Origin of the sequence: Tabrizicola fusiformis (assembly GCF_013328815.1) — a bacterium.
Taxonomy (GTDB): domain Bacteria; phylum Pseudomonadota; class Alphaproteobacteria; order Rhodobacterales; family Rhodobacteraceae; genus Fuscibacter.
The window spans coordinates 1-55500 of record NZ_JABUHN010000012.1; the positions used below are offsets into that span (position 1 = coordinate 1).

Annotated in this window: 53 protein-coding genes, 1 pseudogene and 3 riboswitches (1 of these 57 only partly in view); of the genes and pseudogenes, 16 read left to right on the plus strand and 38 right to left on the minus strand. The window is 66.6% G+C overall.

The window, feature by feature from the left end:
• Positions 1–136: 136 nt before the first annotated feature.
• Positions 137–415, minus strand: coding sequence for a hypothetical protein (locus tag HS053_RS17195; RefSeq protein WP_174212476.1), 279 nt, complete (start codon positions 413–415; stop codon positions 137–139).
• A 53-nt stretch (positions 416–468) separates the two neighbouring features.
• Between HS053_RS17195 and HS053_RS17200 the strand changes: the two genes are divergently transcribed.
• The 4 genes from HS053_RS17200 to HS053_RS17215 all read left to right on the plus strand — a co-directional run bounded on the left by HS053_RS17200 (position 469) and on the right by HS053_RS17215 (position 4293).
• Entirely contained in the window at positions 469–1200 is a 732-nt protein-coding gene (locus tag HS053_RS17200) for an XRE family transcriptional regulator (RefSeq protein ID WP_174212477.1), read from the plus strand.
• Between the two features lie 3 nt (positions 1201–1203).
• Positions 1204–1722 carry a YbjQ family protein gene (locus HS053_RS17205; RefSeq protein ID WP_241699913.1) on the plus strand — a complete coding sequence of 173 codons (519 nt, stop codon included), beginning with the start codon at positions 1204–1206 and terminating at the stop codon, positions 1720–1722.
• Positions 1723–1827: 105 nt separating this feature from the next.
• Positions 1828–2589 carry a DNA adenine methylase gene (locus HS053_RS17210; RefSeq protein ID WP_458358909.1) on the plus strand — a complete coding sequence of 254 codons (762 nt, stop codon included), beginning with the start codon at positions 1828–1830 and terminating at the stop codon, positions 2587–2589.
• Between the two features lie 550 nt (positions 2590–3139).
• Positions 3140–4293 (plus strand): IS3 family transposase gene (locus tag HS053_RS17215; protein ID WP_174212479.1). Its coding sequence is split into 2 segments (ribosomal slippage): positions 3140–3389 and positions 3389–4293, totalling 1155 coding nucleotides; the frame shifts between segments, so codons are not numbered across the junction.
• 99 nt (positions 4294–4392) lie between these two features.
• Here the strand turns inward: HS053_RS17215 and HS053_RS17220 are convergent.
• From HS053_RS17220 to HS053_RS17250, 7 genes are read right to left on the minus strand one after another with little or no spacing between them, the layout of a single operon-like run.
• The gene (locus HS053_RS17220) at positions 4393–5829 is read right to left on the minus strand and encodes an NAD-dependent succinate-semialdehyde dehydrogenase (RefSeq protein ID WP_174212480.1); all 1437 of its coding nucleotides are present in this window, start codon (positions 5827–5829) and stop codon (positions 4393–4395) included.
• Positions 5826–7796: a 3-hydroxyacyl-CoA dehydrogenase NAD-binding domain-containing protein gene (locus tag HS053_RS17225; RefSeq protein ID WP_174212481.1), complete on the minus strand. Its 1971-nt coding sequence runs from the start codon at positions 7794–7796 to the stop codon at positions 5826–5828. The genes HS053_RS17220 and HS053_RS17225 overlap by 4 nt, the downstream gene beginning before the upstream one ends.
• A gap of 39 nt (positions 7797–7835) precedes the next feature.
• The gene (locus HS053_RS17230) at positions 7836–9080 is read right to left on the minus strand and encodes a CoA transferase (RefSeq protein WP_174212482.1); all 1245 of its coding nucleotides are present in this window, start codon (positions 9078–9080) and stop codon (positions 7836–7838) included.
• Entirely contained in the window at positions 9077–10132 is a 1056-nt protein-coding gene (locus HS053_RS17235; RefSeq protein ID WP_174212483.1) for an ABC transporter ATP-binding protein, read from the minus strand. The genes HS053_RS17230 and HS053_RS17235 overlap by 4 nt, the downstream gene beginning before the upstream one ends.
• Positions 10129–11130 (minus strand): ABC transporter ATP-binding protein, encoded by a 1002-nt coding sequence (locus HS053_RS17240; protein WP_174212484.1) that lies wholly within the window; start codon positions 11128–11130, stop codon positions 10129–10131. The genes HS053_RS17235 and HS053_RS17240 overlap by 4 nt, the downstream gene beginning before the upstream one ends.
• Positions 11127–11969 (minus strand): ABC transporter permease, encoded by an 843-nt coding sequence (locus HS053_RS17245; RefSeq protein WP_174212485.1) that lies wholly within the window; start codon positions 11967–11969, stop codon positions 11127–11129. Before HS053_RS17245 ends, HS053_RS17240 begins: the two co-directional genes overlap by 4 nt.
• A gap of 4 nt (positions 11970–11973) precedes the next feature.
• The gene (locus tag HS053_RS17250; RefSeq protein WP_174212486.1) at positions 11974–12987 is read right to left on the minus strand and encodes an ABC transporter permease; all 1014 of its coding nucleotides are present in this window, start codon (positions 12985–12987) and stop codon (positions 11974–11976) included.
• A 181-nt stretch (positions 12988–13168) separates the two neighbouring features.
• Here HS053_RS17250 and HS053_RS17255 point away from each other — a divergent pair, with 181 nt between their 5' ends.
• Both HS053_RS17255 and HS053_RS17260 read left to right on the plus strand, forming a co-directional pair.
• Positions 13169–14026 (plus strand): IclR family transcriptional regulator, encoded by an 858-nt coding sequence (locus HS053_RS17255; protein WP_206677620.1) that lies wholly within the window; start codon positions 13169–13171, stop codon positions 14024–14026.
• A 21-nt stretch (positions 14027–14047) separates the two neighbouring features.
• Positions 14048–15298: an acetoin dehydrogenase dihydrolipoyllysine-residue acetyltransferase subunit gene (locus HS053_RS17260; RefSeq protein ID WP_174212487.1), complete on the plus strand. Its 1251-nt coding sequence runs from the start codon at positions 14048–14050 to the stop codon at positions 15296–15298.
• Positions 15299–15358: 60 nt separating this feature from the next.
• On the opposite strand, the gene HS053_RS17265 is transcribed toward HS053_RS17260, so the two are convergent.
• Genes HS053_RS17265 through HS053_RS17275 form a run of 3 tightly spaced genes read right to left on the minus strand, consistent with a single transcriptional unit; the run spans position 15359 to position 18419 of the window.
• The gene (locus tag HS053_RS17265) at positions 15359–15997 is read right to left on the minus strand and encodes a class II aldolase/adducin family protein (RefSeq protein ID WP_174212488.1); all 639 of its coding nucleotides are present in this window, start codon (positions 15995–15997) and stop codon (positions 15359–15361) included.
• Complete coding sequence (locus HS053_RS17270) at positions 15994–17271, minus strand: four-carbon acid sugar kinase family protein (RefSeq protein WP_174212489.1); 1278 nt, start codon at positions 17269–17271, stop codon at positions 15994–15996. Before HS053_RS17270 ends, HS053_RS17265 begins: the two co-directional genes overlap by 4 nt.
• Positions 17272–17276: 5 nt before the next feature.
• Positions 17277–18419, minus strand: coding sequence for an acyl-CoA dehydrogenase family protein (locus HS053_RS17275; RefSeq protein WP_174212490.1), 1143 nt, complete (start codon positions 18417–18419; stop codon positions 17277–17279).
• Positions 18420–18574: 155 nt separating this feature from the next.
• On the opposite strand from HS053_RS17275, the gene HS053_RS17280 reads away from it, so the two are divergent.
• The 6 genes and pseudogenes from HS053_RS17280 (at position 18575) to HS053_RS22610 (ending at position 25898) form a co-directional block, all read left to right on the plus strand.
• The gene (locus tag HS053_RS17280; protein WP_174212491.1) at positions 18575–20749 is read left to right on the plus strand and encodes an alpha-ketoacid dehydrogenase subunit alpha/beta; all 2175 of its coding nucleotides are present in this window, start codon (positions 18575–18577) and stop codon (positions 20747–20749) included.
• Between the two features lie 43 nt (positions 20750–20792).
• Positions 20793–22400, plus strand: coding sequence for an ABC transporter substrate-binding protein (locus HS053_RS17285; protein WP_174212492.1), 1608 nt, complete (start codon positions 20793–20795; stop codon positions 22398–22400).
• A gap of 58 nt (positions 22401–22458) precedes the next feature.
• Entirely contained in the window at positions 22459–23703 is a 1245-nt protein-coding gene (locus tag HS053_RS17290; protein ID WP_174212493.1) for an aminotransferase class III-fold pyridoxal phosphate-dependent enzyme, read from the plus strand.
• Positions 23704–23724: 21 nt separating this feature from the next.
• The gene (locus tag HS053_RS17295; protein WP_174212494.1) at positions 23725–24690 is read left to right on the plus strand and encodes an aminotransferase class IV; all 966 of its coding nucleotides are present in this window, start codon (positions 23725–23727) and stop codon (positions 24688–24690) included.
• 177 nt (positions 24691–24867) lie between these two features.
• Positions 24868–25146 (plus strand): annotated as a pseudogene (locus tag HS053_RS22370) (cupin domain-containing protein); the annotation flags it as partial.
• Between the two features lie 41 nt (positions 25147–25187).
• Positions 25188–25898: a helix-turn-helix domain-containing protein gene (locus HS053_RS22610; RefSeq protein WP_347233349.1), complete on the plus strand. Its 711-nt coding sequence runs from the start codon at positions 25188–25190 to the stop codon at positions 25896–25898.
• Between the two features lie 12 nt (positions 25899–25910).
• Here the strand turns inward: HS053_RS22610 and cobF are convergent, their stop codons facing one another.
• Genes cobF through cbiE form a run of 6 tightly spaced genes read right to left on the minus strand, consistent with a single transcriptional unit; the run spans position 25911 to position 31050 of the window.
• On the minus strand, positions 25911–26672 hold the full coding sequence (cobF, locus tag HS053_RS17310) for a precorrin-6A synthase (deacetylating) (protein WP_174212497.1): 762 nt from the start codon (positions 26670–26672) through the stop codon (positions 25911–25913).
• Between the two features lie 2 nt (positions 26673–26674).
• Entirely contained in the window at positions 26675–27394 is a 720-nt protein-coding gene (gene cobA / locus HS053_RS17315; RefSeq protein WP_174212498.1) for a uroporphyrinogen-III C-methyltransferase, read from the minus strand.
• Complete coding sequence (locus HS053_RS17320; RefSeq protein ID WP_241699914.1) at positions 27391–28740, minus strand: cobyrinate a,c-diamide synthase; 1350 nt, start codon at positions 28738–28740, stop codon at positions 27391–27393. The genes cobA and HS053_RS17320 overlap by 4 nt, the downstream gene beginning before the upstream one ends.
• Positions 28737–29510: a precorrin-4 C(11)-methyltransferase gene (cobM, locus tag HS053_RS17325; RefSeq protein ID WP_174212499.1), complete on the minus strand. Its 774-nt coding sequence runs from the start codon at positions 29508–29510 to the stop codon at positions 28737–28739. The genes HS053_RS17320 and cobM overlap by 4 nt, the downstream gene beginning before the upstream one ends.
• The gene (locus HS053_RS17330; RefSeq protein ID WP_174212500.1) at positions 29507–29875 is read right to left on the minus strand and encodes a cobalamin biosynthesis protein; all 369 of its coding nucleotides are present in this window, start codon (positions 29873–29875) and stop codon (positions 29507–29509) included. The genes cobM and HS053_RS17330 overlap by 4 nt, the downstream gene beginning before the upstream one ends.
• Positions 29872–31050 (minus strand): precorrin-6y C5,15-methyltransferase (decarboxylating) subunit CbiE, encoded by a 1179-nt coding sequence (gene cbiE / locus HS053_RS17335; RefSeq protein WP_174212501.1) that lies wholly within the window; start codon positions 31048–31050, stop codon positions 29872–29874. Before cbiE ends, HS053_RS17330 begins: the two co-directional genes overlap by 4 nt.
• Here cbiE and HS053_RS17340 point away from each other — a divergent pair.
• Complete coding sequence (locus tag HS053_RS17340; protein ID WP_174212502.1) at positions 31049–31801, plus strand: cobalt-precorrin-6A reductase; 753 nt, start codon at positions 31049–31051, stop codon at positions 31799–31801. The genes cbiE and HS053_RS17340 overlap by 2 nt on opposite strands.
• On the opposite strand, the gene cobJ is transcribed toward HS053_RS17340, so the two are convergent.
• The 7 genes from cobJ to HS053_RS17375 are packed head-to-tail and all read right to left on the minus strand — an operon-like array spanning position 31774 to position 39679.
• Positions 31774–32514 (minus strand): precorrin-3B C(17)-methyltransferase, encoded by a 741-nt coding sequence (gene cobJ / locus HS053_RS17345; RefSeq protein WP_174212503.1) that lies wholly within the window; start codon positions 32512–32514, stop codon positions 31774–31776. The two genes, HS053_RS17340 and cobJ, sit on opposite strands and share 28 nt — an antisense overlap.
• Positions 32511–33254, minus strand: a complete 744-nt coding sequence (locus HS053_RS17350; RefSeq protein ID WP_174212565.1) for a precorrin-2 C(20)-methyltransferase — start codon at positions 33252–33254, stop codon at positions 32511–32513. The genes cobJ and HS053_RS17350 overlap by 4 nt, the downstream gene beginning before the upstream one ends.
• Before the next feature lie 2 nt (positions 33255–33256).
• Positions 33257–33886: a precorrin-8X methylmutase gene (locus HS053_RS17355; RefSeq protein ID WP_174212504.1), complete on the minus strand. Its 630-nt coding sequence runs from the start codon at positions 33884–33886 to the stop codon at positions 33257–33259.
• Entirely contained in the window at positions 33886–35028 is a 1143-nt protein-coding gene (gene cobG, locus HS053_RS17360) for a precorrin-3B synthase (RefSeq protein WP_174212505.1), read from the minus strand. The genes HS053_RS17355 and cobG overlap by 1 nt, the downstream gene beginning before the upstream one ends.
• Positions 35025–38276 (minus strand): cobaltochelatase subunit CobN, encoded by a 3252-nt coding sequence (gene cobN / locus HS053_RS17365; RefSeq protein WP_174212506.1) that lies wholly within the window; start codon positions 38274–38276, stop codon positions 35025–35027. Before cobN ends, cobG begins: the two co-directional genes overlap by 4 nt.
• Before the next feature lie 8 nt (positions 38277–38284).
• Positions 38285–39319, minus strand: a complete 1035-nt coding sequence (gene cobW, locus HS053_RS17370; RefSeq protein WP_174212507.1) for a cobalamin biosynthesis protein CobW — start codon at positions 39317–39319, stop codon at positions 38285–38287.
• A gap of 3 nt (positions 39320–39322) precedes the next feature.
• Positions 39323–39679, minus strand: a complete 357-nt coding sequence (locus HS053_RS17375) for a DUF1636 family protein (RefSeq protein WP_174212508.1) — start codon at positions 39677–39679, stop codon at positions 39323–39325.
• Positions 39680–39768: 89 nt separating this feature from the next.
• A riboswitch (cobalamin riboswitch) is annotated at positions 39769–40001 on the minus strand.
• A 44-nt stretch (positions 40002–40045) separates the two neighbouring features.
• Here HS053_RS17375 and cobO point away from each other — a divergent pair.
• Both cobO and HS053_RS17385 read left to right on the plus strand, forming a co-directional pair.
• Entirely contained in the window at positions 40046–40687 is a 642-nt protein-coding gene (gene cobO / locus HS053_RS17380) for a cob(I)yrinic acid a,c-diamide adenosyltransferase (protein ID WP_174212509.1), read from the plus strand.
• Between the two features lie 272 nt (positions 40688–40959).
• Positions 40960–42408, plus strand: coding sequence for a cobyric acid synthase (locus tag HS053_RS17385; RefSeq protein WP_174212510.1), 1449 nt, complete (start codon positions 40960–40962; stop codon positions 42406–42408).
• Here HS053_RS17385 and cobD read toward each other — a convergent pair.
• The 8 genes from cobD to HS053_RS17425 form a co-directional block, all read right to left on the minus strand.
• Positions 42405–43376 carry a threonine-phosphate decarboxylase CobD gene (gene cobD / locus HS053_RS17390; RefSeq protein ID WP_174212511.1) on the minus strand — a complete coding sequence of 324 codons (972 nt, stop codon included), beginning with the start codon at positions 43374–43376 and terminating at the stop codon, positions 42405–42407. The two genes, HS053_RS17385 and cobD, sit on opposite strands and share 4 nt — an antisense overlap.
• A gap of 17 nt (positions 43377–43393) precedes the next feature.
• Positions 43394–44206 carry a propanediol utilization protein gene (locus tag HS053_RS17395; protein WP_174212512.1) on the minus strand — a complete coding sequence of 271 codons (813 nt, stop codon included), beginning with the start codon at positions 44204–44206 and terminating at the stop codon, positions 43394–43396.
• Positions 44196–44879 (minus strand): 5,6-dimethylbenzimidazole synthase, encoded by a 684-nt coding sequence (bluB, locus tag HS053_RS17400; RefSeq protein ID WP_174212513.1) that lies wholly within the window; start codon positions 44877–44879, stop codon positions 44196–44198. Before bluB ends, HS053_RS17395 begins: the two co-directional genes overlap by 11 nt.
• A 57-nt stretch (positions 44880–44936) precedes the next feature.
• A riboswitch (cobalamin riboswitch) is annotated at positions 44937–45092 on the minus strand.
• A 45-nt stretch (positions 45093–45137) separates the two neighbouring features.
• Complete coding sequence (locus HS053_RS17405) at positions 45138–45977, minus strand: ATP-binding cassette domain-containing protein (RefSeq protein ID WP_174212514.1); 840 nt, start codon at positions 45975–45977, stop codon at positions 45138–45140.
• A complete protein-coding gene (cbiQ, locus tag HS053_RS17410) occupies positions 45974–46708 on the minus strand; it encodes a cobalt ECF transporter T component CbiQ (RefSeq protein ID WP_174212515.1) in 735 nt (244 codons plus the stop codon). Before cbiQ ends, HS053_RS17405 begins: the two co-directional genes overlap by 4 nt.
• A 1-nt stretch (position 46709) precedes the next feature.
• Complete coding sequence (locus tag HS053_RS17415) at positions 46710–47009, minus strand: energy-coupling factor ABC transporter substrate-binding protein (protein WP_174212516.1); 300 nt, start codon at positions 47007–47009, stop codon at positions 46710–46712.
• The gene (locus HS053_RS17420; protein ID WP_174212517.1) at positions 47009–47677 is read right to left on the minus strand and encodes an energy-coupling factor ABC transporter permease; all 669 of its coding nucleotides are present in this window, start codon (positions 47675–47677) and stop codon (positions 47009–47011) included. Before HS053_RS17420 ends, HS053_RS17415 begins: the two co-directional genes overlap by 1 nt.
• A gap of 66 nt (positions 47678–47743) precedes the next feature.
• A riboswitch (cobalamin riboswitch) is annotated at positions 47744–47966 on the minus strand.
• Between the two features lie 81 nt (positions 47967–48047).
• On the minus strand, positions 48048–48401 hold the full coding sequence (locus HS053_RS17425; RefSeq protein WP_174212518.1) for a cupin domain-containing protein: 354 nt from the start codon (positions 48399–48401) through the stop codon (positions 48048–48050).
• A 155-nt stretch (positions 48402–48556) separates the two neighbouring features.
• Between HS053_RS17425 and HS053_RS17430 the strand changes: the two genes are divergently transcribed.
• Entirely contained in the window at positions 48557–49132 is a 576-nt protein-coding gene (locus HS053_RS17430) for a GNAT family N-acetyltransferase (RefSeq protein ID WP_174212519.1), read from the plus strand.
• A 15-nt stretch (positions 49133–49147) separates the two neighbouring features.
• Here the strand turns inward: HS053_RS17430 and ssuD (HS053_RS17435) are convergent, their stop codons facing one another.
• The 6 genes from ssuD (HS053_RS17435) to HS053_RS17460 all read right to left on the minus strand — a co-directional run.
• Positions 49148–50311 carry an FMNH2-dependent alkanesulfonate monooxygenase gene (gene ssuD, locus HS053_RS17435; protein ID WP_174212520.1) on the minus strand — a complete coding sequence of 388 codons (1164 nt, stop codon included), beginning with the start codon at positions 50309–50311 and terminating at the stop codon, positions 49148–49150.
• Between the two features lie 14 nt (positions 50312–50325).
• Complete coding sequence (locus HS053_RS17440) at positions 50326–51156, minus strand: ABC transporter ATP-binding protein (protein ID WP_174212521.1); 831 nt, start codon at positions 51154–51156, stop codon at positions 50326–50328.
• 54 nt (positions 51157–51210) lie between these two features.
• The gene (locus tag HS053_RS17445) at positions 51211–52242 is read right to left on the minus strand and encodes an ABC transporter substrate-binding protein (protein ID WP_174212522.1); all 1032 of its coding nucleotides are present in this window, start codon (positions 52240–52242) and stop codon (positions 51211–51213) included.
• A 28-nt stretch (positions 52243–52270) separates the two neighbouring features.
• The gene (locus HS053_RS17450) at positions 52271–53107 is read right to left on the minus strand and encodes an ABC transporter permease (protein ID WP_174212523.1); all 837 of its coding nucleotides are present in this window, start codon (positions 53105–53107) and stop codon (positions 52271–52273) included.
• Positions 53108–53371: 264 nt separating this feature from the next.
• Positions 53372–54523 carry an FMNH2-dependent alkanesulfonate monooxygenase gene (gene ssuD, locus HS053_RS17455; protein WP_174212524.1) on the minus strand — a complete coding sequence of 384 codons (1152 nt, stop codon included), beginning with the start codon at positions 54521–54523 and terminating at the stop codon, positions 53372–53374.
• Positions 54520–55500, minus strand: partial view of an LLM class flavin-dependent oxidoreductase gene (locus tag HS053_RS17460; protein WP_174212525.1) — the 3' portion only. It continues 408 nt past the right edge of the window; only the last 981 of its 1389 coding nucleotides appear in the window; its start codon lies beyond the right edge, outside the window; it ends in the stop codon at positions 54520–54522. Before HS053_RS17460 ends, ssuD (HS053_RS17455) begins: the two co-directional genes overlap by 4 nt.

Sequence of the window (55500 nt, forward strand, 5' to 3'; positions counted from 1 at the left end):
GGTACGACATCCTCAACCCTTACGGCGATGACGACTGAGTCGTTCAGGGTCCGCAGCGCGCTCAACCGTGCCTCAACCCCTAACTCGGGGCAGATCAGATGCGCCAGGCGCCAGCGCAGGCGGAAAAGAACGGCCATCATGCGGCCCCGCTTTTCAGATCGCTTACATGGGACTTGAGGCGGGCCAGATAGGCGGCCTGAACCACTTCCGGGCCAGCCGCATTGATCATCCGCGCCAGCAGCGCCTTCCCCTTCGGCCCTTTGGACTGGCCAAAGGTCGCATTGCGCGCCGCCGACGGCACGACGCCGTTCTCGGCACACCACGCTTCAAAGCTCAGCCCGCGCGCCTTGAAGGCGCCGACCACGGCATCGTGGAGGATTGCCCCCGGCTGATAGGGAAGGGCTTGCGCCGTCATTGATTCCTCGCAAAGTATTCAAGTGAAGTCACAACGCAAGATTAGTTATCCAAATGAGTGAAGTCAACCCAGAGATCATCCGATTGGATGACATTGGGCAACGAATTCGCGCGGAAAGGGAGCGGATTGGCCTTAGCCAAACCGAGCTCGGTGCTGCCGGTGGCGTCCAAAAGAACGCGCAGCATAACTATGAAGGCGGAAAACGAGCGCCCGATGCGACCTACCTGGCTGGGATCGCGCGTGTCGGATGTGATGTGATCTACATTCTGACAGGAGAACGCGGCGCGGCAAGCCTCCCACCGATGATGCTCCGGTCCATCCAGAACTCGCTGGCCGGTCCCGAAGATTTCGCCCCAATTCCCCTATACGCAGTCGAACTTGCCGCAGGCGCTGGTGCGGCAAACGGCACCGAGGAAGTGATCGACCATATGGCGTTTCGCCGAGACTGGCTTCGCAAGATGGACGTGTCGCCCTCGGCTGCGGTCATCGCCCGCGCGCGCGGCGACAGCATGGCTCCGACCTTGAATGATGGCGACGTGGTGCTGATAGACCGTTCCAAGGCCGAGCCGCCGTCGAAGCCGCGCGACGAAAACGATACCCGTCCACCGCGCATTTATGCCCTGATGGACGATGGGGGCGCCCGCATCAAACGCATTGCTCTGGCCGCACCGGGGATGCTGGCCATCTTGTCGGACAATCCGGCCTCACCGCCAGAGTTTCGCCCGGTTTCCTCGGTCACGATTATCGGCCGTGTGGTCTGGTGGGGGCATACGAACAGGGAGTGATCAATGCCAGTTTGCGAACGATGTAATAATAACCGCCTGAATATTTCGATGGGAAGAAACGGCATCTGCCTGCGTTGTGAGCAAGAAATCGAATTAGAGAGAAAACAGCGCGGCATTGCTTCGGAAGAACGCGCCAGCCAGGATGAGCGCGCGCTTCAAGCTGCCGCCTCGCGGATTATTCTGACCACCGAATCCTCCCTCGATCTGCGGATCGAACGTCGCCTTGACATCATCACAGCCGAAGTCGTGATCGGGATGCACCTGTTCCGGGATATAGCCTCGGCGTTTCGGGACACCTTTGGCGGGCGCAGCGCGACAATGCAGAAGGGTCTGCGCGACGCCAGAAAGACCGCTCTCGACGAGTTGCGGCGCGAAGCCCTTGCCCTCGGCGCCGATGCCGTGGTGGCCGTCGACCTCGATTACTCCGAGATATCGGGCGGCGGTAAGTCGATGCTGTTCCTGGTCGCCAGCGGAACCGCAGTGAAACTGGCCACAACGGGTGGAGGTGAAGATCGGGCATGATGTCCGTTACTGTTCATGTTATGTTCTCGTCTCACCCAGCCGCGGAGCATGACCTTGAACGCCGTTCTTACCCCTGTTGAACCCACCTCTCCCGTCGCGCCCTGGATGGGCGGCAAGCGCAACCTCGCCAAGAGGATCTGCGTGATCCTCGATCAGACGCCCTGCGGCACCTATGCCGAGCCTTTCGTCGGAATGGGTGGGGTTTTTCTGCGCCGCACCGCCCGCCCGCGGGCCGAGGTGATCAACGATCGCGCCCGCGATGTCGCAACCCTGTTTCGCATCCTCCAGCGGCACTACGTCCAGTTTCTGGACACGCTGCGGTTCCAGATCACCACCCGGGCCGAGTTTGAGCGTCTGATCGCCACCGATCCCGACACCCTGACCGATCTGGAGCGGGCGGGCCGCTTCCTCTACCTCCAGCGTTGCGCGTTTGGCGGCAAGGTCTCGGGCCGCAACTTCGGCGTCTCGCGTGAGCGGCCGGGGCAGTTCAACCTCTCGACGCTCGAACCCATGCTCGAGGCGCTGCACAGCCGCCTCGCGGGCGTCATCGTCGAGTGCCTCGACTGGTCGGACCTGGTGCGCCGCTATGACAGCGCGGCGACGCTGTTCTATCTGGACCCGCCCTATTGGGGCTGCGAGGGCGATTATGGCAAAGACCTGTTCTCGCGCGCCGAGTTCGACGGACTGGCCGCCCAGTTGCGCGGCATCCAGGGGCGATTCCTCCTGTCGATCAATGATGTGCCAGAGGTCCGGGCGCTGTTCGACTGGGCGGTGGTCGAACAGGTCACGACGACCTACACCATCGCGCGCCAGGCCGGTGCGCGCGGCAGCCGCGCCGAACTGCTGATCCGCAATTTCGGGGGGTGAGCAGCGGAAAATCAGTTGCATGTTCGCGGCGGCGGGCGGCCAGCAGATCGGAGGCCGTTTCCTATGAAATTCAAAGCGTTACCGCGAACATGCAAACCCCGTCCGAACATGCGGCCCTATTTGCATGTTCGGACATCGGCGCACCACGCCCTCAAATGGCGCCATGCCCACTAATACCCAAGATCTATTGGACTTTTCGGCAGTCTATCTCATCAGATCGGGCGCGCGCCTGACAGCCCGCACAGGGCCTTGAAGGCCATTTGAACGCCATCTGCAAGACATCGGCCATCGGTCCTCGCGGGCCAGATTCCATCCTGCAATCCCTTGATTTCCCCGGCGTTTTCACCTGTTCCCGGCTGTTTTCACCAATTCCCGCTTTTGTGCAGGTCTTCGTGTCTCTCAACACGCATGCGATTCCAGTGGGATAGTAGGCGGGCAGGATCAGAAACGCGCGAAAACCGCAGCAGAACGCGGTCGCTCGGGATGACCTGCCCCCCGGGAGTTCCCTCAGTCAGATGTAGAGTCTGCCTAACCCTGAAGGAGCAGACGAATGCGAAAGAGCCGTTTCACCGAGGCGCAGATTATCGGGATGCTCAAGGAGCAGGAGGCTGGTTTGCCGACGGCTGAGCTGTGCCGCAAGCATGGCCTTAGCCCCGCGACCTTTTACAAGCTGAAGGCCAAGTATGGCGGGATGGACCTGTCGGATGCCAATCGGCTCAAGCAGCTCGGGGCCGAGAACGCGAAGCTGAAGCGCCTGCTGGCGGATGCCATGCTCGACAACGTGGTTCTGAAGGATTTTCTGGGAAAGCCCTGACGACACCGGTGCAACGGCGGGACGCGGTGCTGCGGGCGCTGAGGGATCACCCGATCTCTCAGCGCCGGGCCTGTGCCCTGATCGGTGTCGATCCGAAGACGGTGCGGCGTGAGAGGCCGCCCGACAACCCGGAAATCCGTGAGGAGATGCACAAGATTGCCGAGAAGCGCCGCCGCTTCGGTTATCGGCGCGTGGGCATCATGCTGGAGCGCAAGGGCATGATCATGAACGAAAAGAAGCTCTACCGGATTTACCGCGAAGAGGGGCTGTCAGTGCGACGCAGACGTGGCCGCAAACGGGCGCGCGGCAGTCGAACCCAGATGCCGGTGCCGCTGCGGCCGAACCAGCGGTGGTCCCTCGACTTCCTGTCCGACACGTTCGGGGCCTGCCGGAGGTTCCGCATCCTCGCCGTGAACGACGATTGCTGCCGTGAGAACCTGGCCCTGATCGCCGACACGAGCATCTCGGGGGCCAGGGTGGCGCGGGAACTCGATGCGCTGGTCAGGATTTACGGCAAGCCCGCTTGCATCGTCAGCGACAACGGAACCGAGTTCACCAGCAAGGCCATCCTGAAGTGGGCGAACGAGAATGGCGTCGAATGGCACTACATCGACCCGGGCAAGCCGCAGCAGAATGGCTACATCGAAAGCTTCAACGGCAGCCTGCGCGACGAATGCCTGAACGAGGAGATATTCGACAGCCTCGCCGATGCCCGCCGCAAGCTGGCCATGCGGCGCTACGATTACAACCACGTCAGACCGCATTCCTCGCTGGCCAACAAAACCCCGGCAGAAGCGCGCCGGGCGCTTGAGCAATCTGAGGGCTCCGCGCCCGGCGCGCTTGCCCAAGCCGCAACCGATAACTATCAAACCCAAGGACTCTCGTTATGAACGAGGGACGACCGGGGGGCAGGTCATCCGGCAAACCCGGCGCGGTTCACGGTGCCCCCTTTCCAAGGGCTGGTCCCGGCGGCGCCGCCTTATAATGTCTTATCCCTTGCGCGTTATGAAGCGGGTCTCAAGATAGGCCCCCAACGCCTCGGAGCCGCCTTCCGTCCCGTGGCCGGAATCCTTCATCCCGCCGAAGGGCACTTCGGGCAGGGCCAGCCCCAGATGGTTGATGGTGGTCATGCCCGCCTCAACCTCATGGCCCAGCCGGGTCGCTGTGGCGCTGCTGGTGGTATAGGCATAGGCCGAGAGCGCGAAGGGCAGGCGGTTGGCTTCGGCAATCGCCGCATCCAGAGTGGCAAAGCGGTTGATGATGGCGACGGGGCCAAAGGGTTCCTCGTTCATGATCCGGGCCGAGGTGGGCACATCGGCCAGAACGGTCGGTTCAAAGAAATAGCCTTCGTTGCCGATCCTGCGCCCGCCGGTGGTCAGGCGGGCGCCCTTGTCTACCGCGTCGGAAATCAGCGCCTCAAGCGCGGGGATGCGCCGGTCATTGGCAAGGGGGCCCATCTCGGTTTCAGGGTCGAGTCCGTTGCCGACCCGCACCGATTGGGCAAACTCTGTGAACTGCTGGACAAAGCGGTCGTGCAGGCTGTCCTGCACAAGGAACCGCGTCGGCGAGACACAAACCTGCCCGGCATTGCGGAACTTGTGGGCGGCAATCTGCGGCACCGCCAGCGCAAGATCGGCGTCGCCCGCGACGATCACCGGCGCATGGCCGCCCAGTTCCATCGTGGCGCGCTTCATATGCAATCCGGCAAGGGCGGCAAGGTGTTTGCCGACCGGGGTCGAGCCGGTAAAGCTGATCTTGCGGATGACCGGATGCGGAATGAGATATTCCGAAATCTCAGCCGGCACGCCAAAGACAAGGTTGACCACGCCTGCGGGAACGCCGGCGTCGGCAAAGGCCCGGATCAGCGCGGCCGGGGAGGCCGGCGTTTCCTCGGGCGCCTTCACGATGATCGAGCAACCGGCCGCCAGCGCCGCAGAAAGCTTGCGGACCACCTGATTGATCGGGAAGTTCCATGGGGTAAAGGCCGCGACCGGGCCGACCGGCAGTTTCAGCGTCATCTGAACCACATCGGGCGCCCGAGCCGGGATCACCTGCCCATAGGCGCGCTGGCCTTCGCCCGCGAACCAGTCGATGATATCGGCTCCGGCCAGCGTTTCCAGACGGGCCTGTGCCAGCGGCTTGCCATTCTCGCGCGTCATCATGACCGCGATGTCTTCGGCGCGGGCGCGCAGCAGCTCGGCGGCCTTGCGCATCAGTCTGGCACGCTCATAGGCCGATGTCAGGCGCCAGAGGGCAAAGCCGCGCTCGGCTGCGGCAAGGGCTGCGTCAAGGTCCGTCCGGTCGGCATGGGCGACCTTTCCGATGGGCAGGCCCGTCGCCGGGTCAAAGACGGGGATGATCCTGCCGCCCGTCGCATCCCGCCAGATGCCGTCGATGAAAAGCTGTGTGTCGGGGTAGGCGGTCATGTCGGTATCCTCGTCGGTATTCCGGTGATTGTCTTGCGGGCGGCAAGGAACATCGGCCCGCCCTTGCCACGGGGAAAGCCATAGCCATGCACCTCGACCAGGTCCACATCCTGCGGGGTGCTGGCAATGCCTTCGTCGATGATCCGCTGGCCCTCGGCCGCCATCGCGGCGATCAGCCGGGCCACGATCTGCTCTGCCGGCATGGCGCGGGCCGGTCCCAGAAGCGGCGCCAGAAGCCGCGCCACCTCGTCCGACGGTTGCGGCGCCCGGGTGCCGGTGGGGTAGTCATACCAGCCGCCGCCGGTCTTTTGCCCCTTTCGCCCGGCGCGCACCAGAATGTCTCCGGCGGTCTCGGGCACAGTTTCGCCGCGCAACCGCGCCGCCTCGCGGTGCAGAAAGGCAATGTCGAGCCCGGCCATATCCTGCATCTCGAACGGACCCATGGCATAGCCAAAGCCGCGCATGGCCGCGTCGATGGCCGCGTGCGGGACGCCTTCGCGCAGCAGGGCCTCGGCCTCGGCGCGATAGTGTTTCAGGATGCGGTTGCCGATAAAGCCGTCACAGATGCCCGCGCGCACCGGGACTTTGCCCAGATTGGCCGCCAGATCAAAGGCCGTTGCAAGAACGGCGGGGGCGGTTTCGGGCAACGGGATGATTTCCATCAGCTTCATCACCTGCGCCGGGCTGAAGAAATGCAGCCCGATACAGCGCTCCGGCCCCCGAAGGCCGTTAAAAATCTGCCGCGGGTCGATGTAAGAGGTGTTCGTGGCAAGGATCGTGTCCGTGCCGCAGAGGCTGGCAAGGGTCTTGAACACCGCCTGCTTGACGGCGAGGTCTTCAAATACCGCCTCGATCACAAGGTCGCAATCTGCCAGCGCCTCAAGCCCGACCACCCCACGAACCCCGGCCATCCGCGCGCTGGCGGCTTCATCGGAGATAAGTCCACGCTGGGCGGCGGCGTCGAACACCGCCCGCAGCGCGGTCAGGCCGCGCTCCAGCCCGGGTTGGTCGCGTTCGGACAGGATCACCGGCAGCCCGGCATTGCGCAGCGCAGCCGCGATGCCCACGCCCATCGTGCCGCCGCCGACCACCCCGACCCGTGCAACCGCCCGTGGCGGAGTGCCGCGCAGATCGGCCGGGCGGGGGGCCGCGCGCTCTGCAAAGAAGAGATAGCGCAGCGCCGCCGCTTCGTCGCCCGCCCGCAGGCGCAGGAAGGTTTCCCGCTCCTGCCTCAGACCAGCTTCGAAGCCGTGCTGTACCCCATGGCGCAGCGCCAGCAGCGCCAAAGGCGGGGCCGACTGACCCTTTGATGCCTTGGCGATCCGCGCCTCGGCGGCCTGCCAATAGGCGGGGCCGGGATCGGTCACAGACCTGTCGCGCGCCAGCGGCGGCAGCGGATGGTTCAGCATGTCCCGCGCAAAATCCACGGCCCCCACAACCAGAGGCCCGTCGATGATGCGGTCCACCAGCCCGCTGCCCAGTGCCTCGGTGGCGTCGAGCATCCGCTTTTCGGCCACCACCGGCACGGCAGCCTCCACGCCGATCAGCCGGGGCAGGCGCTGTGTTCCGCCTGAACCGGGGATGATGCCCAGATTGACCTCGGGCAGGCCAAACCTGCTCCCGGGTGCGGCCACCCGGTAACGGCAGGCCAGCGCGATTTCGGTGCCGCCACCCAGCGCCATGCCGTGAACCGCTGCAATCCATGGTGCGCGGGCCGCTTCGATCCGGGCCAGCAGGTCGGGCAGATGCGGCTCTTGCGGCGGGCCGTCGAATTCCGCGATATCGGCCCCGCCCACGAAAAGCCGGCCCGCCCCCGCCAACACGACCGCCCGGATACCCGCGTCGCCGTCAAGCCTGTCGGCCATATCGGCGAGGGCCGCCCGCATGGTGCGGCTCAGGGCGTTGACGGGCGGATTGTCCAGCGTCACAACGGCGATTTCGCCATGTCGTTCAAGATGCAGGGTCATGCGATGGGTCTTCCTGTGGGCTTTCCCGGGGGCTTTCCGTCACCCGGTCGCAAGGGCGGAACTTGCGGTCAGATCGTGGCAGGCGACGACGCCCCGTTCGGTCAGATCGGCAATCTGGCGGTCCGTCATGTCGAGGACGCGCGACAGGATCGCGCGGGTATCCTCGCCCAGAAGGGGTGGGGCCTTTGACGGGCTGCCCTTTTGCGCAGCAAGGCCATGGGCCGGGCCGATCAGGGACATTTCCCCCAATTCCGGGTGATCCAGCCGCTGGATCAGCCCCCGGCCGGTCACGCTGGGGCCGCTCAGGGCCTCGGCCACGGTCTTGACCGGGCCGGCGGGCACCTCGGCGGCAAGGCAGGCATCCAGCCAGTGGCGCGAGGTGTTGGTGCGCAGGATCGCGGTCATATCCGTCAGCAGCAAATCCCGGTTGATCGCCCGCTGATGCGAGGTGACGAAACGGGGATCGCGGGCAAGATCGGGGCGATGGATGACCTTTTCGCAGAAATCGACGAACATGCGGTCATTGCCGACCGCAAGGGCAAAGCTGCCGTCGGCGGTGTCGAAAAGCTGATAGGGCACCACGGTCGGATGGGCGTTGCCATAGCGCGCCGGTTCGACCCCGGCATTCAGATAGCCGGTGCCGACATTGATCAGCAGGTTCAGCGTGGAATCGAGCAGGGACACGTCGATGAACTGCCCCGCGCCGGTGGTCTGCCGCTGCAGCAGCGCCGCCAGAACCGATTGCGTGGCGACCATGCCCGCAACCACATCGGTAAATGCCACGCCCAGCCGGTTCGGCGGCCCGTCGGCCTGGCCGGTAATGGACATCAGCCCGCTTTCGGCCTGCATCACAAAGTCATAGCCGGGGCGGTCGCGCTCTGGCCCGGTCTGGCCATAGCCGGAGATCGAGCAATAGATCACGCCCGGGTTCAGCTTGCGGATATCCTCATATCCGATCCCCAGCCGGTCCACCGTTCCGGCGCGGAAATTCTCCACCACCACATCGGCACGGGCGGCCAGGTCCAGCACGATCTGCCGCCCCTCGGGTGCCTTCAGGTCAAGCGCGATGCTGTGCTTGCCGCGATTGGCGCACAGATAATAAGTGCTGACACCTTTGAAATTCGGAACGGACCATGCGCGCGTATCGTCGCCGCCCTTGAGGTTCTCGATCTTCCAGACCTCGGCGCCCAGATCGGCCAGCGACATGGTCATCCAAGGGCCGGCCAGAACCCGTGTGAGGTCCAGAACCTTTATGCCGTCCAGCGGCAGCTTTTGTATCGTCACGCCTTCCTCCCGGCGGTCTGGTTCCGGTGTTCCTGCGAAGGCCCGGGCTCTTGCGAAAGCCCGGTTTCAACCGGGTTTGGAAAATGGCAGGCCACGGCATGGCCGGTCGCGGCCGCGGTCAGCGGCGGCTCGACCTCGGCGCAGATCGGTTTCGCAATCGGGCAGCGGGTGCGAAAGCGGCAACCCGATGGCGGGTTCAGCGGGCTGGGAACATCGCCTTGCAGGACGATCCGCTTGCGTTGGCGTTCGCGGGGCGGATCGGCCAGAGGCACGGCAGACATCAAAGCCTGGGTATAGGGATGCAGGGGCGCGGCGTAGAGGTCGCGCTTGGGGGCGATTTCGACGATACGGCCCAGATACATGACCGCCACTCGGTCGCTGATGTGCTGCACCACCGAAAGATCGTGGGCGATGAACAGAAAGGCGGTGCCCTGTTCGCGCTGCACGTCTTTCAGCAGGTTCAGAACCCCGGCCTGAACCGAGACATCCAGCGCCGAAACCGGCTCGTCCAGCACCAGCAGCTCGGGGTTCAGCGCAAGCGCCCGCGCAATCACCACCCGCTGCCGTTGCCCGCCGGACAGCTCATGCGGATAGCGCGCGCCATGTTCGGGGTTCAGTTGCACCAGCTTCAGCATTTCGGCCACCCGCGCCTTGCGCTGATCGGTGTCCAGATCGCTGATCCGCAGCGGCTCGGCGATGTTGTCGGCCACCGTCATGCGCGGATGCAGCGAGGCATAGGGGTCCTGAAACACAAGCTGGATCTTGCGGCGCAGACGGCGCATCTCGGCGGCGTCCGCCGTGTTGATGTCCTTGCCCCGAAACAGGGTTTCGCCTTCGCTCGGCTCGATCAGGCGCAAGAGACAGCGGCCAAGCGTCGATTTTCCGCAGCCGGATTCGCCGACCAGCCCCAGAGTTTCCCCCGGCGCGACATCGAACGAGACACCGGCAACGGCGCTGACAAATCCGACCTCGCGTTCAAAGACCAGCCCGCCCTTGACGGCAAAGCGCTTGACCAGATTGCGAACGGAGAGGATCGGCTCGATCGGGGTCATGCTGGGCTGTCCGTGGTTGCGGGTGCTTCAAAGGCAAAATGGCAGGCCGCGCGGTGCTGTGCCGGGCCGCTCACGGGCGGGACCGCGCTGCGGCAAATGTCCCGGGCCTGCGAACAGCGCGGATTGAACGGGCAGCCGGAGGGCAGGCGGCCAAGTGCGGGTGGCGTGCCCTCGATCGAGAACAGCCGCTCTTTCTCGACGGCCATGTTCGGGATCGAGGCGATCAAGCCGCGGGTATAGGGGTGGCCCGGCTGTGCGAACAAATCGTCCACCGGGGCCTGTTCCACCACCTGCCCGGCATAGATGACCGCCACCCGGTCGGCATGACCGGCCAGCACGCCGAGGTCATGGGTGATCAGGATCAGCCCAAGGTTCAGCCTGTGTTGAAGATCGGCCAGAACCTGCATGATCTGCGCCTGCACCGTCACATCCAGCGCGGTGGTCGGCTCATCCGCGATCAGCAGGTCGGGGTCGTTGGCCACCGCCATGGCGATCATCACCCGCTGCCGCATCCCGCCCGAAAACTCGTGGGGATACTGGTTGATCCGGCGGTCGGGCTGTGGAATGGCCACCAGCGCCAGAAGCTCGGCCGCGCGCTCCATCGCGGCACGGCGCGGCAGGCCCGGATTGTGCAGCAGCACGCTTTCCGCAATCTGCGCTCCGACAGTCATCACCGGATTGAGCGACGACAGCGGATCCTGAAAGATCATCGCCACGCGCGACCCGCGCAGTTTGCGCAGATCGCGCCGCGACATCCCGACAAGTTCCTGCCCCTTGAACCGGACAGATCCGGTCACGCGCGACCCTTCGGGGTTCAGGCCCAGTGCGGCCAGCATGGCGACGGATTTGCCGGAACCGGATTCCCCGACGATGCCCAGAACCTCGCCGGGAGCGACCGTCAGGCTGACGCCGCGCACCGCCTCGTGAAACTGGCCGTGGCGGCCAAATGCGACGCGCAGGTCGCGCACCTCGAACAGCGGGGCAGGGGATGCGCTCATTTCGACCTCGGATCAAAGTAGTCGTGCAGGCCGTCGCCGATGAAGTTGAAGCCAAGCACGATGGTCAGGATGGCAAGGCCCGGCCCAAGTGCCACCCACCAGGAATAGAACTGCGAGGCGCCGTCCGAGATCATCGAGCCCCATTCCGGGGTGGGCGGCGTCGCACCCAGACCGATGAACGACAGCGAGGCGGCCAGAAGGATCACCTGACCAAGGTCCATCGTCGCGGCGATCAGCGTGGGCGTCCAGCACAGCGGCAGGATATGCTTGGTCAGGACGCGCGCGCGGCCGGCGCCGGCGGCAATCGCAGCCTCGACATGCTCGCGCTCGCGCACCTCCAGAACCTGCGCCCGCATCAGGCGGGCATAGACCGGCCACCAGACGATCACCATGGCGATGGCGGCATTGCCCAGCCCCGGCCCGAGCGAGGCCGCAACGGCCATGGCCAGCAGCATCGGCGGGAAAGACAGAGTCACATCGACCAGCCGCATGATGGCGGCGCCAAAAAGCCCGCCGACATAGCCCGAAACCGCGCCAAGAAAGGCACCGATGGCCACGGCAGAGGCAACCACCGTCACCGCAATCGGCAGGGAATGGCGCGCGCCGTGCAGGGTGCGGCTCAACACATCGCGGCCAAGGGCGTCGGTGCCCAGCCAATGATCCCAGCTTGGCGGTTGCAGGCGGCGCCCGACCATGTCGAAGGGATCATGGCTTGTCATCCAGGGCGCGGCGAGCGTGGCGACAAGCCAGAACAGCACGATCACCGCACCGATGGCCAGGGGCAGCGAAAGCCATTGCGGGCGGCGGAACTTGCGCGAGGGGGTCAGGGCAATGGTCATGGCGTTATCCCAGCCGGACGCGCGGATTGGCGATGACATAGGCGACATCGGTGATCAGATTGGTGAAGAGGAAGACCACCCCGCCGACGATGGTCACGCCGATGATGGCGGGAAAATCCAGACCGCGCGCCGCCTCGACCGCATAAGACCCCATGCCCGGCCAGGAAAAGATCGTCTCGGTCAGCACCGCCCCGGTCAGCAGATAGGCAAAGGAATAGCCGATCACCGTCAGCGTCGGCACCAGCGTATTGCGCAGCGCATGGCGCACGATCACCCGGAATTCGCCCGCGCCCTTGGCTCGCGCGGTCAGGGTGAACTCCCGCCCCAGAACCTCAAGCATATTGGCCCGCACCAGTCGCGAGATCGTGCCCGCCACCGCCCAGCCCAGCACGAAGGCTGGCAGGATCAGATGCCAGAGCGCATCGAGAAACAGCGGGAAGTCCAGCGCGATCAGCGCGTCGATTGTGACAAAGCCCGTGACCATCGGGGGCAGGGCGGCACGGGGGTCTACCCGCCCCGGCCCGGGCAGGACGCCCCATTGAACGGAAAAGACATAAAGCAGCGCCAGACCCAGCCAGAACACCGGGATAGAAGAGCCAAAGAGCGCAAAGAACCGCGCCGCATGGTCGATCGGGGTGTTGCGAAAGGCCGCCGCCAGAACGCCCAGCGAGATGCCCATGACCGAGCCCACGATCATCGCGGCGGTCACCAGTTCCATCGTGGCGGGCAGGCGATACAGCACATCCTGCGCCACGGGGCGCCGGGTGATGAAAGAGGTGCCCATGTCGCCCTGCAAGAGATTGCCGACATAGATCACATAGCGCTCTGGCAGGCTGCGGTCCAAACCCCAGCGCGCCTTGGCCGCAGCCACCACCTCGGGATTGTTCATCTGCCGGTCCGAAACGATGGCCGTCAGCGGATCGCCCTTGGTGACCGAGGTCAGCAGAAAGGCCAGCGTCACGATCCCCAGAACGAGGAAGGGCATCGCAAACAGCCGACGCAAGATATACCGGGTCATGCGGCAGTCCCTCATGGTTCAGACAATGCCCCGCTTCACCGGCTGGTTCCGGGGGGCGTTACGGTTATTATTGACAACGGCGCGCGCCGCAGTCAACATAAATGAAATTATATTCCATTTACTGTCTATCGCAACGCGCCGTGTGGCAAAGACCTGTGACAGGAAGTGGAGGGCGGGAATCATGCGCAAGCGGACGAAACCAGAGGAAGGGGCAGACCCGGTCGAAAGCGGCAACCCCGCCGCCTCGCTGACGCGGGGGCTGGAGATTCTGCGGGCCTTCACAGCGAATGATTCCACGCTTGGAAATCAGGATCTGATCGAACGGACGGGCCTGCCCAAGGCGACGGTTTCGCGCCTGACGGCCACGCTCGTCGCACTTGGCTATCTGCATTATGACGACAGGCTGGGCCGTTACAGCATCGGCCCTGCCACGGTGTCCTTGGGGTATTCCGCGCTCAGTTCCAGCGCGGTCGTCCATATCGGCAGACCGCTGATGCAGGAGTTGGCCGACAAGACCGGCGTTGCCGTGGCGCTGGGCACCCGCGACGGGCTTGAGATGGTCTATCTTGCCTCCTGCCGCTCGATGAGCCCGGTCACCCTGCGCCTGAACGTCGGCTCGCGCCTGCCCATTTGGCGCACCGCGATGGGGCTGGCCTATCTGGCGGAGATGCGCCCGGAAATCCGCGATCTGGTGCTGGAAGAGGTGGTGCGCGCAGAACCCGCCCAGGAAACGCAGATCCGCGACCTGGTTGCCGAAGCCATCCAGAGCTATCAGACGCTCGGCTTCGTCACGACCTTGGGCAACTGGTATAGCTATATCAATGCGGTCGGGGTGGCGTTCCGCCCCACGGACGGGTCGCCTCTGGTGGCGCTGACCTGTGGCGGCATCGTTGATATTGTTCCCAAACAGACCTGCCTTGAACAGGTCGGCCCCGATCTGGTGCGCACCGTCAGCCGGTTGCGCGCCGTCCTGACGGGACAGGCCGATGCGGCAGCGGCCGCGGTGCGCCCGAAGGACTGGAAGACGACAGCCGAGTGATCCGCAGCCAAAGGAGGCCCCATGCCCGTTCCCGTGATCTATCCCAAGGTCAGCCTTGAAGAGACCTCCGGCCGCATTTCGCGCTGGCTGGTCGCCGATGGCGCGACCGTGACCACCGGGCAGGTGCTGTTCGAGATCGAGAATGACAAGGCCGCGGTCGAGGTTGAGGCGCCTGCGGATGGCATCCTGTCCGGCCCGGCTGCCGAGGGGGAGATGGTCGAGGTCGGCTCTGAAGTGGCGCGTATCCTTTTGCCGGGCGAGGTGGCCGCGCCCGTCCCCCGCCCAGCGGCTGTGGCGCAACCCGCTGTGGTCGTCGCCGCCGGGCCGGTCATGGTGCCGGCGCCCCGCGCGCCCAACCCCACGCCGCTCGCCCGCCGGATCGCCCGTGAAAGCGGGCTTGCGCTGGACGGTCTGCGCGGCACCGGCCCCCATGGCCGGGTGCAGAAGAAAGACGTTCTGGCACGGCTGAACGCCTTGGCGGCCCATCCCGAAACGCCGCCCGCTGCGGAGGGCACGCTTAACGCCGTCTGGCTGCGCCTGGGGGAGGGGCTGCCGGTCGTGCTGCTGCATGGCTATAGCGCCGATCTGAACAACTGGCGGGGGCTTTTTGCCGGGGCGCGGGTGGACTGGCCGGTTCTGGCGCTTGATCTGCCTGCGCATGGCGGATCGCCCCGCGACCTGCCTGCCGATCTTGACGCGCTGGCCGAACAGGTCGAGGCGACGCTGGCACAACTGGGTGTGACCGCCTTCGTTCTGGGCGGGCATTCCTTTGGCGCCGCCGCGGCGGCGCGGATTGCCGCGCGCCGCAGGGCCGATGTGCGCGGCCTCTTCCTGTTCGCCCCGGCCGGTCTTGGTCCGCAGATCAACCAACCCTTCACCGAGGGCATCCTGCGGGCAAGTCAGGCCGCAAGCCTGCGTCCCTGGCTGGAATATCTGGTGCATGACCCACGGGTGATTTCGGATGCCTTCGTCAAGGCCGTGGTCGCGGCCCGCGCCGATGAAGGGTTGACGCAGGCAATGGCCGCCTTCGCCGCCCGCTTCTTTCCCGATGGCACCCAATCCTTTGCCATCGGCGCCGATCTTGCCGCGCTGCGCATTCCGGCCCGCGTTGCCTTTGGCCGTCAGGACCGCATTCTGCCCTTTGACAGCACGCGCGGCCTGCCCGGCAACATCGGTCTGCACGCGCTCAATGATTGCGGGCACATGCCGCACCTTGAACAGCCCGAGCTTGCCCTGCGGCTGCTTGCCGAACTGGTCCGCAGCGCCGGCTGAAGCGCCCGGCCTTGCCCTGATCGAAGGCCGCTCCGGTTGGAGGCGGCCTTCGGTCTGGTTTCAGGATTTTGCCTGTTGCCCATAGGTGGCATAGCGGCTGTGAACCTCGGCCAGCTCGGCGGGCGTCAGCAAGACCGGCTCTCCGGCCAGACGTGCCAGCAGATACTGCCGCGCAAGGGTCTCCAGCTTTTCCGCCCGCATGAGCGCGGTGGCAAGGTCCGGCCCCAGCGTCACCGCGCCGTGGCTGGCCATCAGGCAGGCCGAATAGGTCTGACCCAGCGCCTCGACCACGGCTTCGGCAAGATCGGTGCTGCCAAAACAGGCATAGCGCGCGCAGGGGATCGAACCGCCGCCAAAGCCCGCAACCATGTAATGGAACGGCGGTATGGGCCGTTGCAGCGCCGACAGCGCGACGCAATGATCCGGGTGGCAATGGACAACGGCCCCTGCGGTGGTCGTCTGATAGATGCGGGCGTGGATGGCCCATTCGGACGAAGGCCGCCATGCCCCGGCCCATCCGCCTTGCAGGTCCATCTCGACAATCTGGTCCGGCACCATTTCCGCCGGAGCAATCCCCGTCGGTGTCAGCAACATGCCTTGCCCGTGGCGAAGGCTGAAATTGCCCACGGTTCCGGCGTTCAGCCCCAGTTCAACCGACCGTCTGGCAGCCGCAATCAGGGCTTCGCGTGGGTCTGTCATTCCAAATTCCCCTTCTGCGGTTCAAAGCAGGCCCCTGCGGCGGCGCGCAGCAGGATATCCGCCGCGCCCAGTTTGCCGGGCTTCAGAAACAGCGCCAGCGGATCGGCCCCCGCGGTCAGGCAACCGCCCAAACCCAGGGCACCCTCCGGCAGCGCGCGGGCACGGGCAAGCCCCAAGCCCGCCACCACTGCGCCCGAGGTTTCCCCCCCCGCCACGACAAAGCGCCGTCTGCCACGGTCACGCAGCCCCTTGGCCACGGCGGCCAGCATCGCCTCGGCCCGCCGCGCCGCGCCGATTGCCCCCAAGGCGGCCTGCGTCCGGGCCAGGTCCGCGGCCTCGGCGGCGGTGGAAACGGCAAAGGGGCCGTCCTGCGCCGCCGCCCATTCCAGCGCCGCCGCGACAGCCGCCGTTTCACCCCGCGCATCCAGAAGATCCAGCGTCAGCACCGGATGCCGCCCGGCCAGCCGGGCCAGTTGCTCCATCACGACAGGGCCGGTGCTGCCGGCCAGGATTGCCACCGGCCCGTCCGGCATTCGCGCTGATATCGGCACCGCGGCCCGCCCCCGGGCAAGCCGCCGCGCCAAGGCAACGATAAGCGGGTCGCTCGCCGCCACCGGCAGGCCGCTTTGCAGCGCCAGCTCTGCCGTCACCTCAACATCGGTATCGTCGCTGGCATCGCAAAGGACATGCCCCATGCCCGCAGCCGTCGCCTGCCCAAGGGCCGCGCGGGCGGCATCCACCCCTTGCAGCAGTTGCGCATGGGAGATCAGGCCCACCGGATGCGGCGTCTGGCGCCCCAGAAACCGCACCAGATCGGGGTCACTCATCGGTGTCAGCGGGTCAAGCCGCTTGATCGACTCTGACACAAGCCGCCCGCGGTAAAAGAGATAACCCTGATGCACGGTCGCCCCAAAGCGCGGAAAACCCGCGCTCATCAGAACCGGGCGGCGCCCCGCCCGCCCGGCCAGAAGATCGGCGGCGGGGCCGATGTTGCCCGCTTCGGTCGAATCAAAGCTTGCGCAGGCTTTATAGGCCAGACGCGCGCATCCCGCCGCCGTCAGCCGGTCCGCGATCTGCGCAACCTCTGCCATCGCCTCTTTGACGGCCACGGTGCGGCTGCGGGCGGCAACCATCAGGATCGGTGCCGCTTCGGCCCCGGCAAGAGCGGTCGGGTCAAAGATGACGGGGCAGGAAATGCCCTCCGTCTCCAGCATCGCGGCAACCATGACCGCGCCGGTAAAGTCATCTGCGATGATGCCAAGCGACGGTGCCATCTGCCCTATCCTTCGGTGACCATTTCGCGTGCAATGATGATCTGCTGAATCTGTGATGTGCCTTCATAAAGGCGGAACAGCCGCACATCCCGGTAGAAATGTTCCACCGGCGAGTCTGCGATATACCCGGCTCCACCATGGATCTGCACCGCGCGGTCGGCGACGCGCCCGACCATTTCCGAGCAGAAATATTTACAGGCGGCCGCCTCGCGGATGATCCTCTCGCCCTGATCAAAGCGCCTTGCGGTCTCGATCACCATGCAGCGCCCGGCGTAGGTTTCGGTGCCGCTGTCGGCCAGCATCGCCTGTATCAGTTGGTGGTTGGCGATCGGCTTGCCGAACTGGCTGCGGTCGCGGGCAAAGCGGACGGCTTCCTCGCACAGGCGCTGGGCCTGCCCGACGCAGAAGGCGGCGATGTGCAGCCGTCCGCGGTTCAGCACCTTCATCGCGGTCTTGAACCCCTGACCTTCGCGCCCGCCGATCACCGCATCGGCCGGGATCACGCAATCTTGCAGGATCACATCACAGGTTTTCGTGCCGCGCTGCCCCATCTTGCGGTCCGGCTTGCCCAGGCTCAGGCCGGGGCTGTGGCGCGGCACCAGAAAGGCGGTCACCCCTGCGGGGCCGGGCCCGCCGGTGCGCGCCATCAGCGTGAACACATCCGCAACCGGCGCATTGGTGATATAGCGTTTGGTGCCGTTCAGCACATAGCTCTCGCCCTCGCGCCGCGCCGTGGTCTTGACCGAACCGGCGTCCGATCCGACATCGGGTTCGGTCAGGGCGAAAGAGCCGATCACCTCTCCGCTGGCCATCCGGGGCAGCCAATAGCTTTTCTGCGCCTCGGTCCCGTCAACGATGATTCCCTGTGACCCGATCCCGTTGTTGGTGCCGAAGACCGACCGGAAGGCAGCCGAAGTGCGCCCCAGTTCAAGCGCGACCATCACCTCTTCTTCCATGGTCAGGCCCAGTCCGCCGTATTCTTCCGGAATCGACATCCCGAACAGGCCAAGCGCCTTCATCTCGGCCAGAATGCTGTCCGGTATGGCATTTTCTTCTTCAACCTGCACTTCCGCCGGGATCAGACGCTCGTTCACGAAGCGACGAACCGTGGCGACCAGCCCGTCAAGAAGTTCGGTATCGCGTATCACGCGCTGTTCCCCCGCCCTGTAAGTGAAGCCAAAATTTTGTCTTGCAAGGCGACGCTCGCACAGCTTAATCTCCCCTTCAACAAAAAACGGAATTTATTTCCATAAATAAGAATCCAGCATGGACGCCCCGCCGAAACGCCAACACCGAGGTTCTCATGGCCGACAAGATACCGCTTACCCCCTCTGCGCCGTGGTTCCGGCTGACCACGGATGAAAGCGATTGGCAGGGCGAGGATGCGGCAAAGCTGGTGCATTGGTATGGGCAGATGCTGCTGGTGCGCCGCTTTGAAGAGAAGCTGCTTGACCTTGAAAAAGGCGGGCTGATCCACGGTCCCGCCCATGCCAGCATCGGGCAAGAGGCCGGGGCCGTGGGCGCCATGTCGGTGCTGGGGGCGGGTGACAAGATCAACGGCACCCACCGCGCGCATCATCAGGTGCTGCTCAAGCTGATCAACTGCGAGATCCCCGAAGGGTTCGACATCCGCAGCGACGATTTCACGCCCGCGATGGATGAAACCCTGCACCGCTTCATGGCGGAAATCATGGGGCTGGCCCCGGGCTATTGCGGCGGTCGCGGTGGGTCGATGCACATGCGCAGCGCCGAAGCGGGGGTTGTCGGCACCTCGGCCATCGTGGGCGGCAACCCGCCCCATGCGGTGGGCTATGCCCTGGCCGACAAATTGCTGGGCCGCGATCAGGTTTCGGTGGCGTTCTTTGGCGATGGCGCCACCCAGAACGGCGCCAGCTATGAGGCGATGAACATTGCCGCCGCGCAATCCACGCCGACGATCTTCTTCATCGAAAACAACCTTTACGGCGTTGCCACCCGCATCGGCGATGTGACCCGCGAAACGCGGATGACGTCGCGCGGGGCCATGCTGGGCATCCCGGCGATTGAAGTGGACGGCATGGATGTGGTTGCCGTCCATCGCGCCATGGCCGAAGCGCGCCGGATCATCGCCGAAGAGGGCGGGCCGGTGGTGGTCGAGGCGCTGCTTTACCGGCACCTGCACCAATCGGGCAGCCGGACCGGCAGCGATTTCGGCTATCGCAGCAAGGACGAAGAAGACGCCTGGAAGGCCCGCGACCCGATTGCCCTTGCCGAAAGCCGTCTGGCCGCCATGGGCATCCTTTCGCCCGAAGGATTTGCCCGTATCGACCGGCATGTGACCGAGCGCGTGGCGGCAGCAGCTTCGCGGCTAACTGAACCCGTTCCGGGTGGCAATGCGCTGCGCATCCCCGACCATCTCTGGCCCGATCCGGCCAGCCGCGACGACGGTATTCTTGGCGATCTTTCCGAATTGAACGGCCTGCGCCACTACGACCATGCCGACATGGCCGGGCTTGCGACCGAGCGGGTCAAATTCGTCACTGCCGCCTCGGAAACCCTTGCCGCAGCCATGGCGCGCGATCCGCGGATCATCGTCATGGGCGAAGATGTCCACCAGATGCGCGGCGGCGTTTCAGGCTTTACCAAGGGCGCGCTGGAACAATGGCCTGACCGCGTGCTGCCGATGCCGATTGCCGAAAACGGCTTTACCGGCGTGGCGCTGGGCGCTGCCCTGAACGGCCTGCGCCCCGTGGTCGAGATCATGTTCGGCGACTTCTGTTTCACCGCCGCCGACCAGATTGCCCATGGCGCCGGCAAGGTGCGCCACATGTTCGGCGGCGGCTTTGCGGTGCCGATGGTGATGCGGGTCCGCGTGTCGCCGCATACCGGCTATGGCTCGCAGCATTCGACCGATCCTTCGGCGCTGTTCGGCCTGTTTCCGGGCTGGCGCATCCTGTCGCCCGCGACCGCCTTTGACTACATCGGTCAACTGAATGCCGCGCTGGCCTGCGATGATCCGGTGCTGATCCTTGAACATACCGAGCTTTATCAGCGTGAGTTCGAGGTTCCCGCCAAAGACCGCGACTACATCATCCCCTTTGGCCGCGCCCATATCGCCCGGCCCGGAACCGCCTGCACGGTGCTGGCCACCTCTGTCATGGTCGCCAATGCGGTGAAGGCCGCCGATGAAACCGGCATCGACGCCGAGGTGATCGACCTGCGCAACCTCGATCATCACGGCATCGACTGGGACACCATCGGCGCCTCTGTGGAAAAGACCGGGCGCGTCATCATCGCCGAACAGACCGCCCGCAGCATGTCGATGGGCGCAACCTGGGCCGATGGACTCCAGTCGCGCTTTTTCGACTGTCTGGATCACGAAATCATCCGCGTCACCGGCGGCCTTGCGGCCCCGACCGTGTCGGCCGTGCTGAACCGTGCCGCCTTGGGCACCGCCGCGGATATCCGCGAGGTGCTGCAAAAGATCACTGCCTATTGACCAAGAAGAACCGGGAAAGACCCGAACCAACAGGAGAAAGACGATGCACAGATTGAAGCTCAAACTGCCCTCTCCAACCGTCCTGTTTCTGTCAGTCGCGCTGAGTGCCGCCATCCTTGGCCTGCCCGCCCGGCAAGCCAGCGCCGAGGAAAAGGCGCTGGTGATTGCCCGCGACATGGATGTGAACTCGCTCGATCCGGCGCGGGCATGGTGCGATACCTGCCAGATCTACAACACCTCGGTCTATGAACAGCTTGTGACGCTGGACAAGGACAACAAGCTGCAACCGCTGCTGGCCTCGAGCTGGACGGTCAACCCCGAGCAGACCGAATTCACCTTCACCCTTGATCCCGCCGCGAAGTTCTCCGATGGCTCGCCGGTTGAACCGAAGGATGTGAAATGGTCGTTCGAGCGGCTGAAGAACATCAAGGGCAACGGCGCCTTCATTGCCGATCCCATCGTGTCCATCGACACGCCGGATGCCGCCACCGTGATCGTCAAGCTTTCGGCGCCGAACTCGGAATTTCTCAATCAGGTGGCTGCGGGTTTCCTTGGCGTGATCAACAGCGATGTCGCTGCCGCGAACGGGGCCATTGCGGATGAAACCGCCGCTGACAAGGACACCTCCGAAAACTGGTTCCTGACGGCATCGGCAGGCAGCGGCCCCTTCGTTCTGACCAGCTATGAGCCGAATTCGGAACTGCGCCTTGGCCGGAACGAGAATTACTGGCGCACCAAGCCGGCGGTGCCCGAAGTGATCTTCCGTCAGGTCAAGGATGCCGTGGCGCAGGCGCAGATGCTGCAATCGGGCGCGGCCGACATTGCCATGCAGATTGACCCGGAAACGGCCAAGTCGCTGGAAGGGTCAAGCGCGATTGTCGAACGGGTGCCGTCCTACAACTTTGTCTATATCGCGCTGTCGCCGGGTGCCAAGGCCACGACCATCAAGATGACCCCCGAGGTGCGCGAGGCGATCTCGATTGCTATTGACCGCACCGCCCTGATCGACTTCACGCTGGGCGGCGCGGGCCGTCCGCTGGCTGCGCCGATCCCGCTGGGCTTTCCGGGCGGCGATGGTCACGCCATCCCCGAATACAACCCCGAGAAGGCCAAGGAACTTCTGGCCGCTGCCGGTCTGGCCGATGGTTTCACGCTGGAGTCTATCTACCCCGATCTGAACGTCTATGGCGTCGATTTCTCGATCATGATGCAGAAGATCCAGCAAGACCTGTCCAAGGTCGGCATCACGGTCAATCTGTCGCCGGTGCCCTTTGCCAACTGGCGTGAGGCGGCCAATGGCGACCACATCCCGCTGACGGCTGTGTTCTTTGCGCCCGACTTTTTCGGCACCTCGCAATATGTCGATGTGTTCGGCATGTCCGAAGGCACCGTCTGGGCCAAGCGTGCAGGGGGCGGAACCGATGCCTCGATCATCAACCCGCGTCCGCTGGAACTGAAGGCGCAGGCGCTGGCTGCCTCGACCCCCGAAGAGGCCGAGAAGCTCTGGTCCGAGGCCGCGACCGAGATGATCAACAACAAGATCATCATTCCCATGGTCAGCCCCGACCTGATCCTTGCCTATGGGCCGAATGTCAAAGGCGTGCGCTACAGCGCCTGCTGCAACCTGCCCCTGGCGGAAATCACCAACTGACACCTCCCTTCGGGGGGCGTCAGCGCCCCCCGCCTTTTGACCCGGACCGGAGTGCCCCATGACCCGCCATCTGCCCAATAGTCACGATCTGGCTCTGCAGAGCCGCGCTGCCGCTGTGATCCCGAACGGGATGTGGGGCCATATGGCGACCCGCGCGATTGCGCCGGGCTATCCGCAATTCTTCGCTTCGGCCGACGGGTGCCGGGTGAAGGATGTCGATGGCAACGAATATATCGACTTCATGTGCGCCTGGGGGCCGAATGTCCTTGGCTACAAGCACCCGCAGGTGCAGGCGGCGGCCATGGCCCAGATGGCACGGGTAGATGCCGGCAACGGCCCGACCGAGGTTCTGGTCGAACTGGCCGAAACGCTGGTCGAGACGCTGGATTTCGCCGATTGGGCGATGTTTCAAAAGAACGGCACCGATGCGACGACGGCCTGCGTCACCATGGCCCGCGCCGGAACCGGCAAGCGCAAGGTCATCGTTGCCAAAGGCGCCTATCACGGGGCCGTGCCGTGGTGTTCGCCCTCGCTGGTTGGAGTGACATCCGAGGATCGCGCCCACCTGATCACCTTCGACTGGAACGATCTGGCCAGCCTTGATGCCGCGGTCGCTGCCGCGGGGGATGACCTTGCGGCCATCCTGCTGACCGCCTTCCGCCACGATGTCGGCCGGGATCAGGAAGAGCCCTCGGTCGCCATGCTGCAGGCGGCACGGGCCATCTGCGACCGGTCGGGTGCCATGCTGATCATCGACGATGTGCGGGCAGGTTTCCGTCTGGATGTGCGTGGCAGTTGGGCGGCTTATGGCGTCAAGCCCGACCTTGCGGCCTTTTCCAAGGCCATCGCCAATGGCTGGCCGCTGGCGGCTGTTGCGGGCAATGACCGCGCCCGCGAAGGGGCCTCGAAGATCTTCACCACCGGGTCTTTCTGGTATGGCGCCGCTGCCATGGCTGCGGGCCTTGCGACGGTCAAGATCCTGCGTGACACCGATGCCATCGCCCACACCCGCGCGATGGGCGAACGGCTGCGCCACGGTCTTGACGCGGTGACGCGGCGCCACGGATTTGCTCTGCGGCAGACCGGGCCCGCGCAAATGCCGATGGTGCTGTTCGAGGGGGACAGTGATCTGCGCATCGCCAATGCCTTTACCGTGGCCGCCCTGCGTCACGGGATATTCCTGCATCCCAAGCACAACATGTTCCTTTGTGCCGCGCATACCCCCGCCGATATCGACCGCGCGGTCGAGGCCGCCGACCTCGCGCTGGGCGACATCATTGCCGCCGGCGTCCTGCCCGCCTGATCCATCTGCCCGGAGCCCGTCATGTCCTGGACCGACCATATCTTTGAAGGTTATCGCCGCCGTGTTGCGGAACTTGAAATCAGCGAGAACCCCTTCGCGCATGGCATCGCCTGGACCGGCGGCCCCGATTTTGTGCCGATTGATCAGGCAAAGGTGCCCCTGCTGGATCAGGGCTTTCTGAAATCCGACCTGACCTATGATGTTCCCGCCGTCTGGGATGGGCGCTTCTTCCGGCTGGACGACCATCTGGACCGGCTTGAGGCCAGCCTTGCAAAGCTGCGGCTGACCAACCCGCTGGGCCGGCAGGGGATGCGCGACAAGCTGGTCGAGATGGTCGCAACCAGCGGTATCCGCGATGCTTATGTGATGATGATTGTCACCCGCGGCCTGCGTTACATCCGCCAGACCCCGCCCGAGGATTGCGTCAACAACTGCTATCTGATGGTCACGCCCTATTTGTGGGTGATGGACGAAGCCGTTCAGAAAACCGGCGGCAGCGCCGTCATCGCCCGCAACGTGCGCCGTGTCCCGGCCGGGGCCATCGACCCCACGGTCAAGAACCTGCAATGGGGCGATTTTACCCGCGGCATCCTCGAAGCGCGCGACCGCGGGGCGCAATATCCGATCCTGACCGATGGCGATGCCAACCTGACCGAAGGTTCCGGCTTCAACGTTGTGCTGGTGAAGGATGGCAAGCTCTTTACCCCCAAGCGCGGCGTGCTGGAGGGGGTAACCCGCAAGTCGGTGCTTGCCGTGGCCGACAAGCTGGGCCTGCCATGGGTGATCGACGATATCCCGGTCGGCATGGCCTATGCGGCGGATGAACTGCTGTTCGTCACCACCGCCGGCGGGGTCATGCCCGTCACGCGGCTGGATGGTCAGCCGGTGGGCGACGGCACAGTGGGGCCGGTAACGCGCGCGCTGTGGAAAGGCTATTGGGACGCGCATTACGACCCCGAACACAGCTTTGCCATCAACTATTACTGAAGGCCGGTCGATCCGGCGGCGGGAAGAGATGGCCCAATTGCGCGGAAAGATGAAAGCCCGGTGGTTCAGGCGAACCGCCGGGCTTTCGCCTGCGATCCGCGTCGGGCACTATGCCCGGGTGAAAGCGCGTCCCGGCCCGTCCGCGACGCTGCATGCCCCGATCTGACAGGAGACCGCATGGACATTTTTCGCGCCGGACACATCCCCTCGCGTGCCGGGCCAGCCGATTGGTTCACCGGGCGCGTCCGCATTGACGCGCTGTTCAATCCCGCAGCGCCGGACCGCGTGCAAGGCGCCAGCGTCACCTTCGAGCCGGGCGCCCGCACCGCATGGCATACCCATCCGCTGGGCCAGACGCTGATCGTCACGGCGGGCCTTGGCCGGGTGCAGCGGCTGGGCGGCCCGGTCGAGGAAATCCGCCCCGGCGATGTGATCTGCTTTGCCCCGGGCGAAAAGCACTGGCACCCGAGGCAATCTTCTTTTGCTGTGGTTTCGATGTGCCCCGCGATAACCGCGAGGTGCTTTGTCAGGCGCTGCGGCTGGCACGCCGGGCGAACATTTCCATCTTCAGCATCGGGGCATCGACCTGGGCGCTGGCCGAACTTGGTCTGTTGCCCGATGGGCAGGGGGCGGTTCACTGGTCATCGCTGGCGGCGTTCTGCGAGCGCAACCTGAACGCCGAACCCCTGCCGAAGCTGTTCCACCTTGCCGCACGGGTTTCGACCTGCGCGGGGGAACTGGCCTGCCTTGACATGATCGTCAGATATACACGGGACCGCTTCGGTTCCGACATCGCCGACCGGATCTGCGACCGCTTTCTGATCGGTCCCGTGCGCGGCCCCGAGGTGGACCAGCCTGCGCAAATGTCCAACATGTTGCGTTTCGCGCCCCCCGTGGTCCGGCAGGTGGCCATGCGGATTCGCCAGACGGTGGAAAGCCCGCTGCGGATCAGCAGTTTCGTCGCTGAAACAGGCATATCGCAGCGCCAGATCGAGCGGCTGTTCCAGCGCCATCTGAACTGTTCGCCGCGCCAGTATTACCTTGATCTGCAACTGGCATTGGCCTGGCAGCTTTGCGAGCAGACCGAGATGTCGCTGCTTGAGGTGGCCCTTGCTTCGGGTTTCGGGTCGAATTTCTCGCTGGCGCGCAGGTTCAGGCAGCGTTTCGCCGTCAGCCCGACCGAACTGCGGGCCAGCCGACTCCCCTGACCGACAGCACGGTCAGCGGCTGCGCCGCATCAGATAGACATCCATGATCCAGCCGTGATCGGCGCGCGCTGCGGCCCGGGTTTCAAGGATCTGGCCGGCAACCTTGTCCAGCGGACCGGCGATCAGGCGCTCTTGCGCCATGCCGACATAGGCCCCCCACCAGATTTCGATGCCGCCGGTCTCCACTGTGGCAAAGGCCCCGCCGGCATCCAGCATGACCACCACCGTTTCGGCATCCGCGGGCCAGCCGGTTTGCCGTAACTGGCGGCCCGTGGTGATGACGACCGGCGCGGCGAGGTCGTTCAGCGGAATGGCATGGGCGGCACAAAGCGCCTGAATGGCGGTGATGCCCGGAATGACCCGCAGCCGCAGCGGCATCTGCCGCGCCAGTCTTTCGGCAATCCGCAGCGTGCTGTCATAAAGCGACGGGTCACCCCAGACCAGAAACGCCACCCCCGCCCCGCCACCCTGCCGCAGATGTGCCTCGATGGCCTCCTGCCAGACCATGGCGATGGCATCGTGCCAGTCGCCGACCCGTGTCAGGTAATCCGGCGTGGCGGGGTCGCGCACCGGAAGGTCAAAGGCCACGATCCGCGTTGCGGGATTGGTGACGCAGGCGCGGCAGATTTCCATGCGCAGCCCGGCGAGATCGGCCTTGTCGGCCCCTTTCAGCGGAATAAGGATCAGATCGGCCGCATTCATGGCCTTGGCTGCCGCGACCGTCACATGGTCGGGGTTGCCGGTGCCGATGCCAATGAGGGTGACGTCGATCATGCCTATACCTCGGCCAAGGGGCCATAAAGGATCAGCGCCGGGCCATCGCCCGCGCCGTCCGCAATCACGCTGCCCAGCGTGGCCAGCGTGGCACGGGTCAGCCGCTGTTCGGGATGTCCCACCGCCTCGGCCAGAAGGGCGGGGGTGTCGGGTGGCAGGCCATGCGCCATCAGCCCCGCTGCCAGCGCCGGAAAGGTGCGTTTGCCCATGAAAACCACGGTCGTCGCCCCCGGATCGGCCAGCGCCGCCCAGTTCAGTGCGCCGGGCAGGTCGCCCGTCACATCGGCGCCGGTCACGAATTGCACCCGCCGCGCCGTCAGTCGCCGGGTCAGCGGTAGGGCCGCCGCCGCTGCCGCCGCACAGGCCGAAGGCACCCCGGGCACGATTTCAAACCCGATCCCCGCCTGTCGCAGCGCGGTGATTTCTTCCTCAAGCCGCCCGAAAATGCCGCTGTCGCCGGATTTCAGCCGCACCACCCGCTGCCCGGTCAGGGCATGGTCCACCAGCAACCGGCTCACATGATCCTGCCGGGGCGAGGGGCGGCCCGCCCGCTTGCCCACGGCGATCAGATCGGCCCCCGGCGCGCAATGCGACAGGATCGGCCCCGCCGAAAGATCATCGAACAGCACCACCTCGGCCTCGGACAGAAGCCGCGCGGCTTTGAGCGTGAGAAGCTCGGGGTCGCCCGGGCCGGAGGAAACGAAAGAGACAAAGCCGCTCATGATATGCTTTCGGAACTGGCGGGGGCGATCAGGTGAAAGAAGGTGCCGCTGACCTGCCCGCCCCCGGGCATCGCGCGGCAGGATCCGGCCTCGGCCACGGCATCGCCATTCGCATCCTGCACCACGGCCAGCGCGGCGTCGGGTTGCGACAGGATGGTGGCATAGTGAAATTCATGGCCGCGCAGCGCCACCTTGCCCAGACCGGGCAGGGGGTGAAGCGGCCGAGCCAGCCGGTAGCCCAGATGCATCCGCCTCTTGGCAAAGCTGGTTTCAAGCCCCAGAAGGCCCGCCATCCGGTGCCGCGTGCCATCGGCGGAGACCAGCCCGGCGCCAAGGGCCATGTAGCCACCGCATTCGCCATGCACGGGCCGGGTTGCCGCGAACTCCGTCAGCCCGGCACGGAAATGTGCGGCAGCGGCCAGCCTGCCCGCGTGAAGCTCGGGGTAGCCCCCGGGCAGCCAGCAGACCGTGGCCGAAGGGTCGGGGGCTTCGTCGGCAAGCGGTGAAAACGGCAGGACCGTCGCGCCGCCGGCCCGCCAATCGGCCAGAAGATGCGGATAGACAAAGGAAAAGGCGGCATCGCGGGCAAGGGCGATCCGCTCTCCGGGCGGCGGCACGGGGGGGGCGGTTCCGGCCAGATGGCCGCCCGCCGCCACGGCGCGAATGGTATCCAGATCGCAATGCGCGGCGACAAAAGCCGCGGCTTCGGCCAGAATAGCCTGCAACCGGGGCAATTCCTCGGCCTGAACCAGCCCCAGATGCCGCTCGGGCAGGGCCACCGCCGCCTTGCGCGGCAGGGCGCCCAGAACCGGCAGGCCCGCCACGGCCATGCCCGCCCGCACCAGCGCCTCGTGCCGCGGCGAGGCGACCTTGTTCAGGATCACCCCCGCCAGCCGCAGCCCCGGGCGAAAGCCTGCCAACCCCGCTGCCACCGCCGCCGCCGTCTGCGCCTGACCCGAGACATCCAGCACCGCGATCACGGGCCAGCCCATCTCTGTCGCCAGATCGGCACTCGCCCCCGTTCCCGTCTCTCCGGCCCGCGCCACACCGTCGAACAACCCCATTGAGCCTTCGGCGATCACCAGATCGGCCCCCGCCGCACCCGATGCCAGCGCGGCGATCCGCCCCGGCGTCATCGCCCAACTGTCCAGATTGACCGAAGGCCGCCCCGCCGCCGCCGCGTGAAAGGCCGGGTCGATATAGTCCGGCCCCGATTTGAACGGCTGCACCACAAGCCCCGCCGCGCGGAAAGCCGCAATCAGGCCCAACGTGACCGTGGTCTTGCCGGTGCCCGAGGCGGGCGCTGAAATCAGCAGGCCGGGAGGGATGGCGCCGGGCATCCTCATTCGGGAAACCGCGGATCGGTGCCGACGGGGCGATAGCGCCGGTCATAATCCCCGGCGTATAGGCGGCTTTCGCCGAAATCCTCGGCGGCAAGGGCCCGACCGACAAGGATCAGCGCCGTGCGTTCCCCCGCGCCGATTGCGGTTTCGATGCTGCCCAGCGTGGCGCGCACCACCTTCTGATCGGGCCAGCTTGCCCGGAACACCACCGCCACCGGGCAATCCGCGCCGTAGTGCGGCATCAGTCGCGCCACCACATCGGCCAGCACATGCACCGAAAGGTGGATGGCCAGCGTTGCCCCGGTCTGCGCGAAATTCTCAAGGCTTTCCCCCTCGGGCATGGCCGAAGCCCGGCCCGACGTGCGCGTCAGCACCACCGATTGCGCCACCCCCGGCAGGGTCAGTTCCGCGCCCAGCACCGCCGCTGCTGCCGCGAAAGCGGGCACGCCCGGCGTCACATCATAGGGAATACCCAATGCGCGCAGGCGACGAAGCTGTTCGCCCATCGCCGACCAGACCGACAGGTCGCCGGAATGCAGCCTTGCGACGTCATGGCCTGCGGCATGGGCGGCGGCGATCTCGGCGATGATCCCGTCAAGGCTGAGGGGGGCGGTGTTCACGATCCGCGCGCCCGGAGGGCAATGGGTCAAGAGCGCCTCGGGCACCAGTGATCCGGCATAAAGACAGACCGGACAGGCCGCGATCAGGTCGCGGCCCCGCAGGGTGATCAGGTCGGCCGCACCCGGCCCGGCACCGATGAAATGGACGGTCATGTCGTGGTTCCTTCTGTTTCGGCCATGGCACAGGTCGCCATGCCGTCCGGCGCGGTGATCCGCGCCACGGTAATCCTTGCGCCCGCCCCCGCACCCGCCAGCGCCGCCGCCTCGGCCAGCGAGCCGGTGCCAAACCGCGCGGCAATGCGGGGGGAATGGGTCGGCGTGGCGATGCCCGCCACCGCCACGGCCAGAAGTGGCAGATGCCGCTCTGCCGCCAGCGCGCGCATCCGCGCATCCGCCGCCTTTTCCGCCGTGCTGGCCAGCGCCTCTGCCGCGCCGCCCAAGGCTTCGGCGGCGGCCAGCACGCCGCGCAGCGTAGCAAGTGGCGTGCCCTTGCGGAACCCGATGCCCGCGACCCTCATTTCACCGCCCGCCATTGCACCACGGGCCGCGCCGCGCGCCAGTCACGAAAGCGGCCAAGCGCCGCCGCCTCGGCAATGTCCACCCGGATCAGGCTACCGCCACGGCGGGCATGTTGGGCGGCCAGAATCGCTTCGGTTTCAATCGTCACGCCATTGGCGACGATCCGGGCGCCCGCGGGCAGCAGCGGCCAAAGGGCGGCGTAAAGAGCCATATCCCCGCCGCCGCCGACAAAGACGGCATCCGGCACCGGCAGATCGGCCAAGAGCGGCAAGGCCCAGCCCTGTTGCACCGTCAGCCGGTGCGCGATGCCAAAGGCCACCGCATTGGCCCGGATATTCGCAGCGCGCTCTGCTCGCGCCTCGATGCAGACCGCGCGGCCCCCGGCAAGGCACCATTCGACCGAGATCGAGCCGGAACCGCCGCCGATGTCCCACAGCACCTCATCCGCGCGGGGGCCAAGTGCTGCAAGTGTCACCGCCCGCACCGGGGCTTTGGTGATCTGTCCATCGCTTTGGAACAGCGCATCCGGCAGGCCAAAGCCGCGGGGCAGCCCGGCGCCGCGTGGCAGGTCGGCGCCGTCGATGGCCACCGCCACCGGCGCCTGAATGTCGGGCCAGTCCGCCCCCTGTCGCAGCCGCTCTCGCGAGCCGCCCATGGCCTCGCAGACCGTCAGGCGCGCGGTGGCAAAGCCATTCTCGGCCAGCCATTCCGCCAGTTCCCCGACCGCCGCCGCATCGCGCAGGGTGCAGATCACCCGCACGCCCCGCGCCAGAACCGGGCGCAGCCGGGCAAAGGGTGCGGCGTGCAGACCAAGGCACAGACACTCTTCCAGCCGCCAGCCCAGCCGCGCGGCCACCAGCGAAAACACCCCCGCCACCGGATGGGCCTGCCATTCATCCTGGCGCAGATGGGCGGCAACGGTGCCACCCGCCCCGAACCAGAACGGATCGCCCGACACCAGCATCGCCACCCGCCGCCCGCGCAGCGCCAGAAGCGGCGCGAGGTCAAAGGGCACCGGCCATTCCCGGCCCCGCGCCCCGGCGCCGGCCAATGCCAGATGCCGGAGCGCGCCGAACACCACCTCGGCCCCGGCCAGCGCGGCACGGCTTGCCTCGGTCAGGCCCGCCGGTCCATCTTCGCCCAGACCGATGATCGCAAGCCAGGGTTCAGACATGACGCGCATCCTTCTTCTCGGCGGCACGACCGAGGCGAGCCGTCTGGCCCGGGCGCTCTGCAATGCCGGGCTGGAGGCCGTCTTTTCCTATGCCGGGCGCACCGATGCCCCGGTGGCGCAGCCTCTGCCGGTGCGGGTGGGCGGCTTTGGCGGGGCAGAGGGGCTGGCCGCCTATCTGCGGGGCGAAGGCATCAGCCATGTGGTGGATGCCACCCACCCCTTTGCCGCACAAATGAGCCGGAACGCCATCGCCGCCTGCAAAGAAACCGGCATTCCCCTGATCGCGCTGGAGCGTCCGGCGTGGACCCCCGGGCCCGGCGATGACTGGCAGGCGGTGGCCGATACCCCTTCTGCCGTGGCCGCGCTTCCGCAGGCGCCCGCCCGGGTTTTCCTTGCCATCGGCAAGCAAACCCTCGCCCCCTTTGCCGCAAAGCCGCAGCATCATTACCTTTTGCGCCTTGTCGATCCGCCCGAAATGCCCTTGCCGCTGCCGCAAACCTCTGTGGTGATCGCACGCGGCCCGTTTGATGCCGCAGGCGATACGGCGCTCATGCGCGCCCATGGCATCACCCATATCGTGGCCAAGAATGCCGGCGGCGCAGGCGCCGAGGCCAAGCTGACCGCCGCCCGCGCCCTGCGCCTGCCGGTGATCCTGATTGACCGGCCCGCGCTGCCGCCGCGCAACCGGGCAGCCACGGTGGAAGAGGTGATGCGCTGGCTGTCTCATGCCGGAACCGAGCGCGGGGTGTAAACCCAGCGCCCCACCCGGCGCGTAGCCGCATTGCCGATGATCACCACCGTCCGCATGTCGGCCATTTCGGGCGTCGCTTCGGACAGCGCGACACAGGTGATTGCCTCGTCCGGCGTGGTCACCGCCCGCGCGAAAAGGATCAGCCGCGCCTCCTCGCATTCCTCGCGCAGGATATCCAGCACGCGGGCGAATTGCTGCGGCCGCGATTTGGAGCGGGGATTGTAGAAGGCCATGGCAAAGCCACCCCGCGCGGCATGGCGCAGGCGGCGTTCCACCTCGGCAAAGGGTTTGAGGTTGTCCGACAGGTTGATTGCACAGAAGTCATGGCCCAAGGGCGCCCCGGCCCGCGCCGCCGCCGCCAGCATGGCGGTGATACCGGGCAGAATGCGGATGTCGGTCCCCTGCCGGTCGGGCTGCGCCTCGACCGCTTCGAACAGGGCCGAGGCCATGGCAAAAACCCCCGGATCGCCGGATGACACGATCACCACCCGCCGCCCCCGGGCCGCCAGGTCCAGCGCCAGTGCGGCACGGTCCAGTTCCACCCGGTTGTCCGACGGATGCAGCACCAGCCCCTCGCGCGGGGCGACGCGGGCGACATAGGGAATATAGCCGACCACATCCGTCGCCTCTGCCAGTGCGGCGGTCACCTCGGGCGTGATCAGGGCGGCATCCCCGGGGCCAAGGCCGGCAACGGCAATCCATCCCGCGCTCATTCCACGCCCTCCGCCACCGGGCGGCGGCCATGGCCATGCACCAGCACGATGGCGAAATAGGGACAGTCTTCGGCATCCACCCCGGCCAGCGGCACCATCCGCTGATCGGGCATCGTGCCCCGCTCGACCAGCCAGGCATCGCCCAGCCGCCCCGCCGCCTCCAGCGCGCGGCGCACGCGCGGCAGATTGCGCCCGGTCTTCATGATCGCCAGCGCATCGGCGGTTTGCATGTGGCGCGTCAATTCGTCTTCCGGCAGCGTGCCCATCAGGACGGTCAGCACATCATCGCCCCAGGTGATCGGCTGGCCCGTGGCATTCCAGCAACCCACCATGCCCGGGATGCCCGGGATCACCTCGACCGGGGCAAGGTCTTTCAGCCGGACATAGAGATGCATGAAAGACCCGTAGAAGAAGGGATCCCCCTCGCACAGCACCACCACATCCTGCCCCGCCTGCGACAGCGCCTGAAGCTTGGCCGCCCAACTGTCATAAAAGCCGGACAGCAAGGCATTATAGCCGGGGCTGTCAAAGGGCAGTTCGGTCGTCACCGGGTATTCCATTGCGTATTCGGTGGCATCTGCGGGCAGCATCCCCTCGACGATCCGCCGGGCCTGCCCCTGCCGTCCGGCCTTGCGGAAATAGGCGACATGGCGGGCACCCCGGATCGCCCGGTCCGACCGGACCGAGATCAGATCGGGGTCGCCCGGCCCCAGCCCGGCACAGATGATGCGGCCTGTCATGGTCATTCCTTCCGGCTGGCAAGGGCGTTGACGGCGGCGACGGTGATCGCCGACCCGCCCAGCCGCCCCTCAACGATGACGGCGGGGCAAGGCGGGGCCGCCATCAGCGCTGCCTTGGATTCCGCCGCGCCGATAAATCCCACCGGACAGCCGATGATCGCCGCCGGGCGCGGGCAGGTGGGGTCTTCCAGCATGTTCAGCAGGTGGAACAGCGCGGTCGGCGCATTGCCGATGGCCACCACCGCCCCCGCCAGATGCGGCCGCCACAACTCGACCGCCGCGGCAGAGCGGGTGTTGCCGATGCGGGCGACCAGCGCGGGCACCGACGGATCGTGCAGCGTGCAGATCACCGGGTTCCCGGCGGGCAGGCGGGGGCGGGTGATGCCCTCGCTGACCATCCGCGCATCGCAGAGGATCGGCGCACCGGCCTCAAGTGCAGCCCGTGCAGCAACTGCCATTCCGGGGGTAAAGTGGATGTGTTTTTCAAGCCCGACCATCCCGGCGGCATGGATCATGCGGACGGCGACGACCTCTTCCTCGGGGGTGAAACGGGCCAGATCGGCCTCGGCCCGGATGGTGGCGAAGGATTGCAGATAGATGGCCGCGCCATCGGTTTCATAGAGATGCGGCATCAGAACCGTCCTTTCAGATCAATCGCTTCGGCGGCAAGGCCGGTTTGGTCGGGGCGGTCCTGCGCTGTGCCGCCCCGGATCAGGTCAAAGCCTGCCGCAGTTGCCACCAGTGTCAGATCGGCCCGCCCCGGATGGGCGCAGCCCTTGGCGCAGCCCGAAATATGCAAAAGGCGGCCCTCCGGCACCTCGGGCGCCAGCCTGCGGGCCAAGGCGCGGACCGGGGCCAATGCCTGCAGGCAGGCCGGGGCGCCCGAGCAGGCTTCGATCCTGCGCAGCGGATCATCGCCGCGCAGGATCAGGCCGGGCAGGTCGGGCAGATGCCGCAGCCCCTCGACCAGCAGCATCCGCCACGGGGTCAGCCGCAGCGCGCCCAGAGTGGCAAGCGTGCCGAGTGTGGCGGCCTGCATCTGGCCAAAGGGCAGGCCCACCAGCGCGCCCTCGGTCCCCAGACCCGGCGCAGGGGCTGGCAGGGCCGGGGCAGGCGCCACCCGGCCCGCAAGCGCGCCACCGGGCCGCACGCCCCGCGCGATCAGCGCCGCCATCCGGCCCCGCCCCTCCGTCACGCCGCCTGCCGCCACGAACCATTCGGCCAGCGCAACCGCCACCGCTGGCAGCGTCGCCGCATCCACCGGCGCGCCAAGTGCGGCGCCGTCGCAGCGCAGGATCAGCCCGCCCGCTGTATCCCGCTCCAGCCGGATATCCCCCGCGATGCCGCCAAGGACCGGCGCCGCGCCGGTATCCACCACAAAGCCGAACTTGCCCGGAAGCGGCGGCATCGCGGGCAGCGCCGCCGCCAGCCGCATGGCCAGCGCGTCGGTCACGGCATCGGCAAACGGCGTGACAAGGATGTTGCGCCGCGCCTCTTCCGCCGCATCGGCATCGATCAGGTCCAGCGCGCGCAGATCGGTGATCAACGGGCCATGCGATGCCGCTGTAACGCCGCGCAATTGCAGATTGCCCCGTGCCGACAGGTCGATCAGCCCGTTGCCATGCGTCCGGGAGGCCGCCGCAATGCCCGCCGCCTGCCGGGGCGACAGCCGCCCCGCTGCCGCGCGCAGCCGCACCACCAGCCCGTCGCCCGACATCATCGGACGCAGCGCACCGGGGCACCAGCCCTGCACCTGAAAGGTCGGGGCGCTCATTCCCCCGCCTCCAGCGCGGCGGCGATCGAGTTGCGCCGGGTGACCCAAAGCCCGGCCTCGGCCAGCCGCCGGAACAGGTCACGCAGCGCCGCCAGTGCCCCGGGGTTCTCGCGCGCCATGAAGGCGACCAGATCGTCGCGGCCCAGCGTGGCCGTGTGGTAAAGGTCGAACAGATGGGGCGGCACCACCCCGGCCAGGTGGGCAAAGGCCGCCAGATGGTCGGCGGTGGCGGCAATCTCGGCGGCCCCCCGGAACCCGTGGCGCATCATGCCTTCGGCCCAGAGCGGGTCGGCGGCTCGACCGCGAACCACGCGGGCAATTTCCTCGGTCAGGCTGCGGGCGCGGGGCCGGTCTGGCTGCGTTGCGTCAAGGTGGTAAAGTGCGGGCTGTGCTGCGCCCAGCCGGGCAAGGGCCGCGGCAAACCCCGCCTCATGCGCGGCATAATCTGCGGCCAGCAGCAGATCGCTTTCGGGCAAATCCTGCGCGTGAACGAAACTGTCCGCCCCGCGCAGCCGCGCCTCAAGCCCGGCACGGTCGGCGCGCGGCAGGCCATCGGCCCCGATCGCCCAGCTTGAGGCGGCAATCCACGCCTCGCCCGCCGCCGCCCGCGCCTCTGCGGTGAAATCCTGCGCCGCCGCCGCCATGCCAAGCCCGTATTCCCCCGGGCCGGGCCCAAAGACCCGGGCGGCGCGCTGGGCATAGGGGGTGTCGGCGGCGTCTTCGTCCCGTTCGGCCAGCATCTCCGCGCCGGTTTCAAAGAGCGCGGCCAGAGCCGGGAAGACATCACGGAACAGGCCCGACACCCGCAGCGTCACATCAATGCGGGGTCGGTTCAGCAGGGCGAGCGGCACCACCTCCACCCCGCTGACACGGCCCGATCCGCCGTCCCAGACCGGCGCCAGCCCTGCCAGATGCAGCGCCATGGCAAATTCCTCGCCCGCCGTGCGCATGGTGGCGCTGCCCCAGAGGTCCACCACCAGACCGCGCGGCCAGTCGCCATGATCCTGCAGATGCCGGCGCAACAGCTCTTCGGCGAGCTTCACGCCCTGCGCATGGGCGGCGCGGCTGGGCACGGCGCGGGGATCGACGGCGAACAGGTTGCGCCCGGTGGGCAGCACATCGGCCCGCCCCCGTGCCGGACTGCCGGAAGGCCCCGGCGCCACCCGCCGCCCGGCCAGCGCGGTCAGCAGCCCCACGCGTTCGGCATCCCCGCAGGCGCCCCGGCCAAAGACATGCAGCCCGTCGCCATATTGGCTTTCCTTGATATCGCAGACGAAGCGGTCGATCCGGGTGATCGCCTCGGCGGCTCCGGCACCGGGCGGCAGGCCCAGATCGGCCTCGACCCCGGCGCTTTGCGCCTCGGAACGGATTGCGGCAATCAGCCGGTCACGCCGGGCCGGGTCCAGCCCGTCGGCGGTGGAATATTCATCCAGAAGCCGCTCAAGCCCGTGCAGGGCTTCGGGCAGGGTGGCGGCGCGCAGGGGCGGCGGCAGATGGCCAAGGGTCAGCGCGCCGATCCGTCGCTTGGCCTGCGCCGCCTCGCCCGGGTCGTTGACGATGAACGGATAGATCACCGGCAGGTCACCCAGCAAAGCCTCGGGCCAGCACGTCTCTGACAAAGCGACGGATTTCCCGGGCAGCCATTCCAGCGTGCCATGGGCGCCCATATGCACCATCGCGTGCAGGCCCTGCGCCCGCAGCCACAGGTAAAAGGCCACATAGGCGTGGCGGGGTAGTCGGGTCAGGTCGTGATACTCGTCGTCCTGCCGAGCGGGCAGGCCACGTTCCGGCTGCAGCGCGATCAGGACATTCCCGCGCCGGGTGGCGGCAAAACGGAACGCTCCGCCGGCACAGGCCGGATCATCGCCGGGCGCGCCCCAGGCGGCGTGCAGCGCCGCGCGCAGGCTTGGGGGCAGCGTTTCCAGCGCGGCAAGGTAATCGGCCAGCGGCCAGTGCAGCCTTTCGGCCGCAAGCGCCGGCGCCAGCGGGGCCGCCCCCGCGACCAGATAGCCCGCCGTCGTCAGATCGGCCATCACCGCTTCGGCCGAGGCGAGGGCGTCCAGCCCAACGGCATGGGCCATCTGCCAGCCTTTGCCCGGATAGGTGGAGAGAACCATCGCCAGCGCCCGCTTGGCCGGAGGGGTTTCGGCCAGCCGCAGCCATCCCGCCACCCGCGCGACCACCGCCGCCACCCGCCCGGCATCGGCGCGATGGGCAAAGCGCGAAAACTGCAGGTCGGGATCTTTCCCCCCGGGCGATTTGAACGACACCAGCCCGGCGAACAGCCGCCCGTCCACCTCGGGCAGGACCACATGCATGGCAAGGTCGGAGGGCGAAAGGCCGCGGTCCGACGCGGCCCAGTCGCGCCGCCGCGCCGTCGAAAGCGCCACCTGAAACACCGGGCAATCGGCCCCGTCAAAAGGCGTGGCCCCATCATCGCCCCGTGCGGAAAAGGCGGTGGCATTCACCACCGCAAGCGGCGGATTGGCGGTCAGGTGCGGGCGCAGCCAATCGGCAAACCCGGGCGCCTTCAGCGAGGCGGCAAAGACCCCGCAGGCGGCAATACCCGCCGCGCGAAAGCCACGGATCAGCGCATCCACCGGATCGGTGTCGGCGGCCGTCAGATAACTGCGGTAAAAGCTGATCAGCACGGCGCGGCCTTCTGGCGGTGCCGGAATCGCCCCAAGATCGGGGTCGTAAAACCCCATGTCGGGCAGCCGCTTGTCCCCCGGCACCGGCCCGGCATAAAGCCCCGCCGCCAGCGCAAGCTGCGCCAGCGCCGCCTGTGCCGCCACCGCGCCGCCGGTATCGCACAGATGCTGCAACCGGCGCAGCGTCGAAACCGGCAGGGTCGAGGCGGCATCCAGCGCCGGATCGGACCGCCCGTCGGCGGGCAACACCGCCAGCGCGATACCGCGCCGCCGCGCCAGATCCTGCACCGAGGCAAGGCCATAGGGCCAATAGGCCGCCCCGCCGATCAGCCGGATCAGGATGGCCTTGGCCCCCGAAAGCGTGCGCTCGACATAGGTATCGACCGAGACGGGATGTTTCAGCGCGACAAGATTTTGCAGCCGCAAGGTAGGATGGGCCATATTGCCCATCCTGCGGGATCGGTGCCAGCCCGCAGCAAAGGCGCCAAGATCGCTGTCCGAAAAGGACAGGACGATCAGCTCTGCCGGTTCCTGCCCCGGATCAAACGGCGCTTCGGCGGTCTCAAGTCCCCGTGTCTCGCGGAAGACGACATGCATGGCCCGCCTCAGGTCCCCAGAACGGTGCGGATCGCGGCTTCGTCGATGTCGTGATGCTCGGCAATGACGACCAGTTGCGAACGGCGTGGCGCAGAACCCCAAGGCCGGTCGAACTGCTGGCGCACCCGTTCCCCCACCGCCTGCAGCAAAAGCCGCATCGGCTTGCCCGCCACCGCGACATGGCCCTTGACGCGCAGGATGTTCTGCTCGCGCGCAAGGCGCTGCACCCGGGCGGCCAGATCGGCAGGATCGGCCACTTCGGCCAGGTCGATCACCAGCGAAGCGAAATCGTCATGCTCGTGGTCGTCATGGCCGTCATGGTGGCTGGGCCGGGCGGCAAGATCATCTTCGGCTGCCGCATTCAGGCCCAGGATCACGCGCGGGTCGATGCTGCCATCGGTCATCGGCAGAATGGGCAGACGGCGCGGCACTTCGGCCTCGATCACCGCGCGGGCGGCGGCAAGCCCGGCCTCGCCCGCCAGATCGGCCTTGGTCAAAAGGATGATATCGGCGCAGGCGATCTGATCCTCGAACACCTCGGACAACGGTGTTTCGTGGTCAAGGCTGTCATCCGCCGCGCGCTGCGCCGCGACCGCCGCCGGATCGGGGGCAAAGCGCCCCGCCGCCACCGCCTCGGCATCGGCCAGCGCCACCACCCCGTCCACCGTGATGCGCGAGCGGATCGCGGGCCAGTCGAATGCCTTGAGCAGCGGTTTGGGCAACGCCAGACCCGAAGTCTCGATCAGGATGTGATCCGGCCGCTCGGGCAGGGCCATCAGCGCCTCGATCGTCGGAATGAAATCATCGGCAACGGTGCAGCAGATGCAGCCATTGGCCAGTTCGACAATGTTCTCGACCGGGCAATTTGCATCGGCACAGGATTTCAGGATGTCGCCGTCCACCCCCACGGTGCCGAATTCGTTCACCAGAATGGCCAGTCGCCGCCCCTGTGGGTTCTGCATCAGATGCCGGATCAGCGTGGTTTTCCCCGCGCCCAGAAAGCCGGTGATCACCGTCACGGGAATTTTTGTCAGATCGGGCATGTCTCAGCTCTCCATCGGGGGGATGCGGGCAAGGCTTTGCTTGCGGAAGATCGCGGGGCGCTCGCGCCAGGGCACGATGCCGTCGGCGCTGATGGCATAAAGACCGGCGCCGCGCAGGATTTCGGGAATGTCGGCTTCGCCCAGACGGCCATAGACATAGGACCAGGCGCCGGGCTTGCTCAACGCGATGTTACAGCCGTGATCGCAGGCCGAAAGGCATTCCGTCGCCCGGATCGTCACCCCCTGCGGGGCCCCGCTCCGCAACAGGGCGTCGTGCAGCCGCTGCCCGGGGCAGGCTTCGCCCTCGGGCACCGGCTGACCGGCGCGACAGGTGGTGCAGACATGCAAAATGGCGGCCATGGCCCCTCCCGACAAGAATATACGGGATGGCCAACGGTTCGGGCTGCAAAGGCCCAATACCCGAAGGTCACGGAACACCCCGTCCGCGCGTTTCAGTTCAGGTGCTGGCAGGTCTCCCGGCTTGCGGATATCGGGGCGGGCAAGCCTGCCCCGGCGCTCTGCCCGCCTTCCCGAACCTTGCGGCCAGTGGCATTGGACAGACCTTTCCGGTCACGGTCGCGGGGGCGGCTGCGCTTCGGCGGCACGACGCAAGGCGCCGCAATACCTGTCGCATTCCCTTTTGGCCTGCCCTAAGACAGGCACCAGCGCCTATGCGCCCCTCGTCTGCCAGATGGGCGGCGCTGTCAAGGAAAAGGAAACGCCCCGATGTCTGAAACCGGCGAAATGCCCCTTCTGTCCGAAGCCGAAGACCGCGCCCGCCACGCCGCCAAGATGGCCAAGAAGAAGGCTGCCCGCGATAAGATCATGGCGGGCAAATCGGCGGAAAAGGGTCTGGTGATCGTCCATACCGGCGCGGGCAAGGGCAAATCCTCGTCCGGCTTCGGCATGATCCTGCGCTGCATCGCGCATGGAATGCCCTGTGCGGTGGTGCAGTTCATCAAGGGCGCCTGGGACACCGGCGAGCGCCGCCTGATCGAAGGCAATTTCCGCGACCTCTGCCAGTTTCACGCCATGGGCGAAGGCTTCACCTGGGAAACCCAGGACAAGACCCGCGACATCGCCGCCGCCCGGGCCGGCTGGGAAAAGGCCAAGGAGCTGATCCGCGACCCCGCGATCCGCTTCGTGCTGCTGGACGAAATCAATATTGCCCTGCGCTATGACTACCTTGACCTTGACGAGGTGCTGACCTTCCTGCGCGAGGAAAAGCCGCCCCTGACCCATGTCTGCCTGACCGGCCGCAATGCCCGCGAGGCGCTGATCGAGGCGGCCGATCTGGTGACCGAGATGACGCTGGTCAAGCATCCGTTCCGCTCGGGCATCAAGGGGCAGGCGGGGGTCGAGTTCTGATGCCGGAACGCAGGCGGAGCCCCCGGGGCGCTGCCCCGGACCCCGGGATATTTGGGCCAAGATGAAATCAACGAAATGTTAACCGAATCGTCCCACGAAAATGGAGCGGCACAGGGAGGGATCCCGATGACCGCCCAAGGTGAAAGCACCGCGTCTCCCCCGTGCAAACGGCCCGAGGCGCGGTGCCGTTTTGAGGGCACCGGCAATTTCATCTTGGCGATAAATATCCCCGCCGGAGGCTCCCGCAGGGTCAGCGGCGCAGGGGCCGGGGCATGAAGGCGCTGATGATCCAGGGCTGCGGCTCGAATGTCGGCAAGTCGATGCTGGTGGCGGGGCTGTGCCGGGCGGCGCGGCGGCGGGGCATATTGGTGGCGCCGTTCAAGCCGCAGAACATGTCGAACAATGCCGCCGTGACGGCGGATGGCGGCGAGATCGGGCGAGCGCAGGCGTTGCAGGCCATGGCTTGCGGGCTTGAGCCGGTGGTGGATATGAACCCGGTGCTGCTCAAGCCCGAAAGCGAGATGGGCGCGCAGGTTGTGGTGCAGGGGCGGCGCCTCACCACGACCCGGGCGCGCGATTATGCGGCGCTGAAGCCGCAGCTTCTGGGGGCGGTGCTGGAGAGTTTCCAGCGTCTGAAGGGCGCATATGATCTGGTGATCGTGGAGGGGGCGGGCAGTCCGGCAGAGGTGAACCTGCGGGCGGGTGACATTGCCAATATGGGTTTCGCCCGGGCGGCGGCGGTGCCGGTGGTTCTGGCGGGGGATATCGACCGGGGTGGGGTGATTGCGCAGCTCGTCGGCACGCAGGCGGTGATGGAGCCGGGCGATGCCGCCATGGTGGCGGGTTTCCTGATCAACAAGTTCCGCGGCGACCCGCGGTTGTTCGACGACGGTTATCACCTGATCGGCGCGCGGACAGGCTGGCGCGGTTTTGGCGTGGTGCCGTGGTTCGCGCAGGCGCATCTTCTGCCGGCCGAGGATGCGCTCGACATCGCGGCATCTCCGCAGAGGGCGGGGGCGGTGACGGTGGCCTGCCTGACCTTTTCGCGCATTGCGAATTTCGACGATCTCGACCCGCTCAAGGCCGAGCCGGGGGTGAACCTTGTCATGGTGCGTCCGGGAGAGGCCATTCCGGGCGAGGCGCGGCTGGTCATTCTGCCTGGGTCGAAATCGACGCGGGGCGATCTGGCGTTTCTGCGGGCGCAGGGCTGGGACGTCGATCTTGCGGCGCATGTGCGGCGGGGCGGCCATGTGCTGGGCATTTGTGGTGGCTATCAGATGCTGGGGCGTGTCGTGGCCGATCCGCAGGGGATCGAGGGGCCGGCTGGTGAGACGGCGGGGCTTGGCCTGCTCGACATCGCAACGGTGATGACGCCGGACAAGCGCCTGTCGCGGGTAAGTGCCCGTCATGTGGACTCTGGCCTGCCGGTAGAGGGATATGAAATCCATATCGGGCAAAGCCATGGTCCTGATTGCGCCCGGCCTTTCGCGCAGATCGAAGGGCGCAACGAAGGTGCGGTCAGTGCGAGTGGCCGGATCATGGGCAGCTATCTGCACGGGCTGTTCCTGTCGGACGCCTTTCGTGCCGCGTTTCTGGCAGGCTTGGGCATTGCCGCCGCCCCGCGCCGCCATGGCGCAGAGGTGGAGGCGGTGCTGGACGCGCTTGCCGCGCATCTTGAGGCGCATCTGGATGTGCCGGGGCTTTTGGCGCTGGCGCGTTAGGCCGGGGCTTGCAGCGCCTCTTGCAGGCGCTGCCATTCCGGTTCCGGCCCCGGCAGACCAAGGCGCAGGAAGGTGTCGGACCATGGGAAGATCCGGCTCCAGATATGATGCCTTGCCAGCCGGTCTTGCGCGGCGGCGGCATCGCCGGTGTCATAAAGCCGGAAGAGCGCGCATCCCCCCGCCAGCCGCCAGCCCGCGGTGATGGCCAGCGTATCGGCCCTTGCGGCATCGGCGGCCAGTTGCCGCCGCATCGCCGTGGCCCAGCCATGATCGGCCAGCGCGCGGATGCCGATCCCGAGCGCGGGGCCGGAAACCGGCCAAGGCCCGGCCCCTTGCGCCAGCGCCGCAATCTCGGCCGCGGCGCCAAAGGCAAAGCCCAGCCGCAGGCCGGCCAGCCCATAGAACTTGCCGAAAGACCGCAGCACGAGAAGGCCCGGCCCCCCGGCATGGGGCAGCAGCGAAAGCGCGGGCGTCACATCGCCAAAGCTTTCATCCACCACCAGAAGGCCGACCTCGCGCGACAGGTCCAGCAGTTCTTCGGGGGCAAAGCTTTGGCCATCGGGGTTGTTGGGATTGACCACCACGGCAAGATCGGCGCCGCGCAGATCGTCCAGCCTGCGGCCCGGACGGATGTGCCAGCCCTCCTGCGCAAGGCAGGCGGCATGTTCGTTGTAGGTCGGGGTCAGAACGGCGGCGGTTCCTGCCGGGCGCAGCCGGGGCACAAGCTGGATCGCCGACTGTGCCCCGGCCAGAGAAACCCCCTCGGCGGTGCTGGTCACGCCCCAGGTGGCGCGGGCCTGTCGCAGCAGGTCGGTTTGCAGGGTTTTGGTCGGCAGGTTGCGCCAGAGGTCGGCAGGCAGATCGGGCAGCGGCCAGGGGCGGCGGTTGATGCCGGTGGACAGGTCGATCCAGTCGCCCGCGCCGTGCCGCGCCATCGCCTGATCCAGATTGCCGCCGTGATCGCGCATCGTCTTGCCCTTTGCCGCTATCCGCCGCAGGTAGCCAGCCGGTGAACCCCGCGCAAGCCCGCTTCGCGCAGCGCGGCAAGGCCATGGCGCGGAAGCTGCCCCGGCGCGAAGATCAGCGCCCGCGCCGCGCCGGAATGCGAGATGGCCCAGCCAAGCGCGCCCAGATCGCGGGCAAGCGCTGCGGTCGGGTCGGCCTGCGGTCCGCGCCGGGCGATGCAGCGTCGTGCGCTTTCGCTGGCCAATGCGGCCCGCTCGGCCAGCGGCCCGCCCGCCTGCCAGTGCGTGACCAGATCGGAGATGTCGTCATAATCCTGATCCGCGGCACGGGTTGGCCGGGGCGGTCCCCAGAACCCGGCCAGAAGATGGGCCTGCGGCTGCGGTGGCAGGGGGGCCAGCACCCGCCCCTCACGCGGGGCCCAGAGCAGGCGGGCGGGTTGCGGATACATCAGCGGATCGCTCGCCCCTTCGGCGGCGATGGTGGCGCGGGCCAGAGCGGTGGGCCCCGGCATGATCCCCGCCAGTTGGGCCATTGCCAACAGCCCCGCCGTTGACATGCCGGTGCCCAGCCCCGGCGGATAGGGCAGGCGCAGCAGAAAACGTCCGTGCAGCCCGCCACCCAGTGCCCGGGCAAAGCGCGCCAGCAGGGCCGGGGGCAGCGCGCCATGGGTGATGGCGTGGCAGGCCAGCCCGGGCGCGGCCCCGCGCCATGCGGTCAGGGTCACCCCCTGCGGCATCAGCGTGACCAGCGCCAGCGGCCCCGCCCCGCCAAGCCGCCCCTGAAGCCATTCGCCGAAATGGCAGGGCAACGTGGCCCGTGCTTCAGGTCTCATGCTGGCCCCAGCTTTCGTGGAAGATCAGCTCTTCCAGCGGCAGGCGGCTGGCCCAGCCGCGGGCCTGCAATTCCGGCTCGGCATGCAGTTCCTCGACATGGCCAAGGCAAAGCCAGGCCACCGGGCTGACATGATCGGGCAGATGCAGCAGCGCGCGCAGGTCGGCGGGGTCAAAGATGCTGACCCAGCCGACGCCAATCCCCTCGGCCCGGGCGGCAAGCCAGAGGTTCTGCACCGCGCAGACCGTGGAAAACAGGTCCATCTGCGGCTGATGGGTGCGCCCCAGAACCACCGCCCCACCCCGGCTGTGATCGCAGGTGATGCAGAGATTGACCGGCGCCTGCAGGATGCCTTCCAGCTTGAGCGTGGAATAAAGCGGGCGCCGCTGGGCCGGGAACATCGCACAGGCTTCGGCATTGGCGCGGGCAAAAGCGCCCTGTGCCGCCGCCCGGATGGCCGCAGAGCGGATCAGGATGAAGTTCCATGGCTGCGACAGCCCGACCGAGGGCGCGTGATGCGCCGCGCGCAACAGCCGAAGCAGGGTCGCGTCGTCAATCGGGCGCGACGTGAACTGGCTGCGCACATCGCGGCGGCTGTAGATGGCACGGTAAACCGCCTCGCGGTCGGCGGGCGCAAAGGGCCCGGACGGGATCATCGGGTATTCGGCAGTCATGGGCAGTCCCCTTTGGCGAAAAACGGGACGGCCGCCGGCCTTCGGCTGCCCCGGTTCCGTCTGGCCGGTCTTCTGACTTGGCTTCACGCGGCGCCGCGCCTTCCCGGCCCTGCGGCCCGTGGCATCTGCGGCGCCATCCACCTTACAGCGTTGGGCACGTTGTGGATTTGCACCACATTCCCGATTCTCCCCGATTGCGCGGGGCACCAGACGCCCGGGCGATAGCGCAAGCCCGGGCGGTGGGCAACGGTTCTGCGGTCATTGCGCAAGGGGCGCAAGCATTTCCAGAAATTCGGGCACGCTCCGCGGCATCGGCGCCCCTGCCGGGCAAAGCCCGCGCTGGCGTGCGCCAAGCCACAAATCGACCACGACAGGCGGGCGCAGCCCCGCCCCGGCCAGCAGGTTCGCATCGGCCAGAACCGTCTCGGCCCCCGCCTGTGCCAGAACCGCGCCGTTGCGAAACAGCGCCACATCATCGGCCAGCAGCAGGGCCAGCTCGATGTCATGGGTCGAAAACACCAGCGTCATTCCCCCCCGGGCAAGGTCGTGCAGAAGGGTGATCAGTTGATCTGCCGCCGTCCGGTCAAGCCCGGCGGTCGGCTCGTCCAGCAGCAGGATTTCCGGCTGCATCGCCACTGCGCCTGCGATGGCCACGCGCTTCTTCTGCCCGCCCGAAAGCATATGTGTGGGCCGGTCTGCCAGATCGGCGATCCCGAGGGCTTGCAGCGCCCCTTGCACGCGCGCCGCCGCCTCGGCCCCGGTCAGACCCTGATTGAGCGGGCCGAAGGACACATCCTCGGCCACGGTCGCGGCAAAGATCTGATCGTCGGCATCCTGAAGCACCAGCGCCACCCGGCTGCGCCATGCGATCAGCCCCCGGCGGGTGTAGTCGCCCGGCTGACCCGCCAGCAGAACCCCGCCCCGGTCCGGGCGGAGTGATCCGTTCAGATGCAGAAGCAGCGTGGATTTGCCCGCGCCGTTCGGCCCCAGAATGGCCAGCTTGCGTCCGGCCGTTATCTTCAGGTCCAGCCGCCGCAGGGCCGGCACCCCGCCCGGATAGGAATAGTCCAGCCCGGTTGCCGACAGGATTGCACTCACAGCACGCCCCCCAGCAGCAGGATTGTGCCCTGCACCACCAGGACCAGCGCGATCATCGGGCGCGACAGCGCGACGGGGGCGGACAGCACCCGCATCTCACCTTGCCAACCGCGGGCGGCAAGACCCGTCTCCAGCCGCCGCGCTCGGGCGAGGGCCCGGGGCAGGAGGTTGGCAATCACCATCGCCGTTGACCGCAGCCAGCGGCGGCGGCTGGAATGGCCCAGCCGGGCGCGCTGGGCGGCAGTCATCGCCACCGCTTCCTCCGCGATCAGGAAAACAAAGCGATAGGTCAAAAGCGCCAGTTCCACGATTTCCGCCGGAACCCGCAGCCGCCGCAGCCCGGAGATCAGCTCGGCCGCGGGGGTAGTGAAGGCCAGAAACATCAGGCAGAAGGTTGCCGCCATCGCCCGCAGACACAAAAACGCCGCCCGCTCGGCCCCGCCGGCGGCAAGGGCGATGCCGTCGGCGCCGACCTGCACCATCAGCATCAGCGCGCCGGTCGCCAGAAAGCCCAAGGGCAGTGCAACCGCCGCCAGCCAGAGCCGCAGCGGCACCCGTGCCCCGGCAAAGGTAAAGCCCAGAACCGCAAGGCCGGACAACGCCGCCCCCGGCCAGGGCGGCAGACCGACTGCCAGTGCCAGAAATCCCAGACCGATCAGCGCCTTTTCGGCAAGCGCCCGGTGCCGCCAGCGGTTCAGGCTGGCGGCCCGGTCCAATGTTGTGACCGACATGTCAGGGCAGGGTCCGCGGCGGGGTTTCCTCGCCCCCGGTCGTGGACCGGCGCCCGCGCGCGCGGCCGATGGCATAGCCGATCACCAGCGCCCCAAGGGCCGCCTGAAGCGCGAAAAACAGACCTTCAACCTCGCCGCTCGGCGGCGTCCAGATCGGCTGGAACCAGGGGGCAAAGCCTTCGGTCGCCTCGACGAGGGCGGCGGCCTGACCATCGGCCCCGCCGAATTCGCCGCCCATCAACAGCGGAATGACCACGATCAGGGCCACACCCAGAAGCATCCATGCAGAGCGTTTCGACATCACTTGCCCTCTCCGGCCAGCAGGGAAATCCGGTTCTGATCGCGGGTCTTGCCCGAAAGCGCCTCGATCACCACCACGGTCAGCAACCCTTCGGCAATCGCCAGCGGCACCTGGGTGATGGCAAAGATGCCTCCGAATTTGAGCGCGGCCCCGACAAAGCCGGAAACCGGATCGGGATAGGCCAGCGCCAGTTGCAGCGAGGTGAAGACATAGGTGGCCAGATCGCCGAGGGCGGCCGCAAGGAACACCGAAACCGCAAAGGAAAGCCCGATCCTTCCGGCCAGTTTCCACACGCCATAGGCCACCCAGGGGCCGACGATGGCCATGGAAAAGGTATTGGCGCCCAGCGTCGTCAGCCCGCCATGGGCAAGCAGCAGCGCCTGAAACAGCAGCACGATCACCCCCAGCACCGCCATCACCGAAGGCCCGAAGACGATCGCCCCCAACCCGGTCCCCGTCGGATGCGAGCATGAGCCGGTCACCGAAGGGATTTTGAGCGCTGACAGCACGAAGGCAAAGGCGCCCGAGGCCGCCAGCGTCATGCGCGCTTCGGGTTTGTCCCGCACGATCCTGCGGATGCGCAGGGCCCCCGCGACGACAAAGGGTGCCGAGACGGCAGACCATCCCAAGGCATGGGTTACGGGCAGAAAGCCCTCCATGATGTGCATGTTTGATCCTTCCACATCAGACGCGCTGCTATCGAAAGACCCAAGGACACCCCGCCCCGGACGGCTTGCAGCACTTTAGCGATGGCAGGTCTCCTGACTTGCGGGTCGTTGCACCCCGGTCGCCTTCCCGGCTGTTGACCCCGTGGACAGGGGGCAGCCAGTGGCATTTGACCGAAGCCTCGCCGCTCACAGTTGCGGGGGCAGTCACGGATTCGGCCCCTGATGGGTAATCCTCACCGTGTTCCCTTTTCATCCCATGGCATTGGGAACCATCGCGGGCAGCTAACCGCCCGGGGTGGGGCTTGTCAATCGGCGGCGAAGGCGGCGGCATCCGCCGCCCCGCCTGCTCCCCCGCCTGCCCGGTGGGCGGCTATTTGAGCTTGATGCAGAAATGCTTTCTGACGGGCTGTTCGACGGTCCATGTGCCTTTGAACGACGGTTCGACCACAAAGGCATCGCCGGGGCGCAGGGTGACCGGGCTGCCGCCATCGGGGGTGATGGTGATCTGCCCCTCGATCAGATGCACGAATTCATAGAATTTGTAGCTGGCATGCCAGGTGCCTGTCGTGGCCTCCCAGGTGCCGCTGATCACGCTGCCGTCAAGCGAGGTGTGCTGCACCCAAGTCTTCATGGTCGGGTTGCCCTCGACCTTGGTCCAGCCTTCAAGATCGGTCAGCATCGGCTCGGGCCCCGGTGCGGGAAAGCGGAAAACCGTGTCGCTCATGTCAGTCCTTCCTGAGTGTCGCTTGGTCATAGTGCCGTGGTAGGCCCGCGACGGCAGGCTGACAAGGGCCGTAAGCGCCGCAACGAAGGACTGCCCAAGCCCGGTGGGATCGTCTATGCCTGCGGCTGGCAGCGACAGGCAGGGAAAGGGCGACCATGTTGATCCGTGAGGCAAAAGTATCGGACGCGGAACATCTGGTCCGCTTCATCAATATGGCGGCGGATGATCTGCCGCTGCATTTCTGGAAGAAATCCGTCGGCGCCGGGGGCGATCCGCTGGCCCTGGGCCGGGAACGCGCGGCGCGCGAAACCGGCAGCTTTTCCTATCGCAACGCCTGGCTGGCCGAGCTGGAGGGCGCGGTTGCGGCCTGCCTCCTGGGCTATCCGGCCGATGCCACACCGGGGCCGATCGACCCCGGAACGCCGGCGATTTTTGTGCCCCTGCTGGAGCTTGAGGCGCTGGCACCGGGGACGTGGTATCTCAACGTGCTGGCAACTTATGCGCCGTTTCGCGGCAGGGGCTGTGGCCATGCCCTTCTGGCCCATGCCGAAGAGGTGGCCCGGCGCGGCGGGCATCCTGCCATCAGCCTGATCGCCGCCGACACCCATGTCGAGGCGCTGCGGCTTTACCGGGCCAAGGGCTATGGCGAGGTGGCGCGCCGCCCGGTCGTCAAAGAGGATTGGCAGGTCGATGCCGGGGAATGGATTCTGTTCACCAAACCCGTGGGGTGAGGTCCGCCTCGGGCTTTACCCCGGGGTCTGGACGTTGCCGCCATGCCCGCCGCCGCCAAACACCTGCCGCTGCCCGAACGAAGAGCGCAGCGGCGGTCTGGGTGCCGCGATGCCGATTTCGGGGAAGAGCAGTTCGGCCACGCGGTAAGCCTCTTCCAGATGCGGATAGCCCGAGGCGATGACGGTATCTATCCCCAGCGCCTGATACTCGCGCAGCCGCGCCGCCACCGTCGCGGGAGAGCCGACCAGCGCGGTGCCCGCGCCCGACCGCACAAGGCCCACCCCGGCCCAGAGGTTGGGCGACACTTCAAGCCGGTCGCGGCGGCCCCCGTGCAGGCGGCGCATCCGTTCCTGACCGACGGAATCCGACTGGCTGCGCTGCACCTCTTGCGCTGCGGTGATGGTTTCATCGAACAGATGCGAGATCAGCCGGTCGGCGGCGGCCCACGCCTCTTCGTCCGTCTCGCGGACGATGAAATGCAGCCGGATGCCAAAGGTCACCTCGCGCCCGTGGGCGGCGGCCGATTTGCGCACGGCGTCGATCTTTTCGGCCACCTGCGCCGGGGGTTCGCCCCATGTCAGATATTTCTCGACCCGGCCCCCGGCAAAATCATGCGCAGCCCCGGACGAGCCGCCGAAATACAAGGGCGGGCGGGGCCTCTGAACCGGGGGCAGGCCAAGGCGGGCGTGATGGGCCTTGATATGCTTGCCGTCCAGATGGGCGTGGCCGGTTTCCAGAAGCCCGTTGAACACGTCGAAGAATTCCTGTGCATGGTCATAGCGTTCGTCATGCGGCAGGAAGATGCCGTCGCCCGCCAGTTCCTGCGCGCTGCCCCCCACCACGATGTTCAGCAAAAGCCGCCCCCGCGACAGCCGGTCCAGCGTTGAGGCAAGCCGCGCGTAATAGGCGGGTGTGGCGGTGCCGGGCCGCACCGCCACCAGAAACTTCAGCCGCTCGGTATAGGCGGCCAGATGGGCGGCCAGCAGAAAAGACTCTTCGCAGGCAACGCTGGTGGGGATCAGCACGCCGGAATAGCCCAGCCGGTCGGCCGCCTGCGCGATCTCACGGTAGTAATCCGGGTCGCCGTCGCGGCTGAGAAAATCGGTTCCCAGATAGCTGCCGTCGCCGGAGGAGGGGATGAACCACAGGAAATCAAGCGGTTTGTCGATGCTGGTCATGGTCTGTCTTCGTCTCAATGTGCCGCGGCAACGGCAACACGTTCTTGCGCCTCGGCCTTGCGGTATTCGTCATGCAGCAGTTCCCAGATCTGATGCCGCAGGCGGGTGAATTCGGGGGTGCTGCGGGTGTCGTTGCCCGCGCCCCAGCGATTGGTCAACGGGATGTCCACCACGGTTTTGATCCGGCCTGGCCGCGAACTCATCACCGCGACGCGCTGACCCAGATAGACCGCCTCGTCGATGCCATGGGTGATGAAGACGATTGTGGTGCCCGCCGTCTCCCATATCCGCAGCAACTCGTCTTGCAGGATTTCGCGGGTCTGCGCATCCAGCGCGGCAAAGGGTTCGTCCATCAGCAACACGCCCGGGTCGCAGGCAAGGCTGCGCGCAATCGCCACCCGTTGCTTCATGCCGCCCGAAAGTTCGTGCGGGTAATGGTTGCCGAAGCCTTCCAGCCCGACAAGTTTCAGGAAATGTCGCGCCTTTTCCGTGCGCTCGCGGGCAGGAAGGCCCTTTGCCTCAAGCCCGAATTCGATGTTTCGGAGCGCCGTGCGCCATGGCAGCAGGGCATATTGCTGAAACACCACTGCGCGGTCGGGCGAGGGGCCGCTGATCGGCGTGCCGTCGATCAGGACGCGCCCGGACGAGGGCGCCACCAGCCCCGCAAGGATGTCGAGCAGCGAGGATTTGCCGCAACCCGACGGCCCGACGATGGACAGGAATTCACCCGCCCTGACATCAAGGTTGATGTCCTCAAGCGCGGTAAAGGTCGCTCCGGCCTTGCCTGCGGCCCCGCGCAGGGGAAAAACCTTGCCGACATTCTGTATCTGGATCGTGCTGCTCATCTTGGGTTCCTGCCTGCCAAACACCCCGGCCCGTTTCCGGGCCGGGGCAAACCCTTAGGAAAGGGCGTTGAATTCGTTGGTGTAGAAATCGGTCGGCTTGTGCTTGCCCGCCGGAACGATTTCGGCGTCCTCGACCAGCTTGAGCCAGAAGGCGAGGTCTTCCTCGACATGCAGGCCCTTGGCCGCCCATTTCAGGTGGCTGTAATCGTCCTTGTCATCGCGGTTATAAAGCGCGGGCAGGTATTTCGGATCGAGCTTGCCCCGCTCAAGCCCCAGCTTGATCACCGCCGCAGGATCGGCATTGGCAATCTCGGCCGCTTCGGCGATGGCAGAGACATAGCCGCGCACGGTGTCGGGGTTTTCGGCGATGAATTTCTCCGACGCCATGGTGCCGCCGCGCGTCACGAACCGCCCCGCGATGTCCGAGACGTTGAAAAGCTGGGTGGTCTGCCCCTTACGCGCCAGTTCGATGTCGATCGGCTGATAGACGATCGCCGCATCAATCCCGCCCTGCAACAGCACCTGTTCGGCCTGTGCCTGCGGCACCGGGACGATTTCATAATCGGCCTTGTTCACCCCATGCTTGCGCAGCCAGTCGGCGGCGAACCACACGCCCGAGAAGGTGGGCCATTGCGTGCCGATCTTCTTGCCCTTCAGATCTTCGGGCGATTTGATCGGGCCGTCTTTCAGCACGATCAGCCCTTCGCCCGCGCTGCCGGGGATGAAGGGCAGGGTCGAGGAAACCACCTCTTTCGCCTTCAGCCCCTTGTCATAGACGTTGATGAAATAGGCGTAATCGGCATAGGGCGCGAAATCGAGCGCGCCGCTGTCCAAGGCCACGGTGTATTGATCCCAAGGCAGCACGGCCCATTCGATTTCCACGCCATGTTTGGCGAACAGGCCATTGGCATCGGCCAGTTCGATCAGCTCATAACCGCTGGTCCAGTTGGCATTCAGCGGCGGCACGAAGACGCGCGCCTTGCGAAGGGTGCCGGCGGCGGCGCGGCGGTTGATCATGGCTGCGGCAAGCGTGCCGCCGACAAGGGCGCCAAACTGGCGACGGGTGGGGGTGAGAAGGTTCGACATTTCAGGCTCCGTTGGGATGGGAAGGGGATCAGGCGCGGAAGTCTTGCTTCCAGCCGGTCAGGCGGCGTTCCAGCGCGACCAGCGCCCAGTTCGCGGCAATGCCCAAAAGGGCCAGCACGATGACGCCGACATAAAGAAGGTGAATGCTCATCAGGTATTGGGCGTTGACGATCAAATAGCCGAGGCCACTTGAGGCGCCGACCATTTCGGACACGACCAGCATCAGGAAGGAATAGGTCGCAGCCAGCCGCATTCCGGTGATGATCGAAGGCAGGGCCGAGGGCAGGATGACCTTGCGGAACAGGGCGAAGGGTTTCAGCCCGACCGAACGCGCGTATTTCACCAATGCCGGGTCCGCCTGCTGCACGCCGGTCACGGTGGACAGAAGGATCGGCCAGACCACCACCCAGAAGATGATCGCCACATTGGTCAGGTAACCGATGCCGAAAAACAGGATGAAGGCCGGGAACAGCGACACCGGGTTGGTCTGGCGCAAAAGCTGCAACAGCGGGTTCAGATAGGCGTCCAGTTTGCGGAAATAGCCCAAGAGCAGCCCCAGCGGCACGGCAATGCCCACACCCAGGGCAAAGCCGCCAAAGGCGCGTTGCAGGCTGACCCAGATCTGCGGCCAAAGCTGGCCGGAAAGCGCGAACTCCCAGCCTTTGACCAAGACCTCCGAGACGGGGGGCAGGAAGGTGCGGTTGATCAGGTCAAGACGCGGCGCCAGCTCCCACGCCAAGAGGAACACGGCAATGGCCAGCGTGTTGCGAAACACGGTTTCGGCGGCCTCGCGCAGGGCGAGCCTTGTGAGAGGGGAGGTGCCAGGACCGTCCAGAACGGCGCCGTCAAGTGTGGTATGGGTCATTCAAACCTCGGGCAATAGGGGACGGTTCCCGCAGAAGATGCGGGTTTTCAGAGGGGGGCGGGTTGATGGCGGGCTTACGATGCCCGGGAACAAGGGCGCGCTGTCAGGGGTGGGGTACCATATACACGATTAACTTACGCGACATTAATGGCGGATCCCGTTCCTTTGCCATTCCAAACTCGGTATTTGAAAGAGAACATTGCAGTCGCAGCATCTGTGCGGCGTGGCAGCAAAATTCCGGCTGCCACACCGCGGCCTTGCCCGTCAGCTTGCCGATGCCCGGCGGCTGTCAGAGCGCACGTCGAACGCCCCGCCGGTTTGCAGCGCGCCGCGTTCGGTGACCGGCTCTTTGCCGATCAGCGGGAAGACCAACTCGGCAAAGCGCTGCGATTCCTCCAGATGCGGATAGCCCGACAGCACAAAGGTATCGGCCCCGGCCGCCTGATATTCGCGCAGCCGTTCGGCGATCTGTTCGGGGTCGCCGACAAGGGCCGTGCCCGCGCCGCCCCGCACCAGACCGACCCCGGCCCAGAGGTTCGGGCCCACCACCAGCCTGTCACGCCGTCCGCCATGCAGGGCGGACATGCGGGCCTGTCCGTGGGAATCCATCCGGGCCTGATTGGCCTGTGCCGTGGCGATATCCTCGTCCGACAGGCGCGAGATCAGGCGATCCGCCTCGGCCCATGCCTCGGCCTCGGTTTCGCGGGCGATGACGTGCAGGCGCACGCCGAACCTCACCTCGCGGCCAAGTTTGGCAGCGCGGGCGCGGATGTCGGCGAATTTCGCGGCCACCGCTTCGGGCGGTTCGCCCCATGTCAGATAGGCATCGACATGTTTCGCCGCGAGGTCATGCGCCGCCGGGGACGATCCGCCGAAATAGAGCGGCGGATAAGGGCGCTGCACCGGCGGATAGAAGTTGCGGGCCTTTTCCACCCGAATATGCTTGCCGGTGAAATCGACCGCTTCGCCGGTTTGCAGAAGCTGCCGCCAGACCGTCAGAAACTCATCGGCGGCTTCATAGCGCTGGTCATGTGGCAGGAACACCCCGTCGGCGGCAAGCTCGGTCGCGTCGCCGCCCGGCACCACGTTCAAAAGAAGCCGCCCGTTCAGCGCCTGATCCAGCGTTGCCGCCTGCCGCGCCGAGGCGGTCGGCCCCATGATCGACGTGCGCAGCGCGACCAGAAGCTTGATCCGGTTGGTCACATGCACAAGGCTCGCGGCGGTGACCCAAGGATCGTGGCAACTGGACCCGGTGGGGATCAAGAGGCCGTCATAGCCCAGCCGCTCTGCCGTCACCGCGATGTCGCGCATATAGGCGCTGGTCGGCGGGCGGCCGAAATCGGACCGGCCCAGATAGCGCGTATCGCCCGAAGTGGGCAGGAACCAGAAGATTTCGGGGGTGGGAAGGGCGCTCATTCCGCCGCTCCTTTCAGGTGGGGGCCAATGCGGAAGGCATGGGCGATATGGGTTTCAGGCAGGCGGTGGCCTTGCCCGAAAATGCGGTGGCGCAGGCTGCCTTCGCCGTAGCCGGTTTTGTAAAGACCGCGCGTTTGCAGTTCGGGCACCACCAGATCGGCAAAATCGACATAGCTTTCGGGGGTGACGATGCGCGACAGGTTGAAACCGTCGATCTCGCCCTCGTGCAGCCAGGATTCCATCTCGTCGGCGACTTCGGCGGGGGTGCCGAGCGCCAGCGGATAGCGCCCGCCAAGCGCCAGTTGGTCCAGAAGCTGCCGCTTGGTCCAGCCCCGGCTTTCGGCCAGTTTCGCCGCCGACTGGATGGCATCGGTCTGGCCGAAGGGGATCGGATCATCCAGCCCATAGCGGGCAAAGTCGATGTTGAGCGAGGCTGAATAATGCGCCAGCCCGGCCTCGGGGCTGGCGGCGGCGCGGTATTCGGCCAGTTTGTCTTCGGCGGCGCTGCGGCTGGTGTCGGTGATCACGGCAAGGCCGTTCAATATCCGCACGTCCTGCGGATCGCGCCCGGCCTCTGCCACCGCCTTTCGGATGGCGCGCGAGGCGGCCCGCGCCGCCGCCTTGTCGGGCACCGAGATGAAGACGCATTCGGCATGGCGGGCGGCAAACCGCTGTCCGCGCCCCGAGGTGCCGGCCTGAAACAGCACGGGTGTCCGCTGTGCCGAGGGTTCGGACAGGTGATAGCCTTCGATCTGATAGAACGGGCCATTGTGGCGGATCTTGTGAACCTTGGCCGGGTCGGCATAGATCCGTGCGGCGCGGTCGGCGCGCACGGCATCCTCTTCCCACGATCCTTCCCAAAGCTTGTAAAGCACCTCAAGGTAATCGTCAGCCTGATCATAGCGCAGGTCATGGCCGGTCAATGCGTTGCGCCCCAGCGCGCGGGCGGCACTGTCGAGATAGCCGGTGACGATGTT

Bases quoted from the DNA above. Each gene is read 5' to 3' on its own strand.
- HS053_RS17285 (WP_174212492.1), top strand. From the start codon at position 20,793: ATGCACAGATTGAAGCTCAAACTGCCCTCTCCAACCGTCCTGTTTCTG.
- cobJ (WP_174212503.1), bottom strand. From the start codon at position 32,514: ATGAGCGCGGGATGGATTGCCGTTGCCGGCCTTGGCCCCGGGGATGCC.
- HS053_RS17430 (WP_174212519.1), top strand. From the start codon at position 48,557: ATGTTGATCCGTGAGGCAAAAGTATCGGACGCGGAACATCTGGTCCGC.
- HS053_RS17385 (WP_174212510.1), top strand. From the start codon at position 40,960: ATGAAGGCGCTGATGATCCAGGGCTGCGGCTCGAATGTCGGCAAGTCG.
- cobF (WP_174212497.1), bottom strand. From the start codon at position 26,672: ATGATCGACGTCACCCTCATTGGCATCGGCACCGGCAACCCCGACCAT.
- cobM (WP_174212499.1), bottom strand. From the start codon at position 29,510: ATGACCGTCCATTTCATCGGTGCCGGGCCGGGTGCGGCCGACCTGATC.
- HS053_RS17445 (WP_174212522.1), bottom strand. From the start codon at position 52,242: ATGTCGAACCTTCTCACCCCCACCCGTCGCCAGTTTGGCGCCCTTGTC.
- cobG (WP_174212505.1), bottom strand. From the start codon at position 35,028: ATGAGCGCCCCGACCTTTCAGGTGCAGGGCTGGTGCCCCGGTGCGCTG.
- HS053_RS17255 (WP_206677620.1), top strand. From the start codon at position 13,169: ATGCGCAAGCGGACGAAACCAGAGGAAGGGGCAGACCCGGTCGAAAGC.
- HS053_RS17350 (WP_174212565.1), bottom strand. From the start codon at position 33,254: ATGACAGGCCGCATCATCTGTGCCGGGCTGGGGCCGGGCGACCCCGAT.
- bluB (WP_174212513.1), bottom strand. From the start codon at position 44,879: ATGACTGCCGAATACCCGATGATCCCGTCCGGGCCCTTTGCGCCCGCC.
- HS053_RS17440 (WP_174212521.1), bottom strand. From the start codon at position 51,156: ATGAGCAGCACGATCCAGATACAGAATGTCGGCAAGGTTTTTCCCCTG.
- HS053_RS17340 (WP_174212502.1), top strand. From the start codon at position 31,049: ATGACGCGCATCCTTCTTCTCGGCGGCACGACCGAGGCGAGCCGTCTG.
- HS053_RS17270 (WP_174212489.1), bottom strand. From the start codon at position 17,271: ATGGCACCGTCGCTTGGCATCATCGCAGATGACTTTACCGGCGCGGTC.
- HS053_RS17425 (WP_174212518.1), bottom strand. From the start codon at position 48,401: ATGAGCGACACGGTTTTCCGCTTTCCCGCACCGGGGCCCGAGCCGATG.
- cobA (WP_174212498.1), bottom strand. From the start codon at position 27,394: ATGAGCGGCTTTGTCTCTTTCGTTTCCTCCGGCCCGGGCGACCCCGAG.
- cobW (WP_174212507.1), bottom strand. From the start codon at position 39,319: ATGCCCGATCTGACAAAAATTCCCGTGACGGTGATCACCGGCTTTCTG.
- ssuD (WP_174212520.1), bottom strand. From the start codon at position 50,311: ATGACCAGCATCGACAAACCGCTTGATTTCCTGTGGTTCATCCCCTCC.
- cobN (WP_174212506.1), bottom strand. From the start codon at position 38,276: ATGCATGTCGTCTTCCGCGAGACACGGGGACTTGAGACCGCCGAAGCG.
- HS053_RS17415 (WP_174212516.1), bottom strand. From the start codon at position 47,009: ATGTCGAAACGCTCTGCATGGATGCTTCTGGGTGTGGCCCTGATCGTG.
- HS053_RS17240 (WP_174212484.1), bottom strand. From the start codon at position 11,130: ATGAGCGCATCCCCTGCCCCGCTGTTCGAGGTGCGCGACCTGCGCGTC.
- HS053_RS17250 (WP_174212486.1), bottom strand. From the start codon at position 12,987: ATGACCCGGTATATCTTGCGTCGGCTGTTTGCGATGCCCTTCCTCGTT.
- ssuD (WP_174212524.1), bottom strand. From the start codon at position 54,523: ATGAGCGCCCTTCCCACCCCCGAAATCTTCTGGTTCCTGCCCACTTCG.
- HS053_RS17280 (WP_174212491.1), top strand. From the start codon at position 18,575: ATGGCCGACAAGATACCGCTTACCCCCTCTGCGCCGTGGTTCCGGCTG.
- cbiQ (WP_174212515.1), bottom strand. From the start codon at position 46,708: ATGTCGGTCACAACATTGGACCGGGCCGCCAGCCTGAACCGCTGGCGG.
- HS053_RS17320 (WP_241699914.1), bottom strand. From the start codon at position 28,740: ATGAGGATGCCCGGCGCCATCCCTCCCGGCCTGCTGATTTCAGCGCCC.
- HS053_RS17220 (WP_174212480.1), bottom strand. From the start codon at position 5,829: ATGACCGCCTACCCCGACACACAGCTTTTCATCGACGGCATCTGGCGG.
- HS053_RS17225 (WP_174212481.1), bottom strand. From the start codon at position 7,796: ATGACCCTGCATCTTGAACGACATGGCGAAATCGCCGTTGTGACGCTG.
- HS053_RS17205 (WP_241699913.1), top strand. From the start codon at position 1,204: ATGCCAGTTTGCGAACGATGTAATAATAACCGCCTGAATATTTCGATG.
- HS053_RS17295 (WP_174212494.1), top strand. From the start codon at position 23,725: ATGTCCTGGACCGACCATATCTTTGAAGGTTATCGCCGCCGTGTTGCG.
- HS053_RS17210 (WP_458358909.1), top strand. From the start codon at position 1,828: ATGGGCGGCAAGCGCAACCTCGCCAAGAGGATCTGCGTGATCCTCGAT.
- HS053_RS17290 (WP_174212493.1), top strand. From the start codon at position 22,459: ATGACCCGCCATCTGCCCAATAGTCACGATCTGGCTCTGCAGAGCCGC.
- HS053_RS17450 (WP_174212523.1), bottom strand. From the start codon at position 53,107: ATGACCCATACCACACTTGACGGCGCCGTTCTGGACGGTCCTGGCACC.
- HS053_RS17355 (WP_174212504.1), bottom strand. From the start codon at position 33,886: ATGCCGCATCTCTATGAAACCGATGGCGCGGCCATCTATCTGCAATCC.
- HS053_RS17195 (WP_174212476.1), bottom strand. From the start codon at position 415: ATGACGGCGCAAGCCCTTCCCTATCAGCCGGGGGCAATCCTCCACGAT.
- cobO (WP_174212509.1), top strand. From the start codon at position 40,046: ATGTCTGAAACCGGCGAAATGCCCCTTCTGTCCGAAGCCGAAGACCGC.
- HS053_RS17265 (WP_174212488.1), bottom strand. From the start codon at position 15,997: ATGACAGACCCACGCGAAGCCCTGATTGCGGCTGCCAGACGGTCGGTT.
- HS053_RS17260 (WP_174212487.1), top strand. From the start codon at position 14,048: ATGCCCGTTCCCGTGATCTATCCCAAGGTCAGCCTTGAAGAGACCTCC.
- cbiE (WP_174212501.1), bottom strand. From the start codon at position 31,050: ATGTCTGAACCCTGGCTTGCGATCATCGGTCTGGGCGAAGATGGACCG.
- HS053_RS17245 (WP_174212485.1), bottom strand. From the start codon at position 11,969: ATGACCATTGCCCTGACCCCCTCGCGCAAGTTCCGCCGCCCGCAATGG.
- cobD (WP_174212511.1), bottom strand. From the start codon at position 43,376: ATGCGCGATCACGGCGGCAATCTGGATCAGGCGATGGCGCGGCACGGC.
- HS053_RS17200 (WP_174212477.1), top strand. From the start codon at position 469: ATGAGTGAAGTCAACCCAGAGATCATCCGATTGGATGACATTGGGCAA.
- HS053_RS17235 (WP_174212483.1), bottom strand. From the start codon at position 10,132: ATGACCCCGATCGAGCCGATCCTCTCCGTTCGCAATCTGGTCAAGCGC.
- HS053_RS17395 (WP_174212512.1), bottom strand. From the start codon at position 44,206: ATGAGACCTGAAGCACGGGCCACGTTGCCCTGCCATTTCGGCGAATGG.
- HS053_RS17375 (WP_174212508.1), bottom strand. From the start codon at position 39,679: ATGGCCGCCATTTTGCATGTCTGCACCACCTGTCGCGCCGGTCAGCCG.
- HS053_RS17330 (WP_174212500.1), bottom strand. From the start codon at position 29,875: ATGAGGGTCGCGGGCATCGGGTTCCGCAAGGGCACGCCACTTGCTACG.
- HS053_RS17420 (WP_174212517.1), bottom strand. From the start codon at position 47,677: ATGCACATCATGGAGGGCTTTCTGCCCGTAACCCATGCCTTGGGATGG.